General features: G+C 44.7%; 57 protein-coding genes (2 of these 57 cut by a window edge). 19 read left to right on the top strand and 38 right to left on the bottom strand.

Features of this window, described 5'->3' with window-relative positions; all coding sequences use genetic code 11:
* The 4 genes from P2W76_RS01565 to P2W76_RS01580 form a co-directional block, all read left to right on the top strand.
* A protein-coding gene (locus P2W76_RS01565; RefSeq protein ID WP_276345706.1) for a metallophosphoesterase crosses the window boundary here: on the top strand, positions 1-640 show its 3' portion. 626 nt of this gene lie to the left of the window's left edge; the window shows 640 of its 1,266 coding nt (coding positions 627-1,266); the start codon falls outside the window, past its left edge; its stop codon occupies positions 638-640.
* A 21-nt stretch (positions 641-661) separates the two neighbouring features.
* Positions 662-1,540 (top strand): UbiA family prenyltransferase, encoded by an 879-nt coding sequence (locus tag P2W76_RS01570; RefSeq protein WP_276345707.1) that lies wholly within the window; start codon positions 662-664, stop codon positions 1,538-1,540.
* Positions 1,537-2,196, top strand: a complete 660-nt coding sequence (locus P2W76_RS01575) for an MOSC domain-containing protein (RefSeq protein WP_276345708.1) — start codon at positions 1,537-1,539, stop codon at positions 2,194-2,196. Before P2W76_RS01570 ends, P2W76_RS01575 begins: the two co-directional genes overlap by 4 nt.
* A gap of 234 nt (positions 2,197-2,430) precedes the next feature.
* Positions 2,431-2,994, top strand: coding sequence for a hypothetical protein (locus tag P2W76_RS01580; RefSeq protein ID WP_276345709.1), 564 nt, complete (start codon positions 2,431-2,433; stop codon positions 2,992-2,994).
* A 99-nt stretch (positions 2,995-3,093) separates the two neighbouring features.
* On the opposite strand, the gene P2W76_RS01585 is transcribed toward P2W76_RS01580, so the two are convergent.
* From P2W76_RS01585 to P2W76_RS01595, 3 genes are read right to left on the bottom strand one after another with little or no spacing between them, the layout of a single operon-like run.
* Positions 3,094-3,783 carry a response regulator transcription factor gene (locus P2W76_RS01585; RefSeq protein WP_276345710.1) on the bottom strand — a complete coding sequence of 230 codons (690 nt, stop codon included), beginning with the start codon at positions 3,781-3,783 and terminating at the stop codon, positions 3,094-3,096.
* 2 nt (positions 3,784-3,785) lie between these two features.
* Entirely contained in the window at positions 3,786-5,459 is a 1,674-nt protein-coding gene (locus P2W76_RS01590; protein ID WP_276345711.1) for a HAMP domain-containing sensor histidine kinase, read from the bottom strand.
* Between the two features lie 3 nt (positions 5,460-5,462).
* Complete coding sequence (locus tag P2W76_RS01595; RefSeq protein ID WP_276345712.1) at positions 5,463-7,349, bottom strand: S9 family peptidase; 1,887 nt, start codon at positions 7,347-7,349, stop codon at positions 5,463-5,465.
* A gap of 363 nt (positions 7,350-7,712) precedes the next feature.
* Between P2W76_RS01595 and P2W76_RS01600 the strand changes: the two genes are divergently transcribed.
* From P2W76_RS01600 to rfbC, 3 genes are all read left to right on the top strand, one after another.
* Positions 7,713-9,518, top strand: a complete 1,806-nt coding sequence (locus P2W76_RS01600) for a tetratricopeptide repeat protein (RefSeq protein ID WP_276345713.1) — start codon at positions 7,713-7,715, stop codon at positions 9,516-9,518.
* A 115-nt stretch (positions 9,519-9,633) separates the two neighbouring features.
* Positions 9,634-9,951, top strand: a complete 318-nt coding sequence (locus P2W76_RS01605) for a DUF4286 family protein (RefSeq protein WP_276345714.1) — start codon at positions 9,634-9,636, stop codon at positions 9,949-9,951.
* Entirely contained in the window at positions 9,938-10,486 is a 549-nt protein-coding gene (rfbC, locus tag P2W76_RS01610; RefSeq protein WP_276345715.1) for a dTDP-4-dehydrorhamnose 3,5-epimerase, read from the top strand. The genes P2W76_RS01605 and rfbC overlap by 14 nt, the downstream gene beginning before the upstream one ends.
* Before the next feature lie 114 nt (positions 10,487-10,600).
* On the opposite strand, the gene P2W76_RS01615 is transcribed toward rfbC, so the two are convergent.
* From P2W76_RS01615 to P2W76_RS01705, 19 genes are all read right to left on the bottom strand, one after another.
* Positions 10,601-11,440: an OmpA family protein gene (locus P2W76_RS01615; protein ID WP_276345716.1), complete on the bottom strand. Its 840-nt coding sequence runs from the start codon at positions 11,438-11,440 to the stop codon at positions 10,601-10,603.
* Positions 11,441-11,449: 9 nt separating this feature from the next.
* The gene (locus P2W76_RS01620) at positions 11,450-12,112 is read right to left on the bottom strand and encodes a DUF2461 domain-containing protein (protein ID WP_276345717.1); all 663 of its coding nucleotides are present in this window, start codon (positions 12,110-12,112) and stop codon (positions 11,450-11,452) included.
* A gap of 118 nt (positions 12,113-12,230) precedes the next feature.
* Positions 12,231-12,506: a hypothetical protein gene (locus P2W76_RS01625; RefSeq protein ID WP_276345718.1), complete on the bottom strand. Its 276-nt coding sequence runs from the start codon at positions 12,504-12,506 to the stop codon at positions 12,231-12,233.
* A 787-nt stretch (positions 12,507-13,293) separates the two neighbouring features.
* Positions 13,294-13,833: a DUF420 domain-containing protein gene (locus tag P2W76_RS01630; RefSeq protein ID WP_276345719.1), complete on the bottom strand. Its 540-nt coding sequence runs from the start codon at positions 13,831-13,833 to the stop codon at positions 13,294-13,296.
* A gap of 16 nt (positions 13,834-13,849) precedes the next feature.
* Positions 13,850-14,557, bottom strand: coding sequence for an SCO family protein (locus P2W76_RS01635; RefSeq protein ID WP_276345720.1), 708 nt, complete (start codon positions 14,555-14,557; stop codon positions 13,850-13,852).
* Positions 14,557-14,907 (bottom strand): cytochrome C oxidase subunit IV family protein, encoded by a 351-nt coding sequence (locus P2W76_RS01640; RefSeq protein WP_276345721.1) that lies wholly within the window; start codon positions 14,905-14,907, stop codon positions 14,557-14,559. Before P2W76_RS01640 ends, P2W76_RS01635 begins: the two co-directional genes overlap by 1 nt.
* A gap of 20 nt (positions 14,908-14,927) precedes the next feature.
* Complete coding sequence (locus P2W76_RS01645; RefSeq protein ID WP_276345722.1) at positions 14,928-15,617, bottom strand: cytochrome c oxidase subunit 3; 690 nt, start codon at positions 15,615-15,617, stop codon at positions 14,928-14,930.
* A gap of 24 nt (positions 15,618-15,641) precedes the next feature.
* A complete protein-coding gene (locus P2W76_RS01650; protein WP_276345723.1) occupies positions 15,642-16,217 on the bottom strand; it encodes a cytochrome c oxidase subunit 3 in 576 nt (191 codons plus the stop codon).
* A 1-nt stretch (position 16,218) separates the two neighbouring features.
* Positions 16,219-17,106, bottom strand: a complete 888-nt coding sequence (gene cyoE, locus P2W76_RS01655; protein WP_276345724.1) for a heme o synthase — start codon at positions 17,104-17,106, stop codon at positions 16,219-16,221.
* 7 nt (positions 17,107-17,113) lie between these two features.
* The gene (locus P2W76_RS01660; protein WP_276345725.1) at positions 17,114-18,175 is read right to left on the bottom strand and encodes a COX15/CtaA family protein; all 1,062 of its coding nucleotides are present in this window, start codon (positions 18,173-18,175) and stop codon (positions 17,114-17,116) included.
* A gap of 106 nt (positions 18,176-18,281) precedes the next feature.
* The gene (locus P2W76_RS01665) at positions 18,282-20,192 is read right to left on the bottom strand and encodes a cbb3-type cytochrome c oxidase subunit I (protein WP_276345726.1); all 1,911 of its coding nucleotides are present in this window, start codon (positions 20,190-20,192) and stop codon (positions 18,282-18,284) included.
* Between the two features lie 2 nt (positions 20,193-20,194).
* Positions 20,195-21,529, bottom strand: a complete 1,335-nt coding sequence (locus tag P2W76_RS01670; RefSeq protein WP_276345727.1) for a cytochrome c oxidase subunit II — start codon at positions 21,527-21,529, stop codon at positions 20,195-20,197.
* Between the two features lie 42 nt (positions 21,530-21,571).
* Positions 21,572-22,798, bottom strand: coding sequence for a quinol:cytochrome C oxidoreductase (locus P2W76_RS01675; protein WP_276345728.1), 1,227 nt, complete (start codon positions 22,796-22,798; stop codon positions 21,572-21,574).
* 17 nt (positions 22,799-22,815) lie between these two features.
* Positions 22,816-23,400 (bottom strand): cytochrome c, encoded by a 585-nt coding sequence (locus P2W76_RS01680; protein ID WP_346429818.1) that lies wholly within the window; start codon positions 23,398-23,400, stop codon positions 22,816-22,818.
* A complete protein-coding gene (locus tag P2W76_RS01685) occupies positions 23,393-23,929 on the bottom strand; it encodes a DUF3341 domain-containing protein (protein ID WP_276345730.1) in 537 nt (178 codons plus the stop codon). Before P2W76_RS01685 ends, P2W76_RS01680 begins: the two co-directional genes overlap by 8 nt.
* Before the next feature lie 2 nt (positions 23,930-23,931).
* Positions 23,932-25,410 (bottom strand): NrfD/PsrC family molybdoenzyme membrane anchor subunit, encoded by a 1,479-nt coding sequence (nrfD, locus tag P2W76_RS01690; protein WP_276345731.1) that lies wholly within the window; start codon positions 25,408-25,410, stop codon positions 23,932-23,934.
* Positions 25,411-25,431: 21 nt separating this feature from the next.
* Positions 25,432-28,443 carry a TAT-variant-translocated molybdopterin oxidoreductase gene (locus P2W76_RS01695; RefSeq protein WP_276345732.1) on the bottom strand — a complete coding sequence of 1,004 codons (3,012 nt, stop codon included), beginning with the start codon at positions 28,441-28,443 and terminating at the stop codon, positions 25,432-25,434.
* Between the two features lie 45 nt (positions 28,444-28,488).
* Complete coding sequence (locus P2W76_RS01700) at positions 28,489-29,760, bottom strand: cytochrome c3 family protein (RefSeq protein ID WP_276345734.1); 1,272 nt, start codon at positions 29,758-29,760, stop codon at positions 28,489-28,491.
* Positions 29,761-30,004: 244 nt separating this feature from the next.
* A complete protein-coding gene (locus P2W76_RS01705; RefSeq protein WP_276345735.1) occupies positions 30,005-30,985 on the bottom strand; it encodes a deoxyhypusine synthase family protein in 981 nt (326 codons plus the stop codon).
* A gap of 148 nt (positions 30,986-31,133) precedes the next feature.
* On the opposite strand from P2W76_RS01705, the gene P2W76_RS01710 reads away from it, so the two are divergent.
* Both P2W76_RS01710 and P2W76_RS01715 read left to right on the top strand, forming a co-directional pair.
* On the top strand, positions 31,134-32,024 hold the full coding sequence (locus P2W76_RS01710; protein WP_276345736.1) for an alkaline phosphatase: 891 nt from the start codon (positions 31,134-31,136) through the stop codon (positions 32,022-32,024).
* Positions 32,025-32,079: 55 nt separating this feature from the next.
* Positions 32,080-33,735 carry a M28 family metallopeptidase gene (locus P2W76_RS01715; RefSeq protein WP_276345737.1) on the top strand — a complete coding sequence of 552 codons (1,656 nt, stop codon included), beginning with the start codon at positions 32,080-32,082 and terminating at the stop codon, positions 33,733-33,735.
* A 128-nt stretch (positions 33,736-33,863) separates the two neighbouring features.
* Here P2W76_RS01715 and P2W76_RS01720 read toward each other — a convergent pair whose 3' ends face one another.
* Together P2W76_RS01720 and P2W76_RS01725 are read right to left on the bottom strand one after the other, a co-directional pair.
* Positions 33,864-34,358 carry a CinA family protein gene (locus P2W76_RS01720; protein ID WP_276345738.1) on the bottom strand — a complete coding sequence of 165 codons (495 nt, stop codon included), beginning with the start codon at positions 34,356-34,358 and terminating at the stop codon, positions 33,864-33,866.
* Between the two features lie 734 nt (positions 34,359-35,092).
* Positions 35,093-35,404, bottom strand: coding sequence for a helix-turn-helix transcriptional regulator (locus P2W76_RS01725; protein ID WP_276345739.1), 312 nt, complete (start codon positions 35,402-35,404; stop codon positions 35,093-35,095).
* Positions 35,405-35,533: 129 nt separating this feature from the next.
* Between P2W76_RS01725 and P2W76_RS01730 the strand changes: the two genes are divergently transcribed.
* Positions 35,534-35,701 (top strand): hypothetical protein, encoded by a 168-nt coding sequence (locus P2W76_RS01730; RefSeq protein ID WP_276345740.1) that lies wholly within the window; start codon positions 35,534-35,536, stop codon positions 35,699-35,701.
* Between the two features lie 28 nt (positions 35,702-35,729).
* Here the strand turns inward: P2W76_RS01730 and P2W76_RS01735 are convergent, their stop codons facing one another.
* Positions 35,730-36,335 (bottom strand): rhomboid family intramembrane serine protease, encoded by a 606-nt coding sequence (locus tag P2W76_RS01735; RefSeq protein WP_276345741.1) that lies wholly within the window; start codon positions 36,333-36,335, stop codon positions 35,730-35,732.
* Positions 36,336-36,441: 106 nt separating this feature from the next.
* On the opposite strand from P2W76_RS01735, the gene P2W76_RS01740 reads away from it, so the two are divergent.
* Both P2W76_RS01740 and P2W76_RS01745 read left to right on the top strand, forming a co-directional pair.
* On the top strand, positions 36,442-37,086 hold the full coding sequence (locus tag P2W76_RS01740; RefSeq protein ID WP_276345742.1) for a hypothetical protein: 645 nt from the start codon (positions 36,442-36,444) through the stop codon (positions 37,084-37,086).
* A 10-nt stretch (positions 37,087-37,096) separates the two neighbouring features.
* A complete protein-coding gene (locus P2W76_RS01745; protein ID WP_276345743.1) occupies positions 37,097-38,557 on the top strand; it encodes a cysteine peptidase family C39 domain-containing protein in 1,461 nt (486 codons plus the stop codon).
* Positions 38,558-39,171: 614 nt separating this feature from the next.
* On the opposite strand, the gene P2W76_RS01750 is transcribed toward P2W76_RS01745, so the two are convergent.
* Positions 39,172-39,654 (bottom strand): helix-turn-helix transcriptional regulator, encoded by a 483-nt coding sequence (locus tag P2W76_RS01750; protein ID WP_276345744.1) that lies wholly within the window; start codon positions 39,652-39,654, stop codon positions 39,172-39,174.
* Between the two features lie 168 nt (positions 39,655-39,822).
* Here P2W76_RS01750 and P2W76_RS01755 point away from each other — a divergent pair, with 168 nt between their 5' ends.
* Entirely contained in the window at positions 39,823-40,065 is a 243-nt protein-coding gene (locus tag P2W76_RS01755; protein ID WP_276345745.1) for a hypothetical protein, read from the top strand.
* A 69-nt stretch (positions 40,066-40,134) separates the two neighbouring features.
* Here the strand turns inward: P2W76_RS01755 and P2W76_RS01760 are convergent, their stop codons facing one another.
* The gene (locus P2W76_RS01760; RefSeq protein WP_276345746.1) at positions 40,135-40,920 is read right to left on the bottom strand and encodes a CHAD domain-containing protein; all 786 of its coding nucleotides are present in this window, start codon (positions 40,918-40,920) and stop codon (positions 40,135-40,137) included.
* 168 nt (positions 40,921-41,088) lie between these two features.
* Here P2W76_RS01760 and P2W76_RS01765 point away from each other — a divergent pair, with 168 nt between their 5' ends.
* Complete coding sequence (locus tag P2W76_RS01765) at positions 41,089-42,384, top strand: MgtC/SapB family protein (RefSeq protein ID WP_276345747.1); 1,296 nt, start codon at positions 41,089-41,091, stop codon at positions 42,382-42,384.
* A gap of 11 nt (positions 42,385-42,395) precedes the next feature.
* Here P2W76_RS01765 and P2W76_RS01770 read toward each other — a convergent pair whose 3' ends face one another.
* The 8 genes from P2W76_RS01770 to purQ all read right to left on the bottom strand — a co-directional run bounded on the left by P2W76_RS01770 (position 42,396) and on the right by purQ (position 50,357).
* Positions 42,396-42,968: a DUF3109 family protein gene (locus tag P2W76_RS01770; RefSeq protein WP_276345748.1), complete on the bottom strand. Its 573-nt coding sequence runs from the start codon at positions 42,966-42,968 to the stop codon at positions 42,396-42,398.
* A gap of 166 nt (positions 42,969-43,134) precedes the next feature.
* Positions 43,135-43,908, bottom strand: coding sequence for a DUF3108 domain-containing protein (locus P2W76_RS01775; RefSeq protein ID WP_276345749.1), 774 nt, complete (start codon positions 43,906-43,908; stop codon positions 43,135-43,137).
* A gap of 115 nt (positions 43,909-44,023) precedes the next feature.
* Positions 44,024-44,539 carry a DUF2480 family protein gene (locus P2W76_RS01780; protein WP_276345750.1) on the bottom strand — a complete coding sequence of 172 codons (516 nt, stop codon included), beginning with the start codon at positions 44,537-44,539 and terminating at the stop codon, positions 44,024-44,026.
* 220 nt (positions 44,540-44,759) lie between these two features.
* Positions 44,760-46,871, bottom strand: coding sequence for a SurA N-terminal domain-containing protein (locus P2W76_RS01785; RefSeq protein WP_276345751.1), 2,112 nt, complete (start codon positions 46,869-46,871; stop codon positions 44,760-44,762).
* A gap of 171 nt (positions 46,872-47,042) precedes the next feature.
* Positions 47,043-47,624 (bottom strand): LPS export ABC transporter periplasmic protein LptC, encoded by a 582-nt coding sequence (lptC, locus tag P2W76_RS01790; RefSeq protein WP_276345752.1) that lies wholly within the window; start codon positions 47,622-47,624, stop codon positions 47,043-47,045.
* 2 nt (positions 47,625-47,626) lie between these two features.
* Complete coding sequence (locus tag P2W76_RS01795; RefSeq protein ID WP_276345753.1) at positions 47,627-48,934, bottom strand: hypothetical protein; 1,308 nt, start codon at positions 48,932-48,934, stop codon at positions 47,627-47,629.
* Positions 48,931-49,665: a type III pantothenate kinase gene (locus P2W76_RS01800; protein ID WP_276345754.1), complete on the bottom strand. Its 735-nt coding sequence runs from the start codon at positions 49,663-49,665 to the stop codon at positions 48,931-48,933. Before P2W76_RS01800 ends, P2W76_RS01795 begins: the two co-directional genes overlap by 4 nt.
* Positions 49,665-50,357: a phosphoribosylformylglycinamidine synthase subunit PurQ gene (gene purQ / locus P2W76_RS01805; protein WP_276345755.1), complete on the bottom strand. Its 693-nt coding sequence runs from the start codon at positions 50,355-50,357 to the stop codon at positions 49,665-49,667. Before purQ ends, P2W76_RS01800 begins: the two co-directional genes overlap by 1 nt.
* A gap of 362 nt (positions 50,358-50,719) precedes the next feature.
* Here purQ and tnpA point away from each other — a divergent pair, with 362 nt between their 5' ends.
* A complete protein-coding gene (gene tnpA / locus P2W76_RS01810; protein WP_276345756.1) occupies positions 50,720-51,166 on the top strand; it encodes an IS200/IS605 family transposase in 447 nt (148 codons plus the stop codon).
* A gap of 307 nt (positions 51,167-51,473) precedes the next feature.
* Here the strand turns inward: tnpA and P2W76_RS01815 are convergent, their stop codons facing one another.
* From P2W76_RS01815 to P2W76_RS01825, 3 genes are all read right to left on the bottom strand, one after another.
* Positions 51,474-52,454, bottom strand: coding sequence for a DUF6427 family protein (locus P2W76_RS01815; protein ID WP_276345757.1), 981 nt, complete (start codon positions 52,452-52,454; stop codon positions 51,474-51,476).
* Between the two features lie 230 nt (positions 52,455-52,684).
* A complete protein-coding gene (locus P2W76_RS01820) occupies positions 52,685-53,218 on the bottom strand; it encodes a DinB family protein (RefSeq protein WP_276345758.1) in 534 nt (177 codons plus the stop codon).
* On the bottom strand, positions 53,215-53,904 hold the full coding sequence (locus P2W76_RS01825; RefSeq protein ID WP_276345759.1) for a YjjG family noncanonical pyrimidine nucleotidase: 690 nt from the start codon (positions 53,902-53,904) through the stop codon (positions 53,215-53,217). The genes P2W76_RS01820 and P2W76_RS01825 overlap by 4 nt, the downstream gene beginning before the upstream one ends.
* 185 nt (positions 53,905-54,089) lie before the next feature.
* On the opposite strand from P2W76_RS01825, the gene uvrB reads away from it, so the two are divergent.
* The 4 genes from uvrB to P2W76_RS01845 all read left to right on the top strand — a co-directional run.
* A complete protein-coding gene (uvrB, locus tag P2W76_RS01830; RefSeq protein WP_276345760.1) occupies positions 54,090-56,120 on the top strand; it encodes an excinuclease ABC subunit UvrB in 2,031 nt (676 codons plus the stop codon).
* A 177-nt stretch (positions 56,121-56,297) separates the two neighbouring features.
* Complete coding sequence (locus tag P2W76_RS01835; protein ID WP_276345761.1) at positions 56,298-56,492, top strand: YwbE family protein; 195 nt, start codon at positions 56,298-56,300, stop codon at positions 56,490-56,492.
* 138 nt (positions 56,493-56,630) lie between these two features.
* Positions 56,631-56,882 carry a DUF4834 family protein gene (locus tag P2W76_RS01840; RefSeq protein ID WP_276345762.1) on the top strand — a complete coding sequence of 84 codons (252 nt, stop codon included), beginning with the start codon at positions 56,631-56,633 and terminating at the stop codon, positions 56,880-56,882.
* A 337-nt stretch (positions 56,883-57,219) separates the two neighbouring features.
* Positions 57,220-57,671, top strand: partial view of a YfhO family protein gene (locus P2W76_RS01845; RefSeq protein WP_276345763.1) — the beginning only. The gene runs 2,038 nt beyond the window's last position; the window shows 452 of its 2,490 coding nt (coding positions 1-452); the start codon lies at positions 57,220-57,222; its stop codon lies beyond the right edge, outside the window.

Consider the following 57,671-nt stretch of genomic DNA (forward strand, 5'->3'; position numbering starts at 1 on the left):
GTTTTTTACTGGTGACCTCGTAAACAATGTAGCCTCAGAAATGCGGGACTACCAGGACATTTTTTCAAAGGTCAGGGCGCCTTTAGGAGTTTTCTCTATACTCGGCAACCACGATTACGGCGACTATCATTTCGGGCCGGCTAACTCACCGGCGAAAGCCAGGAACTTAGCGGATGTAAAGTTAAGCCATAAGAACATGGGCTGGGATCTTCTTTTAAACGAAAACCGCAGGGTAAAAATCGGCAATGAAGAAATTGGCATTCTCGGTGTCGAGAACTGGGGCGCCGGTCGTTTCGCTAAATATGGTCGTATGGATGTTGCAACCAAAGATACTGACGATCTCCCGGTAAAGCTCCTTCTGTCTCATGACCCTTCCCATTGGCGAAGTGAAGTCTTATCCGGCTATCCGCAGATCGATGCGATGTTCAGTGGCCACACTCATGGAATGCAGTTTGGTATCATCACAGAAAACTTCCAGTGGAGCCCCTCTCAATATGTTTACAAAGAATGGGCAGGTCATTACCAGGAAGGTGCACAGCAGTTATATGTAAATGTAGGATATGGCTTCCTGGGTTACCCGGGGCGCGTTGGAATATTGCCTGAAATTACGATATTTGAGTTACGCCGGACTCCAGCATAAGCAATTCCAGCGTTCCACACTATGAACAAATACCTTAGGCAAGCGCTTGATTGTTTGTTATTCAGCAATATTTTTATTGCATTATGCGCAGTAGCACAGGGTTTAGTGACGTATCAATTGCTTGGTACGGAACCTGAAAAACATGTTTTGGGCCTGCTCTTCTGTTCTACCCTTGCCCTCTACAACTTTAGTATTCTTTTAGCCAGGCCAAATAAGCCGGAGAGATCGCCGTTCCGGAGAGTGAGATGGATTTTCTCGCATTACCGGTTAATGATCACCTTGACGATCATTTCAGTACTTTCCATACTACCGTTAGTATTTTTTCTGAACACTTCTTCAAAGATCCTCTTAGTATCGCTGGCAATTGTATCAGTGGCTTATAGTCTTCCTATATTCAGCATTCATGATAAACATTTCGGCTTGCGGAACATTCCGGGTGTAAAACTGTTTCTGATCGCAGCGGTTTGGTCGTTAAGTTGTGTTCTTCTTCCGATACTCGAACTTGAGAATAGCATTGAGGCCTCTGTAACCCTAAGCGACAGCATCATTCTGATAGCTAAACGTTTCCTCTTTATAGCAGCGATCACCGTCCCTTTTGACATCAGGGACCTCTTTCAGGATAAAACCAGTGAATTGAAAACAATACCCGTAATTCTAGGTGAAAAAAATGCCTTGCTGATATGTCAGGGCTTACTGGTGATATATGTGGTCCTGCTATTCCTTTTCACGAGAAGTATAGATGGTAATTTTATCGGCTTGATGCTCACCATCGTTTTATCCGGGTGGCTCATCTTTAAATCCAAATGGAAGAAGGATGAGTATTATTACTTTTTCTATCTCGATGGAACAATGATTGTTCAGTTTCTGATGCTGCTGCTTTGTAATCAACTGCCGCTATGAATAACATTGATATCGTCTCACTAAATATTCTTGGGAAGCCCGAAATACTTGTGGCCGACCACCAATCGGTGAAAACAGCATATCGCAAGGTGCCGATCGAAGCCGATAACATCGAGTTGGGAATGACTTCATTTGCTGGTGATATGGTGCAGGATAAAAAACATCACGGCGGGAATGACAAAGCAATTTGCTGCTATAATTCGGATCATTTTATTAAATGGAAAAATGAACTGGGTTTTGACCTGGGCCCTGCCGCCTTCGGCGAAAATCTTACGTTAAAGGGCGAATCCGCCTGCGAGCGCAATGTTTATATCGGCGACCGTTATCAGCTTGGAGAAGCTGTAGTGGAAATATCTGAGCCAAGGGGGCCATGCTTCGTGATCGGCATCCGGTATAACTATAAAAGATTCCCTGTACATCTTCAGCAAACTGGTCTTACAGGATATTATCTCAGGACAATAAAACCGGGGTTAGTTTGCAAAACTGACCAGCTCGTCCATCTCAGCTCTCATCCGGAGAAGATTTCAGTCATGGATGTCAACCATGTTAGGTATCACGACCCGGAAAACAAGGAATGGATACAAAGACTTGTTAATCTGAAAGAGCTAAGCGCAGATTGGCATGAGATGTTCGAAAAGAAACTGGCTAAGTTGTAAGTTATACGTGATACGTTGTAAGTACCTGCTAACTGCCCAAGACGTAAAACGTATAACGTACAACGTACAACTCCTATAAGCGCTGTGCTAACCGCCCAGACGTAAAACGTATAACTTATAACGTACAACTCTTATAAGCGCTCGGCTAACCGCCCAGACGTATAACGTATTACGTACAACGTACAACTTATAAGGTCCAACTCCCTTTGGTATTGTCTTTGCATACCCCTAAGCATGAAATCAACGGGAATTCTATTCATCGCGCTCTTGGTGCTCGTTTCGTGTAAACCCAAGACAGGCGATACGGTCAATCAAAACTTAAGACAGCAAAATTTTGACCTTAAAAAAGAAAACGACAGTCTGCGGTCGGCTATCGAAAAAGCTGCTCGAACGTTCGAGGGTGACACCATCCAGAAGATGCCCGAAATATCCAACCCGGAGCCCCATCCTACGTTGGCGGGCCGGCATGACCTTACCCTGCAATGGATAAGCTGGGAAAAGCCAGGTTCAGTTATTATTACGGAATCCCGCGATGGTTGGTATACAATTAAAGGAAGTCAGACAGGCGAAAAAGACTCCTACCTCAGGGTTAATGGCCGGATACGACCAGTCAACCAACGCGAACTTGAGTTCGACGGGACGATTGAATATAATGCGCACCTCATCACAGCTGGTGAACCGTGCGTCCGAACAGGCAAACAGTTGTTTAAAGCGACAGGTACACGAAAATACTGGCGGCTTCAGAATATGCTTAGCTGCGACGGGTCAACGACTGATTACGTAGATATATATTTTTAGTGGTACGTTATAAGTTATACGTTATAAGTGCCTAAACGCTGGGTTATCCGCCCAGACGTATAACGTATAACTTACAACGTACAACTTATAAAGTACAGCTTACTCTACCAAAAATTTATACCCAACGCCTCGTACGGTCTGCATGAAGTGAGGCCTGTCCGGGTTGTTCTCTATTTTTTTACGGAGACGGACAATATGCATATCGAGCGTGCGGGTATTTACATCCGAATTATACCCCCAAACTACCATCATTAGCTCATCCCTGTTAATTACTGTATTAGCGTTCTTCAAAAAGTAAAGAAGTATCCTGTTTTCAAGAATGGTCAGTTCAATTTTCTTGTCGTCACGCATTAAGGAGTGAGTATTCGGATGATGCTCCATATTACCAAACCTGTAAATTTCAGACTTCTCATTATTGATCACAAATTTCACTTTGTTATCAATCAAAGCAACTAAAACGTCCATATTGAAGGGTTTGGTCACGTAATCTGAAACCCCAAAGCTGTAGGCGTCAATCTTATCTATGTCCTGTGCCTTGGCAGTCATCATTACGATAATATTGTTAAACCCTAGTTTGCGCACATTCTGGCAAACCTCAGAGCCCTGTTTATTAGGCAGCATCCAATCAAGAAGAACTATATCAGGCTGTTCAGTCATGATCAGTTCCTCAGCCATCTCACCATCCGAAGCTTCGACAACTTTATACCCTTCAGTCTGTAGACGGTGTACTACTAAAAAACGAAGATTTTCATCATCCTCAATAACGGCAATTTTAATTTCTTTTGACATATCTATGGTTCGTAAGGCAACTCAATTTTAAACTCTGACCCTTTTCCTTCAACACTCTGAACACTGATCGTTCCGTTCATAAAATTAACCAGTTCTTTACAGAATGCCAAACCTAAACCAACACTGCCCTGCTGATTATATTGGTTTTCCACCCTGAAGAACTTTTTAAAAATATTCTCGATATCCTCCGCAGGAATACCAATTCCTTTATCTGCAAACTTCATGACCACATGCTTCTTGATCTTTTTAATAGATATCTTCAGAAATTTCTTCCCGGGGTTCGAATACTTATAGGCATTATCTATCAGGTTACGGAAAATACTGCTTAACAGAACCGGGTCGGTTTTAAAATATTCAATGCCCTCAATTTGACAACTAATATCGAATGCAGGATACTTGAGCTGATATGCATCGATCAGGTTCTGGCAAAAAACCTCCAAATGTATATTCTCCTCCTTAAGCCGGATCGCCTTATTCTCGATCTGTGTGAATGAAAGCAACTTGTTCATCAGGTCGTTAAGCTTATCGGCTTCCTCATCCAGGATCTTACCATAATGCAGTCGCTCGCGGTCCGACAAGGTTGTCGCACTTCGTATATTATTACCTGCGATCTTTATAACACTCACCGGTGTTTTGAATTCATGAGTCAGGTTATTTACAAAGTCATACTGAAGTTTAAACATCTTACTGTTAATATTCAGGTTACGATAAATCAGGTACCCTATTAATACAAGGATACCGTAGGTGGCAAATATGATACCTGCAATAGGCAGAAAACGTCGATTAATCTCCCTCATCAAGTATCCCTTATCTGAACTGAAATAAAGTTTATAATCCGAAAAGGGGCCAGACAGAGGTAGGTCATTACTGATCAGTTCAGTGTCGTTCGCAAGGGACTCATAAACCAGCGGCTTGATACTGATATGCTCATACAATTCAGGGTTGGTATTCTTTATGACCAGCTTCAGAGGATCAAGATAAAACGTCAGCATATCCAGCTCATAAACAGGAGATTCAGGAAGATCCTTTGTCATTATCTCCTTATACATCTTTAGCTCTTCCCTTCTGGGGACATTCATGTACGTGATCCTGTTTGAAGTGATCGTATAGAAAATATTAAACCGGTCGTCGTCACTCAAGGCTTTCGTCGTGTCCGATGACTCAATAAAACGGGTAAACTTTATAGCCATCTTGTTGAATTCGTCTCCCGTTTTTAAGGAGAAGAATGTGTTTGGCCGGTCGTTCCTAAAAAGAAGTATAGAGTCCTTAGGTATGTCCCTCCCAAACTGGTACACAGATTTGGGTCCCATTGAAAAGTTGTTCACCCTTACGCCGTCAGGAATATTGTGATTACTGATCCCGGCATCGTAGAAGACAATACGGTCGACAAACCTAAATCTCCTGAATATGGTATCCACATATTTTACCGCCTGACTCGAATCGAGGTAACCCTGGTAGAATGAGATTTCGGGAATCTTATTTTGGAAAAAGTTATTATAGGGCTTAACTGTTTCTTCCAGAACCTCGATTTTCTGGGAAACAAATTCATTCTCAACATATTTGGTGGTAAGATTATAAGCCAGGTAAAAGGCAACAGCCATGGAGGCTGTGATCAAAATCAGGAACGTTAGTATAAGAGAGAAGTTTTTTCGGTAGATCTGCTGATACTCCTTCATTTATTACTCCATTCTTAGATTTTTTTCAAGGAATTTCTCCAGTTCCCTGTAAAACTCGAGCTTATTTTCCGGCTTTTTGAAAAAGTGTCCCTCCCCCTCTTTTAGTATATACGTGACGGGCACCTCTCTTTTTTTCAGTTCCTTTACGAACTGGTTCGTTTCGTTCATATTTACCCGCGGATCTCTTGAACCCTGGGCAATCAGTACTGGTGACCGGATCTTATCTGTGTGGAATACCGGGGAAACGGCACGGAAATAATCTGCATCGGCTTCCGGATTACCGACAGTTTCGTAAAACATCTGTAAATATGGCCGGTAATATGGCGGAATATCCTTGAGGTAGGTAAATAAATTAGTTAGGCCCGAATAAGACGCACCACATTTATAAAGGTCGGGTTGAAAGCACAAGCCATGCAATGCCGAGTATCCGCCAAAACTGGATCCATAAATACCGATCCGGGTGGAATCAGCTATTTTTTCGGAAATAAGCCAGCGAACGCCGTCAGTAATATCGTTCTGCATTTTACCCCCCCATTCTTTAAACCCCGCTATCCAGAATTCCTTACCATAACCCTTCGAGCCCCGGAAGTTAACCTGAAAAACTGCATAACCCCTGTTGGCTAAAAACTGTACTTCCGAATTATAGCCCCAGCTGTTTCTGGAGTCCGGCCCGCCATGAGGCATTACAACGAGAGGCAAATTTGTGCCTTTTTTCCCAACAGGCAAAGTCAGGTATCCGTCAATTGTTAACCCATCCCTTGTCTTGTAAGAAATAGGTTTCATTGCAGCCATATTGTTAGCATCAATCGAGGGATTAACATCACTGAGTTTTACCAGCTTATTACCCTTTTCTGTATACAAATAAAATGAACCTGGATCCTTGTCCGTATAAGTCTGGATAATAAACTTGCTTTCTGATGCATCAGAACTGCTGACTTTTATCTGTGTATTGGGAAGCAGGGCCTCCAGGCGGCTATACATGGCTTTCACCGAATCATCCAGATAGTATCTTTCCTTTTTCCATGTTTCATAGCCAGCGTAAATCATCTTATCCTTATTCGCTGAAAAAACAGCTTCAGACACATCTACCTCGGGATTACTATAGATAATGCGATGTTCCTTCCCGGTAACACAATCCAATTCTACCAGCGCCATTTTATCCCGGTTTTTATTCGACAACGCATAAATACATCGGTTGTCTTTACTAAAGCCAACAGGCGAAATGCTTGCTTTGAAGTTATTTGTTAACACCGGCTTAAACGCTTCTTTTTCGGAATTCCGATAAAGAAGCGTTTCATTGACCCCGTCGCTCGCTATAGCCATTCTAAGCTTGCCTTCGGTATCGGAGTACCATTGAGTGATATTACCGGGATTCTTTACCAGCAATGATAATTTTCCGGTTTGAATATTTAGCCGGTAAGCGTCAAATACGGTCGAGTCCCGCTGATTTAACGCCACAAGAACGTTATTGTCTTTAACCGGCTGGGAGGTTATCAATCGGATACGGGTTTTAGCAAATGACAGGAGCTCCCTTTTATTTGAGCCATCGCTTCTTACCGCAAATAAGCCCGGATCGGCTTCTGCTGTTCCATTCTTCAAATAAAGGATCTCGTGATTATTGATCCACAAATGATAAGCGATACTGCGGTTAGAGTCACAGGTAAGCTGCGTCGTATTTTTCCCATCCCATGTTTCCACGTAAATATGGATACGGTTATTGTCAGGCTTCAAATAGGAAATATAATTCCCATCAGGAGAAACATGAAATGACGTCTTAAAGGCCGCCTTAAAAAAGTTCTCAACAGGGATCTTATCTGAGCTCTTCTCCCGGGTACAGGATATACTGACAAGAATTATAAAAAGAAGAAAATAGTTTTTCAAATCGTGCATTTCCTGATTTACCCTAATCTCTAAACAAAAATCTACAATTCGGCAGCATTGTAAAAAATGCAACTGAAATATTACTGTTTTCTAAAACCCTATGGAAAATCCCGGATTCAACTTTTCAAGTTACCAAAAGATTTATAAACCCAATTAAGAGGCAGCGTAACATTTAAACTACAGGGTACCAATATGACCGTAATTGGTAAAATGCCCGACGTACATATTATTAATTAATCATTATCGTTATATTTAGGTTGCATCACAACAGCGTAAGCAAAACATATAACTATCATTATTTTGGCAAACCTGCGGAGAATGGTCACCCGGCCCAGGGCGGGCAGTGTCATGATCATTAATGAAAGATAACAGATGAATAGAATCATAGTTCTGCTTTTAGTACTACTGGCTTGGACGCCGGTTCATGCACAGCTAAGCTCCGACGAGGCATTGGCCGTACAATACTTTCAGACTGGTGAGTTCGAAAAAGCGGCCGTCATCTATGAAAAACTTTTCAATCGCACAAAGAACGCGGGGCATTATGACCCTTACTTTATTTGCCTCTTAAAAACGAAACAATATGATGAGGCAGAAGCATTGGCAAAAAAGCTGCTTAAATCAAATCCGGGAAACTATACATATGCTGTTGATATAGGCCGGGTGTTCCAGGAAAGGGGAGAACAGGAAAAATCGACAGAATGGTTTAATAAGCTTATCCGTGATATGCCCGCCAACGAATTTGCTATAAAAGATCTTGCAATAACCTTTTACAGGGCCGAGGGATATGATTTTTCGATAAAAGCCCTGCTTAACGGCCGGAAGATACTGAACGATGAAAATGCATTTTCATACGATCTTTTAAGTCTTTACCGCTATCGCAAAGATAAGCCGATGCTCGTTCAGGAATACCTGTCACTTTTAGAAAGAAATCCTGAGGTTCTGCGCCAGGCTCAAAATGTTTTAGCAAACATCCTGGAAGATAAGTCAGATTACGACATGCTGAAAACAGCGTTGCTGAGACGCCTTCAGAAAGACGCTCAGAATATCGCTTATACCGAATTTCTAACCTGGCAGTATATCCAGCAAAAGGAATTTGATATGGCCTTGAGACAAACTCTTGCTTTAGACCGGCGTTTAAAGGAAGACGGCAGCCGTGTTTTTGAACTCTCGCGCTTGCTGTTATCTAACCATGCTTACGACCAGGTTGTGGAGTCTCTAAATTACCTGATCACGAAAGGCAGCGATGGGAAATATTATATCCCGGCCAAAATCGATCTCCTTAATACGAAGTCTAAGCAATTAACATCTGATAAATTCAGTCGTCCTGAGCTTGCAGCGCTCGAAAGTGACTATATTTCTCTACTGCAGGAATTCGGCCGCAGCTCAGGAACTTCTTTTGCTATACTTCAGCTTGCTAACCTTCAGGCCTTTTATCTTCAAAAACCCCAGGATGCTGCTGAAAATCTCTCAGAAATGATCGAGTTACCCGGCATTCCTCCACTTATATTGGCGCAGGCGAAGCTTGAGCTCGGCGATATTTATATACTGACGGGAGAAGTATGGGAAGCGGCCCTTCTATACGGACAGGTCGAAAAGCAGTTCAGTAATGACACCTATGGTCAGGAAGCTAAATACAAGAGTGCGAAACTCTCCTACTTTCAGGGTGATTATGCTTGGTCGAAAGCCCAGTTAGATGTCCTAAAAAGCTCCACTTCGCAATTGATAGCAAATGATGCATTGAACCTGAGCTTGCTGATTTCAGACAATCTCCAAAATGAAACAGACACAGCTGCTCTCAAAAAATATTCTTATGCAGACCTTTTGATCTTTAAAAACCAGCCTGACAGGGCATTGATACTTTTAGACAGTCTGAATATTCTCTATCCCGGCAATTCGCTTGCAGATGATATCCTGATGGCTAAATCTAAAGTCTACCTGAAAAAAAATGAAATTGACAAAGCGGTAACCCAGCTCTACGAAATCGTGGAAAAACACAGCTCCGAGCTTTGGGGTGATGACGCCATTTTTGTGCTCGCCGACCTGTATGAAAATAAGCTCAGCCAACCAGCTAAGGCTCTTGAATTATATCAAAAGATAATTACTGATTTTCCGGGGAGCCTGTATGTAATCGAAGCAAGGAAGAGGTTTAGGCTTCTTAGGGGCGATAAACTAGGGTAATCTGTAAACAGTAATCAGTGCCAACGTACCTAACGATCAAGAAAGCTTCTAAATCTGATTACTTGGCGCGACCTCCGATTACTGATCACTGATTACTATTTCTTACCTTCACGCCATGATTTTATATAATGTAACCATTATTATCGACGAAAGCATTCATGAACGGTGGCTTAACTGGATGCAAAATGTCCATATCGGCCAGGTGATGAATACTGGGTGTTTTGCATCAAACAGGATGCTTAAAGTCCTCGACTCTCCTAACGAAGGCATTACTTATTGCGTACAATACGTTTCGGATTCAATTGAAAAGTACAATGAGTACAAGCATCAATACTCCGCAGCGCTTCAGGCTGATTTCCCGGAAGAATTTTCCAATAAATTTGTTTCTTTCCGTACCCTTATGGAATTTATTGATGCCGATGAATTTTATTGAAACTAAAATAAAAGGCCTTTTTATTATAGACCCTAAGGTCTGGCGCGATGATCGAGGCTATTTCTATGAAAGCTATAACCAAAATGCGTTTGAGCGGGCGGGTATCGTGACCGACTTTGTCCAGGACAACCAGTCACTTTCTCAAAGGGGAACCTTGAGGGGTCTTCACGCACAGAGAGGCGCGAGCGCGCAGGGGAAACTTGTACGGGTCGTAAAAGGCAGGGTGATAGATGTGGCGGTAGATATCCGGCAAAGCTCTCCCACTTACGGTGAGCATATTGCCATTGAATTAAGTGAAGCTAACCATAGGATGTTTTGGGTACCGCCCGGATTTTTGCATGGCTTTGTAACCCTCGATGACGACACCATATTTACTTATAAGGTAACAAAGCTCTATGATAAGCCTTCGGAAATAGGTATTATATGGAACGATCCGGATCTTAATATCAATTGGGGCATCGATCCCTCGGAAGTCATTCTTTCCGAAAAGGACAAAACACTTCCTAAGTTTAAAGATTTTGTTAGTCCTTTTTAAGTGGAGAGTTGAAAACTGAAAGTTGAAAGCGGGCATCCGGTAACCACGACTTAACAGGAATGGAGACACCGTCAACCTAAAACCCCAGCCAACTTTCAACTCTCAACTTTCAACTTATTTAATCAGATTATACAATTCGTCAAGTTTCGGTGAAAGCACAATTTCAATCCTCCTGTTCCTGCTTCTTGCGTCTGGTGTTGATCCTTGCTCAATAGGCTGGTATTCTCCTTTACCCGTAGCAGTTATCCGGTTGTTCTCAATCTTCTCACCTTCGGTCAGAAAACGAACCACGGAAGTAGCCCGCAGCACACTAAGATCCCAATTGTCCTTAATCTGACCCAGGTTAACAACACGCTGGTTATCAGTGTGGCCTTCCACAGAAATATTGATCTCCGGTTGTGTCTTCAATACCTTTGCCAACTCCTGCAGGGCAAGTTTACCGCGATCATCAATAACTATACTACCGCTGCTGAAAAGTAATTTATCAGTGAGTGAGACGTACACCTTACCGTCTCTGATATCAACAGACAGGCCACTCTGCTGAAAACCTAGCAGGGCTTTCTGAAGCTTGTCCCGTAGCGCATTCGTAGCTTCATCCCTCTTACGTAAGATTTCTTCTACCTCTTTTAACCGGGCCTCCCGCTTCTGAAGATCGGCAGAAAGCCTGCTGATCTCTGACGAGCTGTTTGAGCGCAGTGAATTAAGATTCTCGTTAAGCCCTGTAACATTGCCTTCAAGACCGGCAATACGCGCGTGCAGAGATGATGTGTCTGACTTCAGGCTGGCTATCTCTTCTTCGAGGGAAACAATTCTTGCGCGCGCCGCTTCCCAACCAAGAGAAAGTGAATCACGTTGAGCCAGTAAAGCATTATGCTTTTTGGGGGAAAGAACGACGCATGATGAAAACGCGGAAACTACCAGAACGAACAGGACAGGGATGGGATTTTTTTTCATGTTAGCTGATTATGATATTGCATTCCGTAGGAATACCATAAATGGATGTAATTTTTCAAAACCTTCAAGCACCTTTTTTGCTGCATTGGTGCTCTTAAGCTCCTCAGAAGCCAGCACGTGCGTAAAAGTAAAGCTCTTTAACTTGAGATATTCTATGTCCGGATGATCGGCAGAGTAGCCCTTGGGCGTCGTTTTTAACTTACACTCCTGATCGGGCTCACCAAAGTAGCTTTTAAACGAAGTTGTCGTGACTATGCCCCTGAAATCCCTGCCGCTGTAATCGATTTCCTGCCGTATTGATTTTAACATATCAGGCTCAGGCATCCAGCAGCCGCCAGCAAGAAAACTCTCTTCGGGGTGTATGTGTAAATAATATCCCGGACCGTTAAAGTTTTTTCCCTGTTGAGAAATCCCCGCGCCGAAATTATTTTTATAAGGAGCTTTATTCGGGCTGAACCTCACATCGCGGTATATCCGCATAACACAGGTCTTAGGGTCAAGATCAGCAGAAATGGTTTTATCTATTTTCGATAAGCCTTTAACCAATTCACCCACAAATTCAAGAACATTCGCACGGGCTTCATCGTGCCTTCCTTTATTCTCATGAAACCACTCCCGGTTATTGTTCTTTGCTAAATCTCTCAGAAAATCAAATGTGCCGGAAGCGATCATTGGGATTAGGTATTAGGCGTTAGGTATTAGGCATTAGGTATTAGGTATTAGGCGTTAGGTACGGTTGAGAGGCACTGTCAACCGTCAACCGTCAACCCGATAGCTATCGGGTGTCCGCTCAGTTCAGATTTATTTTGCTGTTCTTCATGTGCACAACAACGTTTTTACGCCTGTACTTTTTGTACCAGATGAAACCAACGGCAGCAATGGCAAGATACGGAGCCGCAAGCAAATATAAGATACCGTCATTGAGCCCGTTACCTTCAGTGTTGCCGTTTTGAGTTGAATTATCCGCATTTAAGGTACACATGGCACATTGAGCTGAAACTTCAGTTGTGATTCCACCTGCGAAAAGAAACATGAAAAGCAATAGGAATATCTTGATGGTTTTCATGACACAAAGATAGGGTAAAGAATTTAGACAAAAAACTTTTAGCAGAGTCTTCATACTTACCGCCTCTTTCGCTTTCGGTGTACTACCGCCCGGGGCGGTTTCACCATACTTGCGGCACCATTGGGGAATCGAACCCAATAACTGTAATGCACCAGTGTTTGTGTTTTAAAGCAACAGTAAGCTTTTTGCAAGCCCGCCTGCCGGTAGACAGGTTGACAACTGCACGGGGATCCTCTTTTTTATTTCTCCATAATTGAAAAGTTTTAAATGTTTAAAAAATCTGTTGTCTGTGTACCGGTACAGTACAAACGTGCTCACAAAACTGAAATTCACCAAATTTTGACCTGAAATGACCTGAAATGACCCCTGTTTGACCCTTGGTTGACCTGCATTGACCCTGCCACTGATTAGTTCTACGTTCTACGTTTTACGTAATACGTTCTACGTTAAACCCGGTCAGATCGAAAACCAGATAAATTGAGTTTTGGGGGAATTCGAAATGTGCTGATAACAGGTTGAAAATTTAAAAGCAATTTCCTGGTTAATCCGGAAATTCATGTTGAGAAAAGAGGTCAGAGAGAAGTTCTTGAACTCAGGGCGTATTCGAGTCCAAAAAATGCCCTTTGTAGGGCTCTTCAAGGGTTCTTATTGGGTAATTTATGCATTTTTGAACCCGTCAGGCCAATTATCGCCCAACAAGAGCCCTGCCAGAACCCTTCTAAGTCCCTGGCAGGTTACTGCTATATGCCACGCAACTGAGATAGTAATGGGTAGAGATAATCCAGGTTCAAAACGTATAATAGGGAGAAATCATCAAATAAACAACGACCCCTGTTACCGTTACATATAACCAAATTGGATAGCTCCAACGTACCAGCCTCTTATGCTTTTCAACCTGCATTTGTAGCCCCTTTTGAAAACTGAACAAAACAAGGGGGAGCACTATAGCGGCCAGGATAATATGTGTAATAAGTATAAAGTAATAAAACGTTCTGACCGGTCCTTCGCCTCCGTATGTTGTCTTAATTCCGGTGGCATGGAAAATTATATAAGAAACCAGGAATAACGATGACAATATAAATGTTGTAATATTAAGCTTTTTGTGTGTCCGGATATCCTTACGTTTGATAAAATACAATGAGACAAGGAGCAATATCGTACACGTTCCGTTTATTATAGCGTTTAAGCGCGGCAGGAAGAATACCCAGGAAGGTATCGCACTTTTATCCGGAAAAATATCCAGCATTTTACTCTGCAGGATGATAATAACCGCAAATACAAAGATTGACACTCCTAATATCAACCGCGAAATAGATCTATCGTTCATGATTTACTAATGTGGATCAGCGATCCTTGACATTTCTTAACTCTTCAGCGATGAGCACCCTGATCTCATCCACCAGCAGGTTCATCTGATCATTGCCGCCTGTCGAGTCGTAATAACCCCGGATACGCTTTTGTGAATCCAAAAGGATGATCATAGGACTGTGTATAAAATTCACCTCTTTTGTCGTATCCTGGATGGCGTCTACCCTGAAGTCGTTTTTAGCCAGGGAATGGATAAACTCCTTATCGCCCGTAAGAAACTCCCATTTTTTGTTTTCAGCCCTGTACTTCCTGCTATACGCGTTCAGAACCTCAGGCCTGTCATACTCGGGGTCCACGCTTATTGAAAGAAAGCGCATAAGCCGGTTTCCGTTATTGATCCGGGCAACGCGAGCCATTTCCCTGTTCATATTAGAACAGAACGTCGGGCAACGCGTGAAGAAAAAGTTAACGACGGTTATCTGGCTGCTGTCGCCAGGAAAAGAGGTAGAATCACCATGCTGATTGACCAGTTTGAAATCCCGGATCTGGTGATATAGCGTATCCCGGATCTGCTTCCCACGCTTCGTATGAAATGTAGATGCAAGCTGCTTGGGCCCGTATATAGCCAGGGGGCGATACCTGTTTTCTCCTTTTGCTTTAAGCAGATAATACAAAGATCCTGGTACGACGAACAAAATCAGCAGTATCAGGATCTTTTTAACCGGAAAAGCGGGTGAACTCATTAATTCATGTGAAGGAACTGATATGAACCTTCAGTAAGCATCAAAACAATAAAGTAAATGATGAAAACCAGAGATACGGTGATCCCTGTTTTTAAAGCAAATTTCTCATACTTAAGGTGCATGAAATATGCAACTATATAATAGGCTTTTAAAAGCGTAAGTACAACGTAAATAAAATTACCTGCACCATGGCCCAATAAACCCTTAGGCAGCATGTAAAGCGCAATAAAAAATTCGAGGGCTGTGATGCCAAGCATATAAAAGAAAACCTGCCAGATTTTCCTCTTGGTCATTCCCTCATGTTCCGCATGCTCTGTAGTATGCGCATCGTGTGTGTGTTCTGCAGACATTTTATATGGTTTACCTGATATTAAACTAAATAGAAGAAAGTAAATACGAATACCCAAACCAGGTCAACAAAGTGCCAGTAAAGGCCGACCTTCTCAACCATCAGGTAACTGCCGCTCCGCTCAAACACTCCGGCTACAACCATCGACGTTATAATAATATTAATGATAAGGCCGGTAAATACGTGAAAGCCGTGGAAACCGGTTATTGTAAAGAACAAGTTAGAAAACTGTAATGCACCTATCGTGTCAGTTCCTGTGTAGGAAGCAGGGAAACTTCCCCACCAGTAACCTTCGTGGTGTAAGTGAGACCACTCTAAAGCCTGGCAGCCCAAGAACATTGCACCGCCTATAATAGTCGCGATCATCCACCACACAACTTCTTTCTTTGAATTACGGTGCCCGGCTTCCACGGCAAGCACCATGGTTACAGAGCTCATAATCAGAATGAAAGTCATTATACCAACAAATACCAAAGGGAATCCGTGATCTGCCAAACCTGGAATCGACTGGAATACCACGTCGGGATCCGGCCAGGACAATTTGCTAAAACGCATTGCTCCGTAGTAGATCAGGAACGCTGAAAAGGTGAACGCATCTGACAAAAGGAAAAACCACATCATTAGTTTTCCATATTCTACAGCAAAAGGCGACTTTCCGCCGCTCCATGCGCCAGTTTTTATTTCATCAAGTTTTGATACAGTAGTACTCATTTAGACAGTGGTATAGTAGTTTGTTTATTGATTCAAAAGTAAGAAAACATATAGATAAATCCATAGGATATCTATAAAATGCCAAAAAAGAGAGGTCACCTCAATCCGGAATAAATTACGCACCTGCGGGATGTTACGCATTTTTCCGATAAGCGAATAAAGCAGCATCAGGATCCCCCCGAAGATGTGCAATAGATGCGCGCCTGTGAATACATATATGAACGATTGGGACGCATTATAATTCACGAAAAAAGCTCCGGCATCTGTCAGAACCATCCAGGCGCTGTACTGGCTAAAAAAGAACGCGATGCCCAGCAGGATAGTTAATATCGTGTATAGTTTCTGCTTCCAAAATTCAAGTTTTTTGGCCGACAGATAGGCCATATGCATTGTGATACTGCTTATGATGATAATGACAGTACTGTAAATGAAAGCTTTGGGCAGCAGCACCTTAATACCTCGCTCTGCATTGCCCTCTGTATAAACAATGAAACCACTGGTTAATGCAGCAAACATCATGAATGAGGAAATTATAAAAAGCCACATCAGGAACTTTCTTGCCTTAAAGCTTTGCATATCTTCTACTGGTAACTGATCCATATTACTTTGCTATAAAGTCAAACAAAAGGGTTAATTGAAGCAGGGGCAGGTAAAAAAACGATGTATACATTAGTTTCTTTGCTGACGGAACATCCTGCCTGAGAAAAAGTTGAACTGCCTGCCAGAAAAAATATATTCCGGCGACGAGAGCAACTATACCGTAAATATTACCGCCAAAGGCCTGACCGGACGGCATCAGGTACACAGTAGGCATAAGGCTTACGGGAATTAAAATAAGAGTTGACAAAAGGGTAATAAAAGCACTGGTCTTATCCTGCTTTGTAGTAGGCAGCAAACGGAAACCCGCGCGTTTATAATCATCATCCAGTACCCACGCAATAGCCCAAAAATGCGGGAACTGCCAGACAAACTGGATCAGGAAAAGTATCACCGGCACCCAGGAGATCTGGGGCTCATGAAACGCCGCGAAATATCCGATCAGCGGCGGCAGCGCTCCGGGGAATGCGCCTATAAATACGGCGATCGGCGACCTGCGTTTCATGGGAGTATAAACAAAGGCGTACAGGAATATCGAAAAAACAGAGAGTACACCGGTCGGAAAATTGAGCTGTAATAAGAGATATGTTCCGCTTATACCCATAATCAAGCTCATAACAAGCGCCTGTCCGGTGGTCATGTCCCCGGAAGGTATTGGCCTGTCCATAGTTCGCCTCATCAGCTTATCGAGGTCTTTCTCAATGATCTCGTTAAACCCGTTAGCAGCTCCAGTGACCAGGAACCCTCCGACCGTAAGGATCATCCAGTTAAACCAGTTTATATGATGCTGCATCATGCTCCCCATCAAAAAACATATAGATGCCGAGAATACCACGGTTAGTGTTAACCGCAACTTGACCAGCTTCTTAAAATCGGAGATGAATTTCCTCACTCTATAGTTAGTTAAGTATTTCCAGCCTGCTTTTTTTCAATAACAGGAGGAGATAAAATTGCGCACCAAAAACCAGAGTTGCCAGTAAAATATGTGCGGCTTGAGCAAATGGTGGCAATCCCATGTAGGAAAGTACCAAGCCGGTGATTATCTGCACCACAATCAGCAAAAGTACGTATGATATATATTTATACTGGTATCCGCCAACGGGATATCTCTTTCTAATCGCTATAAATGATAATACGTTTACAATTATCACCAGAATAGCCAGGTCACGGTGATACACGAACTTTTCGCCAACCTGAGAAACCCACTCCGAACGGTTAAGTTCCGCATAGGTTGAAGATATCGCATCGATCTGTTCACGCACTTCAGTTCCTATGGTGATCTGTATTAACGTAAGGACCAAACCGGCGTATAATAGCGGCATAACCCATCGTGGGCTGATATCGGTAAGAACACTTTTGTCTCTCAGCGCACGTGCCTCATAGTAAGTATAGATCGAAATGGCCAGTATAGCCACCGCAATCAGCATGTGAACTGTCACTACCCATGCCAGGAGATTGGTAGATACTACAATCGACCCGAGCCAGCCCTGGAAAGCTACCAGGAACAAATTAAAAAGGCTCCAGTAAAATATCCGGCTTCGTGATTTTAAATAAGTAATGGATGCAATCACACACCCGATAAGAAAGATCCCTACCAGCGCTCCCAAGAGCCTGTTAATATACTCCGTCCACGTTTTTTCAGCTTTAAACTCGTCGGGCTCCAATATGCTCTTGTCGGTCCTTATCCTATAAGCCAGCTCGCCGTAACCCAACAGATCCAATGTCTTGGCAAAGCGTTCATTCTTCTGAACCCGCTGTTCAACATATTTTTGCTCATAGCCTTCTGGTAATTGCGAGATGTGTGTCGGTGGTATGTACTGATCGAAACATTTGGGCCAATCGGGACAACCCATGCCAGATCCGGTGCTGCGAACAACACCACCCGCTAGTATAAGCAAAAAAAGAGCTATTACGGATATATAATTGATAATCAGGAATCTCTTCTCACTTGAAGGATACATTTCGGTATTAAAAAAGCCCTTTCGGACAGTTTACAGAAAGAAGAGAAGATGATACTTCTGCTGACCGACCGCAAGCCGCGGTCAGTCAACAGAATATCCTTTCTTGCTACTTAATTTCCTCAGCAGCATGGCCTTTTGAGGCATGCTTTCTGTTCCATTCTTCCTGGATCAGTTCAGCCTCAGGATTATCTTCGAAATCATGCTGAAGGTTAGAACTCATTGTTTCAGAGAATGGTACAGTTTGAGGGATAAAATCTTGGTGATGACCAGGTTTGCTGTAATCGTATGGCCAGCGATAAACTGAAGGAATCTCTCCCGGCCAGTTACCATGCAGGTGCTCAACAGGTGCGGTCCACTCCAGGGTATTTGAATCCCAGGGATTCTGCGGTGCTTTCTTACCATAAAATATGGAGTAGAAGAAGTTCCATAAGAACGCCACTTGAGCAAGAGCTGCAATAATTGCTGCCCATGTGATGAAAACGTTCACCGTTAACCACTCCTGCATAAATGCAAACTCGGTAAATGCGTAATAACGACGCGGCACCCCGTCAATACCCATGAAGTGCATTGGGAAGAAAACCAGGTAAGCACCGATGAATGTTAGCCAGAAGTGTATGTAACCAAGCCTCTCATCCATCATACGTCCAAACATCTTAGGATACCAGTGGTAAACACCGCAAAGCATACCGAAGATCGCTGCTGCTCCCATTACAAGATGGAAGTGGGCGACTACGAAATAGGTATCATGAAGATTAATATCCAGAGCTGCATTACCTAAGAATATACCGGTAAGTCCTCCAGAGATAAAGAACGATACAAGTCCTACAGCGAAAAGCATCGCCGGGGTAAATCTCAGGTTACCTCTCCAGATCGTTGCCAGGTAGTTAAATGTCTTCACCGCAGAAGGTACCGCAATGATCAGCGTAGTGATCATAAACACTCCTCCAAGGAATGGGTTCATACCGGTAACGAACATATGGTGACCCCAAACTATAAACGATAAAACCGTGATACCAATTAGTGAATAAACCATCGCATGGTACCCAAAGATCGGCTTACGTGAATTTGTAGCGATTACTTCCGAGGTTATACCTAGGGCAGGCATGATTACGATGTATACTTCCGGGTGACCAAGGAACCAGAACAAGTGCTGCCAAAGTACCGGGCTACCACCCTGGTTAGGCAATATCTGACCAGCAACAACGATGTCTGATAAATAGAAACTTGTACCGAAACTGCGGTCAAATATCAGAAGGACTACCGCCGATACAAGTACCGGAAACGATAGAACACCAACAATAGCAGTCAGTAAAAACGCCCAGATAGTAAGAGGCATTTTCCACATATCCATACCCCTGGTGCGCATATTTAGAACGGTAGAAATATAGTTCAGGGCTCCAATCAAAGAAGAAGCGATAAAGGCAACCATACTTATAAGCCATAAGGTCATACCGGTGCCCGACCCGCTAATGGCCTTGGGCAGTGCAGATAAAGGCGGATAAACTGTCCATCCGGCACTGGCTGGTCCGCTCTCCACAAAGAATGAAGCCATCATGATGCAACATGCAGTGAAAAATAACCAGTACGAAAGCATATTCAGGAATGGCGACGCCATATCCCTTGCTCCCAGTTGCAAAGGAATCAAAAGGTTACTGAAAGTACCACTTAATCCGGCCGTTAATACAAAGAACACCATCATAGTACCATGTATGGTAACCAAAGCCAGATAAAAATCAGGCTTTATCCTGCCGCCCTCAGCCCACTTGCTGCCCAGGAAAGTCTCCAATAAAGGAAAACTTTTATCAGGCCAGGCCAGCTGTAACCGGAACAAGATCGAAAGTATCATTGCAATAACAGCCATAATGATCCCTGTGATCAGGAACTGCTTTGCGATCATTTTATGATCCTGGCTAAAGATATATTTAGTAATAAACGTCTCTTTATGATGTCCGTGATCATGACCGTGATCATCGTGGTGGTGAAGTACGGCTGTATCGTGTATTGCTGTGCTTGCCATAATTATTTGGTGGTTGTATTAGTATTATTTAACGCAATTTTATTATTCTCATCTGCATTCTTTTGTTCAGCTAGCTGAAGCTCCTTCTTTACATCGTCATTGTAGTAAAGCGGCAGCTTTGCTGTCCATGCTGCATATTCCTCCTCAGACACTACAACAACCTTAGCCTGCATGTTATAATGCCCGGCCCCGCAGATCTTTGCACAAAGTAGCACGTAGTCGTATGCCGGGTCATTACGCTTCTCCCTCATTTGCGCCGTTGTGAGACGTGGAGTGAACTGGAAATATGTAGGCATTCCCGGTACGGCGTTTATCTGAACTCTGAAATCAGGCAGGTAGAAACTATGCAGAATATCTTTTGAACCAATGGTGAACCGAACCGGCTTACCAACCGGGATAACGATCTCGCTTGCCAGCTGATCATCCCAGCTTTTTTGATCGGTAAAATCTATACCCAATCCATTCGTTGGAGTAGTAAGCTTGAAATTACGCTTCCCTATTGAATTATCCTGTCCTGCATAACGGAGGCTCCATTTAAACTGCTCCCCTACAACTTCAATATTAATTGCCTTTTTCTGATCTTCTTCGGAAACATTGGTAATACTTCTCCAGGTAAAGAAACCAAGAAGTACCAGGATTGTCAGGGCGATAGCCGGAACGATTGTCCAGATCCGCTCAAGAGCATTATTATGCGGATAGAAAAATGCTTTCTTTTCTGCCGAACCCCTGTAAATATAAGAGAACCAAAATAAAGCTATGTGCGTAAGAATAAAAACGATAGTTGTGATGATCAAGGTGATATTGAACATAAAGTCGATATCGACTCCGTGCTCAGATGCCGACTCGTGTAAACTCATAGGCCCCTGAACCGAATATGACCAATAAACTCCATATAAGCCCACAACAAGGAAAACTATAAATAAGACTCCCTGGAATCTCCGTGAATCAAACTTAGCACCCTTTCTCCCCTGGATATCACGGCTAAGCTCATATACACCCATTACCTTGACTATCACTGCGTAAAACACGCATAGCAGGATGAATAATAAAAGATAATAAGCACCCGACTTATACGCGGCAGAATAATCCGCAACTTCCTCTACAGGCTGCATGTTCTTATATCTTGCAACAGTGTCAACCGCCGTGCTGATCAATGGCGCTGACGATGGTGAAACCACCTGAGATGCCGATGCGGCTGCCGTATCTTCCACTGCTGTGATTGAACTTACCATCGTATCCTGAGCCTGGGCTGAAACCGTACCGTTCGATACCGCAAGAGCGCATGCGATCAATACTGAAGCAGCAATCCTGATATTAAAAATTTCTCTTAACCTCATTTTATTCGTACTATGTTACCTTTTGCTATTAAGACTTCTCGTTTAAATTTGGTGGTGCAAGCTCTCATCAAGGAAAGGATGGTTGGTTGGAACCATTGACCGTTTGCTTAACTGATTGAGCGTAAGGAATGCAAATAAACCTGCAAATCCAATAGCAATACCTATTTCAATAATACCGAAACCACGTTCGGCTTCGACAGTTCCAGGCATGATCATCATATAATAATCCAGCCAGTGGCCGCAAAGCAGCATAATACATACAAACAGAAGTGTGTTTGTATGACGCTTTGAACCGCGGGCCATCAGGATCAGTATGGGAGCTACAAAGTTAATTATTATGTTAACCCAAAACCAAGGCAGGTATTCAGGCTCCCATCTCTTGTAGAAGTATACCGTTTCTTCCGGCATGTTTGCGTAATAGATAAGCAAAAACTGAGCAAACCATACATACGTCCAGAATATGGAGAAAGCAAAGATGAACTTACCAAGATCGTGCAGGTGATTTTCATTGACCCAAGACAGGTAGCCGCCCTTTTTAAGGAGGATAACAATCAATGTGATAACGCATAAACCGCTAACCCACATGGCTGCGAAATTATACCAGCCGAACATGGTAGAGAACCAGTGTGCCTCCAATGACATGATCGTGTCGAAAGCCCATATAGGTGTAGTGAATCCAAAGATGATCAGGAATACCGCCGACCACTTGATGCTCTTATCGTAGAAAACCAAACCGCCCTGTTCTGCTTCCCGTTGCGCATATTTTGCAAATAGGTATGCAAAGAAACTGTAGGCTCCTAAAAACACAGCCAGGCGCGTTAAAAAGAAAGGTACATTCAGGTACACTGCCTTATTCGCTATGATCATATCATAATTAGGACTATTCGGATCGGTTATGCCCTCAGCATGCCAGTGATGATATAAATTGTGTGTCGCCAAACCTGCAGCACAAACTACAAACAGAACAACAGAAGCAATAGGAAGAACCCGGGACATTGCCTGTGGTATCCTCAATAAACCAGTTGCCCAACCTGCCTGTGCAACATATTGCAGGGCGATAAAGAATGTACCTGTAGCGCATACACATGCGAAGTAGTATGCCATCAGCAGCAAGTTTGCATAGGTGCGCTCAGCATGATCTGTTAAAAATCCGAATGCTATAGAAAGAACACCCACCACTATTGCTATAAGGGTCCAGGTTTTTAATTTGCCTGAAAAAATAAATTGTTCAGAAAAATTATGAGTATGAGTATGATTGTGATTTCCCATCTGGTTTTAGCAATTGACTATTGTAATTTTTGTAATTCGTGAACGTACATAACAATTTTCCACCGTTGCTCCGGCGTAAGCTGATACTTGTGCGGCCCCATAAGGTTAACACCATACGTAATGGTATGGTATATCTTTCCGTCGGTCAGATCCTTCATAGATCCTCCCCTGGATGAATTTCCTGCAGAATAAGATGGTGGCGCAGGGAACTTGCCCATCTTAACTATAGAACCGTCACCCTTTCCTTCGTTCCCGTGACAGTGGGAACACATGTTAAGATAAAGCGTCTTTCCTTGCTCAAGGGTAGGAACAGTAACTGGCAGCGGATTAGTTAAACCTGTACTGGCAGCCTGGTATCCTTCAGGAGTGTTCGGAAATTCGTCTATCTTCTCAAAACCTACCGGCGTTGTTCCCGCAGGCGGAGTCTGAGCGGTTTTCCCGTCCTTGAAATTCTTATTTGGCTGATCGGGATTATAAGCGATCGGATCATACATATTACGGGCGAACTCAATACCCGTGCTCCTGTTATTTGAACAGGAAGATATAACTGAAACCGAGGCCACAGTTAAAAAAGCGGTACAGATTGTCAGGACCTTATTCATAACTAACATATTTTCTTTCGTTGTGCTTAACTTCAACAGCACCTGCTTCTTTTAAAATGTTGTCAATTTTATCGTGATATGGATTCTCCTTGGCATCAATAGCAACTACAAACCGGTCGTTGGTAGCGCGAAGGTCCATTACTCTTGGCGCACGGCCCGGAGCAAGGTGATTAACAAAGAAATAAGTTCCAACCATACCGAATGCACAGAACAAAACGGTAAGCTCAAACATGATCGGCACGAAATCCGGGAATGCAAAGTGAGGCTTGCCACCGATATTCATAGGCCAGTCGTAAACAAGCATATACCAGATCATAGTGATCGCGGTTATCGTTCCGGTCAGGCCGAAACAAAATGCCACCTTGCCCAAACGCGAACGCTTAATTCCTAATTTATCTTCAATACCGTGGATAGGCATAGGGGTATACACGTCATAAATCTTAACGTTTCCTTCCTGTAACTTATCGATCCCATGCATCAGGTCATCCGGATCTGCAAAATGACCTAAAATATATTTTATGTTACTCATCTTTATGCTTTTTCGTATTCCGCAACACGGGGTGAAACACTATCGTATTTTTCAAGAGACTCCTGATAGTAGGCAGCCTGCCCAGGATCGACTACTCCCTCCCGGATAAGCTTTTGCTTAGCCTGGTCACTTGAGCTCTTCAGCAATAACTTAACCTCAGCCATTGCAATTGCAGGCAATACCCTAAGGAATAACAGGAACAGGGTAAAGAACAACCCGATCGATCCAACGAACACACATACGTCAACCCAGCTTGGGTAGAACATAACCCAGCTTGACGGCAAATAATCTCTGTGAAGCGAGGTCACGATAATTACGAAACGCTCAAACCACATACCTATGTTCACGATGATGGAAAGGATCCATGACCAGGCAATGCTTGTACGTACTTTCTTAAACCAGAAGATCTGTGGTGTAAATACGTTACAAGTCATCATACTCCAGTAAGCCCACCAGTATGGACCACTAACCCGGTTAAGGAAAGCAAACTGCTCATATTCAACCCCTGAGTACCATGCAATAAAAAGCTCGGTAAGATAAGCCACACCAACAATAGATCCCGTCAGGATGATGATCTTATTCATCGATTCGATGTGGAACATCGTGATGTAGTTCTCGAAATTCATCACCTTACGTGCTACCAGCAATAAGGTCTGCACCATCGCAAAACCTGAGAAGATCGCCCCGGCCACAAAGTATGGAGGGAAGATCGTAGTGTGCCATCCCGGAACCAGTGATGTTGCAAAGTCCATCGATACGATCGTGTGCACTGAAAGTACCAGCGGTGTAGATACACCCGCGAGGATCAGTGAAACCAGCTCAAAACGTTGCCATGTCTTAACCGATCCATTCCAACCGAAAGAAAGGATAGAATAAATACGGCGGCGCAGGCCTGTTGCACGGTCACGGATAGTAGCGATATCAGGAAGCAAACCTGTATACCAGAACACCAATGACACTGAGAAGTAAGTGGAGATCGCAAATACATCCCATACCAGCGGAGAGTTAAAGTTCACCCAAAGGGAACCGAACTGGTTGGGTAGTGGTAACGCCCAGTAAAACATCCACGGGCGGCCCATGTGCGATATAATGTAAGTGGCGGCACAGATAACGGCGAAAATGGTCATCGCCTCAGCTGAACGGTTAATGGAGTTACGCCAGTTCTGACGGAAGAGTAAAAGTACTGCGGAGATCAGCGTCCCTGCGTGACCGATACCAACCCACCATACGAAACCGGTGATGTCCCAAGCCCAGCCCACAGTTTTATTCAGTCCCCATTCGCCGATACCGAACCAGAATGTCCAGCTAACTGCAAATACCCAAAGAGCAGCTCCAATTGCCGAAACGGTGAATCCGATCCACCAGGCTTTATTAGGTTTATTTTCTACAGGAACCAATATATCTTCGGTGACCTTTGAATAGGTAATATTTTCACCGGTTACTAAGGGTTCTCTAAGTATAGACTCGTGATGAGATGACATATCTTTATTGAATTTCTTGTATTAAACCTCTACAGTATTTCTAACTTTTGTTTGATATCCAATACCTGGCTTTGTATTGATCTCTTCAAGTACATAATAGGTACGCTCGCTCTTCAATGCTTTCGATACTTCAGAATTAGGATCGTTTCCATCACCGAAGATGATCGCATTTGTAGGGCAGGTCTGCTGACAAGCCATCTTAATGTCGCCATCTTTCAATGTACGCTTATCAAGTTTTGCCTGAAGCTTGCCAGTTTGGATACGCTGAACACACATTGAACATTTCTCCATTACCCCACGTGAACGGGTGGTAACATCCGGGTTTAACACAAGCTGTGTAAACTCATTATTCATGTAGTTATCAAAACGTGAATCATTCCAGTAGTTAAACCAGTTGAAACGACGCACTTTATACGGACAGTTATTCGCACAATATCTTGTTCCGATACAACGGTTGTAAGCCATTTGATTCAATCCCTCCGAAGAGTGGACGGTCGCCAATACCGGACAAACTGTTTCACATGGCGCGTGGTCGCAATGCTGGCATAACATTGGCTGGTGGATCACAGATACATTATCCATGCTTTCCAGATCATCCATCTCCTTGTGCTTTGTTACCTTAGCACCCGAGTCATTAATGGTGTAATAACGGTCAATCCGCAGCCAGTGCATCTCACGACGCTTGCGAACTTCATCCCGTCCTACAACAGGAATATTATTTTCTGCATTACAAGCAACGATACATGCTCCGCAACCGGTACAAGCGTTAAGGTCAATAGCCATAACCCAACTGTGACCCGGCTGTTCGTATTCAGGCCAAAGTTCTGCATGATTGATATGACGGTGGCCTGTTCCGGCATTCGGATCTTTTAGGTAGTCTTTTAAAGTAGTTTCACGAACGATATTCCGGCCCTCAATAGAATGGTGGGTCTGCGTCTGTGCAAGCTCATATATTCCGCCTGCCTTGGATATCGTTGCAGCAGCATTGCCCTGAAGCGTGCCGTTAACCAGTCTCATGAACGGATAGGCATTTTTACCAACTTCAGCAGCAGCTTTGCCTGCCATGGTGCGTCCGTAACCAACAGCGATAGATACTGTTCCGGAAGCTTGTCCCGGCTGCATAAGAACCGGCAAGGTAACTTCGTACTTATCAGTTTTAACAGTTACCATATCGTTTTCTCCGATACTCAACTGCTCAGCGTATTTCGGACCGATAGCTACGTAATTATCCCATGTAACTTTAGAAACCGGATCAGGTAACTCCTGTAACCAAGGGTTATTTGCCAGTTTACCATCTCCAATACCAGTGCTTTCATACACCTGGAGCTCAACCGCATTGTCGCCGGCTTTTGCAAGAGCATTACTCTCAGCTACAATTGCAGCTACCGCAGCACCCACATTACCTGCAGAGCTATAAGCACCACCTGTTTTAGGGGCCATCGTTACTGATCCTTTCTGTAAAAGCTCTTTCCAGCTGATGCCGCTTTGAGGAAGAACGGATTTAGACCAGTTATTCTGAATATATTGATAGTAATCCTGAACCGCGTTGTCAGACCAGATCAAAAGACCTTGCTCCGCATTACGGGTATTGTAAACAGGATTGATAGTAGGTTGCGCAATAGTATAGTAACCTTCTACCGGATTTGAGTCGCCCCATGATTCCAGGTAGTGATGGTTAGGTGCAATTACCTGGCAAAGAGATGCTGTTTCGTCTTTGCGATCAGCGAATGATACGCGGAGAGCAACTTTTGCAAGTGCCTCTGTGAATGCTTTCGGATCAGCATACTCGTAAGCAGGATTACTGTTCAGGAAGAACACAGCGCCAACAGAACCGCTATTCATTTCACTCACCAAAGTCACGAAATCAGAATCGATACCTGTGTACTGATAAGAAGGATTGTCCAGATCAATCGTTGAACCATAACTTCCAAGAAGGGAGTTAATAGCATTTACCACAGTTTGAACTGAAACATCATTCGATCCTGACACTACCAGGCTACGGCCTTTGGCTGCAGTTAATTCTTTAGCCGCGAGTAATATGGCTGTATCAGCTTTCTGGTTTGTAAGCTTCTTAACACCTGACACAGCTCCACCAAGCGCAGCGTATAAATTAAGCAGTGCTATACCTTCTTCAGATGGCTTTAAAGGAATACGTGCATCAGCATTTGTTCCTGTTAAGCTCATACCTGCCTCGAACTGTATATGGCGCGACATCTTTCCGCCTTTCAAAGCAGCAGCATTTCTCTTCGAAGCGTATTGTGTATTGAACTCAACGTGAGATATCCAGCTTCCCAGGAAGTCCGCACCAAAGCTCACAATTACGTCAGCATTGTCGAAGCGGTATCTTGGAAGAACGGCTTTCCCGAAACTCGCTTCGTTAGCTTTTATAATACCGGTATAAGAAACCGCATCAACCTGAACATGCTTGGCTGATGGATATTTTGCAATGAAGTCGGCAATTACTGCCTTAGTCGAAGGACTGTTTACCGTTGATGAAACGATACGGATACTTTTGCCGCCAACCTTAGAAAGCTCGGCTTTAACAAACTCGTCTATTTTAGCCCATGAAACATCTGCATCGTTAAGAACCGGCCCTTTTAGTTTTGATACATCATAGAGATCAAGAACAGACGCCTGCCCCTTAGCATCCAGCGCACCCCTGCTAAGGATACAATTAGGATTTCCCTCAATTTTAATCGGACGGCCCTCACGGGTTTTAACCAGAACGCTGTGACCGTTAAAAGTAGAAGTATAATAATTTGGAATACCCGGTACGATCTCTTCCGGCTTAACTAAGTAAGGAATTGATTTATGAACAGGAGTCTTCTGACAGGCTGCCAGGGTTACTGCACCCAAACCAAATCCCAGCGCCTTTAAGAAGTCGCGTCGTGGAGTTACGGTACTCAAGCCAGCTTCATTCAGAACCTCTTCCATAGGAAGTGATTCAGCGAATTCGTTTTTGTTCTTTTCAACGAAATCTTTGGTATTCTGCAGCTCTTCTAAACCTTTCCAGTATTTCTTATTGCTTTCCATGTAAGCTATATAACTGTATACGTATGTTTTCTTAAAATTCTATTCTTAGTAATGGCACTTACTACATTCCAAACCACCCAGCACCGCTGCTGTCACTTTTTCACCTTTTTTCAGTTTATCGTGAGCAGCAATAAGCCTGTCGTAGTACGGATTATCCTTGTGGTTAACCTCGGTCTCCTTATGGCAGTTAACACACCACTTCATTGTCAGCGGTGAATACTGATAAACCTCTTCCATCGTCTGGATCGGGCCGTGACATTTCTGGCACTCAATTCCTGCTACCGCAACGTGCTGTGAGTGGTTAAAGTAGGCAAGATCAGGAAGGTTATGGATACGGATCCACTCAACCGGCTTGGTATTTTTACCATACTGCTTGGTAGTTTCGTTATAATCAAGGGCGTGATAGATCTTCTGGATTTCAGGAGAAGTCTTACCATCATATTTATCTGATGCTGTAACATAGTTATGGCAATTCATACAAACATTCAGGGATGGTATAGAGGCATTCTTAGAAGTAAATGCTCCTGTGTGACAGTACTGGCAATCGATCTTATTTAAGCCTGCGTGAAGCTGGTGAGAGAACTTGATCGGCTGCACCGGCTGATAACCCGTATGCACACCGGTTTCCCACATGCCCATCCATCCGGCTGAACCAAGGGCAATAACCACCAAAAGAACTATGAACAAAATAAACTTCTTGTTCTTGCTTAGCTGCTTAAGGCCAGCAAGGCGGTCTCCTGATACTGCATCTTCGTCTTCAACCACTACTCCCTGCTTTTCGAGCATCACCCTTTCAAGGGTACGGATCACACGGTTCAGAACCACAATCACGATGAAAGCAATAATGATCACGGCAATAAGCCCGAAGATCATAAAGTTGCTTATCTCACCTGAACCTCCTTCTGCAGCAGCCCCGGCTTCTGTGCCAGCAGCAGCCGCCGCCGGTTTGGTTTCCTCTGCCTTTACATAAGCAAGAATTCCTTTGATATCATCATCCGTTAACTCCGGAAAAGCCGACATCATTGCAGGGGAGAATTTCTCAGCCTCCTTTGCATCGGGATCACCGGAAGCGATCAGGGCAGGGGCGTTCTTGATCCACTTAAGCAGCCATTCCTCACTACGGCGATCATTGATACCTTTCAAATCAGGACCAACAACAACTTTCCCGATGGCGTGGCAAGCCGTACATTTTTGCTTAAAGATCGCTGCACCAGCTGCCGCGTCCTGTGCGTTAGCTGAACTAACAGCTGCAGTCAGGAAGGAAACCAGTAACAGAGACTTTGTAACACTTCTAAAAAACAATGAGATGCTTCTCATATCGCGTATTTAATGCTAAAATTGAATTGTATGATAGAAATCAGCCCGTTTTGTGACAGGCGTCATTTTCGATGACAAAAGTAGGTTTTATTCGCTTAACCATGACATTATCATGACCAATATTAGTAATTTATAATCGTTCTAAACTAAACATATACTCGCTCATTATCAATTACTTAACTTGCAAGCAAACATGTTAGTGAAAGTAGCTTATAAACTTTATTGCCATTATTAAAACAAAATGCTATTGCCTTAAAACCCACGCAAAGATCAAGGGTGCAACAATCGTGGCATCAGATTCAACTATAAATTTAGGTGTATGAATATCCAGTTTGCCCCAGGTAATCTTCTCATTAGGAACTGCCCCAGAATACGAGCCAAAGGAAGTGGTCGAATCAGAGATCTGGCAAAAGTAGCTCCAGAAGGGAATATTTTCCATTTCCATGTCCTGGTACAGCATAGGCACCACGCAGATTGGAAAATCGCCAGCTATACCGCCGCCAATTTGGAAGAAGCCGATTCCTTTACCTCCGGAGTTTGCGATATACCAGTCGGCCAGCCAGCCCATATACTCGATCCCGCTCTTCATGGTAAGCGCCTTGATCTCCTTTTTCATCACATAAGATGCGAATATATTCCCCATGGTTGAGTCTTCCCATCCCGGAACAACAATCGGCAAGTTCTTTTCAGCGGCCGCCAGCATCCATGAGTTCTTGGGATCTATTTCATAATACTGCTCAAGATCGCCGCTCAATAACATCTTATACATGAACTCATGCGGGAAATATCTTTCGCCGGCATCATCAGCATCTTTCCATATCTTATAGATATGCTTCTGCAGTCTCCTGAAAGCTTCCTCCTCGGGAATACAGGTGTCGGTTACCCGGTTATAGTGGTTCTCAAGAAGATCCCACTCGTCCTGCGGACTAAGATCACGATAATTAGGCACTCGCTTGTAATGAGAATGTGCAACCAGGTTCATGATATCCTCCTCAAGGTTTGCACCTGTACAGGAGATAATAGCCACCTTATCCTGACGGATCATCTCAGCTAGTGAAATGCCCAGTTCTGCGGTACTCATTGCCCCTGCAAGGGTGATCATCATCTTACCTCCTTCGTCCAGATGAGTTTCATACCCTTTAGCTGCATCCATTAACGCAGCAGAATTAAAATGAAGGTAATTTGTTTCAATAAAACGGGAAACCGGTCCTCTTTCAACAGCCATAGTTTTGATTTTTAGACCGCAAAATTAGACTTCTTAAATGTAGTAAGCAAATGCAAGGCGCGCACAGAGAGTCTGCGCGGCATTTTATATTAATATGCGCCTTAATTATTTTTTTGTAAAATTGATCTGTTAACAATCAACCGGGCTAATGAATAAGATACTCAGAATTTTCATTGTATTGATCCTGGCCAATTTATCTGCCAGGCAAGCCAACGGCCAAAAGATAGAACACGTAGTACTGATCGGTTCTGATGGGTTTGGAGCGTATGCTTTTAAGAAGGCAAAAGTGCCGAACCTGCGGGCTATGATGCTGGAAGGGTCCTGGTCTTTGAACGCCCGAACTGTTCTGCCATCTTCCAGTGCACCGAACTGGGCGTCAATGGTTATGGGTGCCGGTCCTGAGCTCCATGGCTATACAACATGGGGAAGCCAGAAACCCGATATGCCTGCGCGCGAGCTTGATGAATATAGCATGTTCCCGAGTATATATACACTCCTTCGCAGATCCGATGCACAAAAAGAGATGGGGGTGATCTATGAGTGGAGCGGCATCGGTTATCTTTTCCCTAAAGCTGCAGTAAATCACGACCAGAACCCGGACGGAGATATTGCAGTAACAAAGGCAGCAACCGACTATATCAAAAAAAGTAAACCAACCTTTCTGTTTATACATCTGCATGATGTGGATAGTGTTGGCCACACTGTCGGGCATGACACACCCGAATATTATCAGGCGGTTGAACGGACCGACGCACATATCGGGTCTATTTTACAGAGTATTAAAGATGCCGGAATAGAGAAAAATACGGTAGTTTTATTCACCGCCGACCACGGCGGGGTAAATAAAGGTCATGGATCAATTTCCATGAATGAGATGCAGATACCCTGGATAATGAAGGGCTTAAAGGTAAAGAAGAACTTCGAGGTTACAGAAAGTATAATGACTTACGACACGGCAGCAACTATAGCCGCCATGCTTAAATTAAAGCAACCATCGGTGTGGGTGGGAAAGCCTGTCAGGAGTGCTTTTAAAAACTAGTTACATAGCCAGGTAATACGACAAAACCTTGCTTTACATTAAAATAAACAATTCTATGAAATCAAACCTGGGATACTTTGCACTGGCTGCCTTGATTATTTTCACAGCCTGCAATCAGAGCAGGCCTACAGCAGTTGATGAAGACGGACTGGCTACGCTAAGTGCTGACAGTATCAGGCTTCATGTTTCACGGCTTGCACATGATTCACTGCTGGGACGTAAGCCCTTCACCGCGGGAGAGACTAAAACCATCGCTTACCTGCAAAGCCAATTTAAGGAGGCTGGCCTGGAGCCCGGAAACGGAGACAGTTATCTGCAGGAAGTGCCGATGGTAAATATACAGACCTATGCCGATCCTCAGATGAGGGTATCGTCGCCGAAAGGAGGCTTCAGCCTGAAAGGCTTTGCCGACTATGTGATATGGACAGATAAGATCACCGACAAGGTCAGCCTGAATAATGACGAGCTTGTATTTGCCGGATATGGTGTTGTTGCACCTGAACATAACTGGAATGATTATGCCGGATTAGATGTAAAAGGCAAGGTCGTATTGGTAATGGTTAACGACCCCGGCTTCGCTGCCGGAGATACAACCCTCTTTAAAGGAAAAACAATGACCTATTATGGTCGCTGGACGTATAAATTCGAAGAGGCAGCACGCCAGGGAGCAAAGGGCTGCCTGATCGTTCATACTACGGAGGGTGCCAGCTATCCTTTCTCGGTTGTTCAGAATAACTGGAATGCATCAAAGCTACGGTTAGACGACCGCAGCAAGGCAAAACCATATACCGACATAAATGGCTGGGTATCTCTTCCGGCGGCTAAACGCCTGGTGGCCGCTGCCGGTATGGACAGCACCAGTTTCTTTGCGCAAGCTGATAAGCGGGGCTTTAAAGGATCGTCATTAAACCTGAGGCTTTCTACAAACATGAAAGTAGAAACCACATTCAATAAGTCGTTTAACGTTATCGGGAAGATCACGGGCAGCAAGAGGCCCGACGAGGTGATCGTTTACACCTCGCACTGGGATCACCTGGGAGTAGGTACGGCTGATGAAACTGCGGACTCCATCTATAATGGCGCCTTCGACAATGCCAGTGGCACTGCAAGTCTTATAGAACTTGCCCGCGCGTTTAAAAGCCTGAAAACCCAACCCGAACGTACAGTGATCATGCTCGCGGTTACTGCGGAAGAACAGGGTTTATGGGGTTCGGCCTATTATGCCCAAAACCCGGTATACCCCGCAGCCAATACAGTAGCCAATATTAATATCGACGGGCTGAACCCATTTGAAACTACCCGCGATATCGTAACGGTTGGTGAGGGACAGTCGGAACTGGAAGATTACCTCAAAACTGAAGCGGAAAAGGCAGGACGTGTACTGGCTTTTGAAACCCACCCTGAAGCAGGGTATTATTACCGCTCAGACCATTTCAACTTCGCGAAGGTGGGCGTTCCTGCTTTATATACCTCGCGCGGGGTAAACGTTATTGGCAAAGAGGAAGGCTATGGCGAGAAGACAGCTGCAGAATACCGCGAGAAACATTATCACCGCCCCTCTGATGAATATGACCCGGCTACGTGGACGTTTGCCGGCGGACTGGACGATTTGAAGCTCTTATTCCTCGTAGGCAAACGCCTCGCTTTTGAGACTACCATGCCGAAGTGGAAAGAAGGCTCGGAGTTTAAGGCGATAAGGGAAAAGGAGTAAACTGAAAATTGAAATGAGAAATGGGAAATGGGAAATGGGAAATGTTTGAGAATGTTCTTAAAGATGTATCTCCGTTTTCAGTTTTCAGCTTTTTCAATTTTCAGTTTTCAGTTTTCAGTTTTCAGTTTTCAGTTCTTCTTTTTCAAGTCCCTCATTAAATCCAATGTCATCCGCGCAACCCGGTCGATGGCCTGATTGATTATTTCCTCCGGATTACCCCGGTATACTTCCCTGAGACCGATGCTTTTTTCTTCCCACAACATGTGGATGAACATCGTGCCCACAGGCTTTTCGCGCGTTTCACTACCGCCGGGGGTTGTAAGACCGGTTACGGCTACATAAACCTCTGCATTGATCAGTTTCTTTAATTTCCTGCAAAGCTGCTCGGTAACTTCTGCTGATTCGGGGGTATATTTCCTGATGAGACCGGGCGGGATACGAAGGATATGTTCCTTCAGAATAGCATCATAGCACACGATCCCGCCTTTAAGAACTTTACCCGATTCGGGCGCCATCGCATAGGCAGCACAAAGGCTTCCTGCCGTAGCGCTCTCGGCAAACGTGATAGTGAGATTATTATCTGCAAGCGTTTTACAGCTTTCAAGGACAAGGTTAGAAGGCATAATATATTTTCCTGTATAACTTCTAGAAGAGTAATATGTTTGTTCAAACGTTAGTGAAACTTAAGCGGAAAAACCGCGAGTTCCTTGAAAACTCAGGAAAAAACGCTAATTGCCGCAAGTTTAACGTTAAACTATCTCAGTGCTTAGATAGTGTTATCTCTGTGTTAAAGCAGTGCTTAGGCTGTGAAGCGGCAATTAGAAAAATTTGCGGTTTTTATGCGGTTTTAGAAAAATGCAGCATGCCGCCCCAGCCGCTCTCAACTCTCCACTCCCCCGGAGGTCCCCGTGCAAGTCCCCTTTGCCACCTTATACACCGACCCCACCAGCCTCTTTCTGTACACCCCATCGTCCGTCATCCCGGGCGAAGCGAGGGATCCTTCCGCCCCATTCGTATTTCCTTACATAGTAACACCCAGGTGCCGTCCCACTGATCCACAAAACCTACATGAGCTATGCGCTTTTTCTCAGGAAAATAAAGCCCGAAGACGTCACCCGGCCGGGGTTGTGAAATGGGCTGATGGTCTCGAACTGCTTCTCGCTTTCCCGCTTCCCTACACGACCGCCTCCAGCACCAATCAAAAAGTGATGCCGCCTGGCGAAGGGAAGAGAGCTTTCCTTTCGACGCTAGTTCGGTTAGATAGGAAAGGCGATCGCCATATTCTCCATTAAAATTGGCACCTAAGGATCGGTAGCTATAACCACAGGTTTATAAATATCCGTATAAGTTATGGGATTTACTCACCTGGTTCCGTATTTCGCTTACGGCTCTTGAAAGTAAAAAAATTTCTCAATTTTCGTAGAGCACCTTTCAAACCGAAAATATTGATCCCGGTACCATACTTGGATTTCGGTAAAAGTTCAAAAACGGAAATTTCTAAAATATCGGCGATGTCGTATAACCGGGGGATCTTGATTTCGGTTTCTCCATTTTCCATCTTTGAATAGGCGGCCTGTGATATATTTAAATAGAATGCCATGGCATCCTGGCTGATGCCCTTCCGCTGACGCCGTATTCGTATTGCTTCGCAAATCTTAATTTCTTCCATAGGTATTTAAATTCGAAATTCCTATAACCTCAGCGACTAATTTACAACTTCAGGTTATAGTTTCGATGTCTTTATCTCAAGATTTTAGCCCTAATTCTTAATGGTGAGAAGAAATCTAATTGATCTGTTATGAGAGTCATGTCTGATGAAGAATTGGATCAGCTGCCCGGCGCAGCTAGCAATTGTTTAACTTCCGTTGTAACAACGGCCGCCGTCGGGGGATTATTTGGTGGGGTAGGCGCAATAATCGGTGCTGCAGCGGCAGCCACCGGGCCAAATTGTCTGGCCTGGTGGTAAAAATTATGAGGGGTCATAACTTGACCCCTTATATTATATCAGTTATCATCTTCGGATGAATAATTATAGACGTGGCTGCTCCTCCCAGGCCGCCACCCACGTGAATACCATAGTCAATTTCCCCCTTATTGAACTTTTTGGTATAAAGTAATATTATCATCAAATACCCAACCGCAGAATAGATGTTGGGGATATTATCGGCAAACGGTAAAGAAACATGATTTTCCAATGGGTGTAGTATCAAATAACTGCACATACATCCGATTGCAACTCCACTCGCTCCTGCAGAGCTATATGTCATGTCTTTTCGATAAATAAATAGGGACGCCAGGTGCCCCATAAGAAGGCTGCTTATGATTGTTAGAGCTAGTGTTAATCGTCTTGGATGCGGCCCGGATTCTTCAAGCCCTGAGCAATAGACGTACAGCATGAGAATGTTAATTGCCAGATGCGCTGTATTATTATGCACCAGTACAGATGAGAATATCCTATAATACTCTTTTTTGTGTATTACACTAGCGGGATGCAGAATCAAAGCCTGAAAAGCCTTTTTGTAGGCGATCGCATAGAGACTTACAGCCAAAATAATCGCTAAAAGCGAATAGGTGATATAATTGTCTTCCGGAATAATCATATAAAAAACATTGGTATAAACAATAACGTAGGGTTATAAATTACAATCTCAGGTTATAGGTTGAGTCGGAGCCTTAGTTCAATTTTGTTGTACTAAGCCGATGATAATGACTAGTAAATTTGCCTTCAATCCTTTTGTGCTCTTCCCCCTGAACATAGCAGTGTTGTTTTTATTAGTATATACTGCCGACACTTTTATCCTCAATGCAAATTTTTATGAGCAGGCCGTAGCTAATAGCGGGCTTAATTGGGAAACGGTACTGCTAAACACGTCTCCAAAGCTCAAACTTCTCCTTTATACCGCTTCAGTTCTCTTATTGTTACTTAAATATAGCCTGATCGCCTTATTGATCTACACTACATTTTACTTAAATGAGATCAAGGTTTCTTATCAGTCGATTTTCAGAATAGTGTGCCTGGCCGAGTTGGTCTTTTTAATCCCCGCTGCGATCAAGGTGGCTTGGTTTATCATCTATCCTCCCACAGGCCTGGATCAATGGGCGGCATTTTATCCCCTGTCAATACACTCCGTCTTTTCCGGAAGCTCTATTCCTGCTGCAATAACATATCCTCTCCAGCTCCTGAATGCTTTTGAGCTGATCTACATTTTAATGCTATCATATTTATTTTATAAGCTTCTTAAGAATGATTTTGATCAGATGATCAAAATCGTATTGATCTCCTATCTGCCAGGCCTGTTCGTCTGGACGCTCATTGCAAGCTATTTCACTGTCATGCTTAATCCAAGTTAACCCGGCGGATATGACATGGCTCAAAAACAAGCGGATCAGGAATTCTTTTTTCCGGCAGGTTGATCGCCAGGACTGCGGAATTGCCTGCCTGATGTCTGTGATATGGTACTTTAATGTGAGGATCGATTACTCAGCGATAAGTGCCTGTACAAAAGCCAAAAGCTGGGGGTTGACCATGCTGGACCTGAAAAGATTTGCACAGCAGGCCGGCTTCACTGCCCGCGGATTACAGATGAGCCCCGATGATCTTCACGATCAGACCAGCCCGGTTATACTCCATACGGTTAACTCCAGTGGATCTAATCACTTCATCGTTTATTACTCCTACAACAAACGGAATCAGACCTATCTGATCGGCGATCCTGCCACAGGTGTCGGGGAAATAAATTCCCGCGAGCTTGACCAGCGCTGGCAGAGTCGTGCCGGACTGTTACTCCTTCCTGATGGAAATGCAGCTGAAGCCGGCCGCAATGGAAAATGGCGGTGGTTATTGTCGCTGGTTCACTATGAGAAATTTCTATTGGCCCTGGTAACACTTTTAGGCCTGCTAACCGCAGTTATGGGTCTTAGTCTGGCTATTTATCTCCAGGTTTTAACCGACAAGATCCTGCCCGTGCGAAATTACCAGTATATGATCACCGGACTCGTAATGCTCGCGACCCTGTTTATTGTCCGGAGTTTTATTGTCAGTTATCGCCAGCAGATCGTCATTGCTATGGTCAAAGACTTTAACAGCAATCTGGTGCGCGAATTTACGCGCCATCTGCAAAAGCTCCCGGATTATTTCCTTAACAGCAAAACAACGGGCGATATGGTAGTCCGCTTTAATGATACGCAGAATATCCAGTTTGCCTTTTCCACTGCCGTAAGCCTCATACTTATTGACATGGTCATGCTGATCGCTGTAACCGGTTTTGTATTCTCCTATTCCATACCCGTTGCCATCTCGATCATTATTTTTATCGCTCTCACCATTGCCCTGGCATTTCACAGTGCTGATGGCCTTAAAGAACACCAGCAGCGCCTTACCGCTGATTTCTGCCGCACCGATAATATATTGATCTCCGCGGTTAATGATCTGAAGGAAAGGGGCCCGGATACAAATTTTGATCTCGACCGCAGAGGCTTTTACGACTTTGTGGGCTCGTCTGAAAAATTCTCAACTATTGTGAGAAAACTTTCATTGAAGTTTGAGATCATGGGTGCCGTCTTTTTTGCCGGCATTATCATCTATAGCTCTTTTTTAGTTATTGAAGGGCATTATTCAAAAGGACAATTCCTCGCAATGATCACTTTAATCGCCGGTATTTTCCCGGTGGTTCAACGCATTTGTACTACAGGGATGATCCTGATGGACGGAGTTATTGCGCTGGAACGTGTATATGCAATGGTGGTCGCTTCAGAAAAAGATGATCATGACCGGCCAGCCGCAGGGAACTTAGGGCTGGCTCACACAGCAAAAGAATGCTAACGAACCATTATAAACAATCCATCAAATCCTATGAAAGAATTAACCGTAACGATCGTAGCAATAATAATCCTCCTGGCATCGGTTCGTCGGAAACATGACATCATCCCATTAAAACCCGATATGAAAAAACAGGTCATCGGGTGCAGGCAGTGCACCGGAAGTTGGGATATAACGGATCCCGGTGAACGCCGTTAGGGGTGGTCGTATGTGATAAGATTTTATATGCGACCGCCTCCAGGGTCGGAAAACATACTTGAGTTATTTCTATAAACATTTGACCCCGAAGAGGTCAGGGCTGTTTTCCACGATGCTGTAAATAAAGCTTTCCGGATCACCGATCCGCAGCAGGGTTGATTTACTGATGCGTAGGTCTCAAGTGTGTTATACCGATTCAATTCGTGTCAATTCGTTCCAAAATTTCAAGTCACCAACACTTCTCCCAACGTTTGTGCTGTCCATTTACAACAGTATAGTTTTTTAACCCTTTAAAATTTGAAACAATGGGAAAATACAATAAAGGAATACAGGGAGCCTTTTCCGGCAAGGTCTGAGCTGTACCTTTTCTACCAGCATTCATGCGGGTGAGATTGCGGTTGCTTAATCTGAGAAATTTATCACTTCTTTTTCACATACAAATTCCTTCTCCCAACCTTAGTATATTGAAGTCTTCCCTCGCTTGAAAGTTTCTTAAGAGCTGTTGAAACTTCAGAAGACTCCGGCTGAATGCCATATGTCGATTCAAACTCCTCGAGGACAGAAACAACGAGTTTGGGTGTTTCGAAAAAGCCGGATTCGAAAAGCTGGTTTACACGGTGGGTGGTGAGTGCACGACTGCGACGATCGGGCGGAAGCTCAAAGCGGGGTTTGAGATCCAGTTCTATTTTGAATAATTCCGCAGGCTCCACGCCTATCGCCCGGCAGATAGCGATGCAGTAGCTGAGGTAAGTATCACCCCCATTTTCAATGGACGAAATTGTATTAACGCTGAAGCCCGTCATAGCTGAAATATCCTCCAGGCTATAGCCGCGATCTTTTCGGAACGCTCTTATCCGCTCTCCAATTTGCCTCGCAGAAGCTTCATCAAAATATTTGCGCACATAACAAATTGAAGTATGTTATATATCTATTCTATACAAGTTTATTTGTAAATATTTTGTGTATGTCAACGTGATTATATATTTTTAATATCTCAATATTTCCCTGCATTGTGATTGAATATCACACTGCATTCGAAAGATAATCTTGACTTACCTATCGCAGTATATATGAACCTCTCTGAAAAGCAACCGATATTCAGGTCCCCGGAAGCTGAACAATTTTTCGACTTTTACAGCCACGAGAGCGCTAAAGAAATACTATGGAAATGGTTTACCGCTACGGTTACCGATGGCTTTAGCGAGTTGAGCCAGGTCGAGAAAGAAAACATTATCAGCCTGTATGAGCGGTTGGACAGTCTGCTAGAAGGTATCCAATTGCCAGATCCAATTAAACCGGACAATAATGGATAGGCAGGTGATCCTCATTTCATTGATTATTTGCACTCCGGGCGAGGCTCCCTGCTAAAACTCTTCTCTCATTCACTTTTGGGGGTTCGAGCTTTGACTATTCTGGCCCCGCTGGTAAAAATCCTTCCCCAATTTACGCACCGCTGCTTTCAGCTTCTGCTCCTGCTTTTTGAGACCGATAATTGCAGCCTGGTGTTTTACGCCGCGCCGGTCAAAAAAGTCGATCACCATCGCCTGGTCGTGCCACTCACCGATAGCGGCCTGGATATCCTGCAGGTAATCTTCATTAATGGGAGGATCGATAACCGGCTGCGCGAGCTTGTAGTTATAGATCAGGCTCTTCAGCAGTTTACGGCAGCCATGAAGTTCGTTATCAAATTTGGGGTTAACCAGGCGCTTCGCGATTTGTTGTAATAGCAGGTTGTAATGCCGGATGATGTGAGCGTCATTTATTGACCGGATCTTTTTGATTAAGGATCTGTGGCTTTCCTTCAGATCTTTGAAAAAGTCTTTCTTGCAGGCTTCGAATTCTTTCCCGGCTTTGTTCTGTATCTCGCACTGTTCTTTAAGTATATCCATGCGGCCGAGCTTCATGTCCCGGATCATGTTAACATGCAGGTAGGCGTCGCGGATCTCGCCCGCTCTTTTAAAAATGCGGCGAACGGGTTTAAAGCGTTTTTTAAGCGGGTGCTTATCTCTATCGCTTTCCGCCAGGGTAATGAAGGCGCGCAGCTTTTTAACCTGGACGCGAAAGCGGTGCAGGTCTTCGGGTTCCTCATCGTTATACCATGCTTTCAGACTCCTTTGCAGCTCCTTCCACTCTTTTTCAAAATAATCCAGCCCGTCTTTCTTTTTCATGACTAAGTATACTGAATAACAACTTGTTATAAGGATAAGTTTTAGCCGGACCCGCGATGAAGAAGCCAAGTATGCTGCGATCACACAGAAGTAGAAACTTACCATGTCTTACTTATGTTATATTTAACCTAATTTATCCAATTCTCATTTAAACTCTCCTTCAAACCCATGAATGAACGGTTGTTAGATACAAGTACTATTTCGCCGGACCAGCTTACAGGGCTGGCCATCAGCCTGGGTATCGGCTTTTTGATAGGCCTGGAAAGAGAATTCTCCAAACAAGTAAAAGAGGGAGAAGAACAATTTGCCGGGGTGCGCACGTTCTCGATGGTAGCTATGCTGGGCTTCCTGACCGCTGTTCTGGCAGCTCATTTTGGTGAATGGCTGTTTGGAGTGGCGCTGTTCTGCCTGTTCGCTTTTGTGATCGTATCCTATTTTCAAATTTCAGGCGGTCGGGGTAATAAAGGAGGGACATCAGAAATTGCCCTGATCATCACCTTTGTGCTGGGCGCGGTGGTGTTTTTAAAATTCATCCTGTTTGCACTTATTGTGATGGTCGTGATGATGCTGCTGCTTGCTTTCAAGCCATCGTTGCATTGGTTTGCCAGCAAGCTGAACCGTAACGAGCTGCTCGCCATCATTCTCTTTGTGGTGATGTCTGCCCTGGTCATTCCTTTTTTGCCGGATGATGATTTCGGTCCCTACCGGTTATGGAACCTCAGGGAGATCTGGAAAATGGTGGTGCTGGTATCGGGCACAAGTTTACTGGGGTATATGATCGCCAAGATCCTCGGGAATAAAGGCACCCTGCTGGCGGGAATTGTGGGCGGCCTGGTCTCCAGCACATCAGTTGCACTGGCCTTTTCCCGCAAGAGCAGGGAGACCGGATCCGGGGCTTCCTCCTTTTACTATGCCATGGGGATTATCAGCGCCTGCACGATCATGTTCCCGAGGATACTGTTCGAGGTGTATGTGATCAATAGCCAACTGGCACGGGAGCTATGGCTGCCGGTGACGGTCATATCCCTGGCAGGCTTCGGGGCGGCCTTTTTGATCTACAGGTTTAAAAAGGTGAAAACCGGGAAGACGGATCTTCCTCTTAAAAATCCGCTTGATCTGGGTACTGCCGTTAAATTTGCCCTCTTGTATGCGCTTATCCAATGGCTGGTTATGTACAGCGGCGAGCAATTCGGGGATAAGGGGACGTACCTGGCGGGGGCTGTTTCGGGCATAACGGATGTGGATGCCATTACCCTGTCCATGGCTAAAATGGGGACTGCGCAGGAGTCATCCCGGCTGGCGATCAATACCATTCTGATCGCCGCAATGTCCAATACCCTGGTCAAGTTTATCCTGGTGATCGCTTTGGGGAGCACTGAGCTGCGTAAAATAGCATTCGGCGGATTTGCAGCGATATTTTTAAGCGGCGCCGGTTATTTGGTCTATAGTTTTTTGGCGGGGTAACAGGACTTTATTCAGGCGTCCCTCAGGCTTTCAACCTCCGTCTTCAGCTCCTCATACCACTCCTCACCATACTTCCTGATCAGTGGTCCCTTTAAAAATTCATGCACCGATACCTTCAGCTCCTTACCGAACGAACAGGCATCACTGCAGATGTTCCAGCGGTCGTAATGGAGTACGTCAAATTCTGGGTAACTGGTTATCCGGATTGGGTAAAGGTGGCAGGAAATAGGCTTTTGCCAGGAGATAATGCCTTGCTCGTAGGCTTTTTCGATGGCGCACTTAGTGATGCCGTTTTCCCAGGTTACGTAGGCACATTCCTTATTCGTATCCACACAGGGAGTAGTGTAGTCGCCTTCGAAATCTCTGACCCATGTTCCAGACTTTTCGATAGCGTCAATGCCCTTCTCTGTCATGTAGGGCTTCACCAGGGGGTAAATTTCCTCCAGAACCGCCAGCTCAGATCTTTCCAGCGGCGCGCCTGAATCTCCCTCTATGCAGCAGGCTCCTTTGCATTTGCTGAGATTGCAGACAAAGTTCTCTTTAATTACGTCTTCGTGGACAAGGGTGTTCTGGACCTGGATCATTTGAGTTGTACGTGATACGTTTTACGTTTTACGTCTGGGCGGAGACGAAAATATTTATTGATTACTATTTACTATTCACTGATTACTATTTATTATTTACCATTTACTAGTCCCCATTTACCATTTACTGATCACCATTTACCAACTACTCCTTACTAAATACTAACTACTTCCCCACCGCAAGCGGGTACTTCAAACCCTTTGCCGACATCAACTCCAGGGTGACAGATCCTACCAGGATCTCTACCTGTGCCTTTACCGGGATGCGGTTGCCATCATCCGTGATCCAAAGGTACAGTTTACTATCTTTTCTGAAGATCCTACCAGGCTGTATCGAGGGACTGAACTTTAAGCAGTTGAAGTAACCCAATGCTGTTTTAACTCTTTCCTTGCCTACATATTGTACCTCCAGTTTGGTAACCCCGTCATCAAGGAAGTAGTTCATGCTGAATTTAGAGCCTATCCGCAGGTCTGACATATCAATGCTGCGGGCGAAATAATAGGCCGAGACTACGTCAAACGTTTGTCCGTCGCCCTTAAAAGTTCCCTTGTTCGACACGATCTTCTTCTGGTCCTGGTAAAACCTTGCCCTGTCGGTGCGCCTGTAGTTCGCTTCACGGATATTTTCGGTATAAAGGTAGGGCGTCAGTTCCTTCCGGTCGATATAGGAGTCATACCTGTTCCTTACTTTATAGAATACGTTGAACGATCCGGCCGTCCGGCCCTCGGCTACGAGGTGGAAAACGGGCTTGTTATCGAATTTAACGTCGGTGTCTTCTACCCGGATGCTCGCCTCGGCCGCAGTAATGAATCCGTAACGGAGCTTGTAATTAAGCTGCTCGCCAACCTGGAATACCGGTTCCTTCACATTCTGAAGCCCCTGGGCGTAGGATCCCGAAATGCATACAAGCAGCAGAATAACCAATAATCTATATTTCATGGAGCTTATGATACAAAAAGTAAACCAATGTGAGTTGCGAGAAACGAGAACCGAGAGACGAGCTTCCTGCACGCGTTTAGTCCACTTTCAGCTTTCAGTTTTCAATTGTCAATTACTAATCCTTCCTTTTATAAATCGGCACCGTCGAACAAGGCTCTCCGTACATTATACTTTTAGAAACATTTGTAAGCTTTACAGTAAGGTCGATAAAGGCGGATTCAGGAACTGCAATTTCACCGCATCCTTTGATCACCACGCGCTGATCGCGGTACTTTTCAATATCCAGCTTCTCCAGTTCCCGTTCAAAGAGAATAGTTTCCAGCAGTTTGAGGTCGCCGAAAACGACCGTCTTTGCTACGGGAGCCAGGCGGTTTGCCAGAAGCATATATGCCCAGGTAGGCACGATGGCGTCGGCGGTACAGGTGATCGCAATATGTTTACCGGCATATTGGTCCCAGTTGTGCTCCCTGACAAACTCCCTGAAATCCTTCTCCCTTAAGATCAGGCCATGAAAGAGATTGTCCTTAATATCATAAAGCACCCGCTCGCCCTGAGGATATAGCTCCGCCAAATCAAAGCTGACTAAGCCGCTCTGGGCAACTTTATTGACTATGTTTTCTTGTATGTCCATTTCTAATGCTTAAACCCAAGCGTGTTTGAAACGCAAAATTGTTTTAACGCAAAGGATGCAAAGTACACGCGAAGAACGCAAAGTGGCTGCCTGGCCATCCGGCGATAGCCTTTGCGTCCTCTGCGAAAACCTTCGCTCTCTGCGTTTAATCCTTCTCCCAACAAAAAACCGGAAGCGATATAAACATCACTTCCGGTTACAAAGTTAAGGAATTAAGCGCTTAAAAGAACTTAACCCGGTTGTCCTTGATCTCTGCCTTATCGCGCAGAACTTTGAAAGCTTCGCCAGGACCACGCTGAATCAGCGTCTGAGCCACCTGAACCTTTTGTTTAAACGTGTTAGTAAGGGGTGCAGGGTTGCTGAAGCCATCTACGACGAATACGTAGATACCGCTCTCGCCTTCCACAGGCTGTGATAATTTACCTTGCTGTGACCCAAATATTGCACCTACAAGTTTATTCTCCTGGGCAATGCCCGGAATTACAGGGTTCGCAAATACGATATTCTGCGCCGGCGTAACCGGGCGCCCCACCTTTTGTGCTACCTGGTCAATAGAAGACGCACCATTACGCGCTGCATTCATTTTCTCAAGAAGCATTCTTGCTTTTACCTTATTACGCACAGGGGTTTCAATTTGCTTCTTAACCTGCTCCAATGGCAGAGTTCCTTTTTCGAAAACATCAACCACTTTTGCTACGGCAAATTTATTACCCATCTCAAATACCTGTTCTGAAACATCGCCTTTATCCGCGCCAAAAGCCCAGCGGATCATTTCCCTTGGATTATCAAGATTCGGGATCGATGACTGGGTGGCCACTACATTCTCGGCGATAAGTTTAGAGTAGCCCGCTTTTTTAGCGGCCTCATCAAACGATGCGGCATCATCAGCTGTGCTCAAAAATGCAGTAGCTTTTGAATAGGCTTCCTGCTGTGTTTTACTGCTGCTTGCCATTGATTTATCAACTATGGCAACTTTTGCAACTCTGGATGAGCCAACCTGCCCGGTGATCTTGATCACGTGAACCCCGTACTGGGTGGTAACAACTTTAATATCTCCTACACTGCCATTGAAAACCGGCTCTTCAAAAGCCGGGATCATAGCGCCCCTTGCGAAAGTTCCGAGATCGCCTCCTTTATCTTTAGTAGCGTCGGTTCCAAACTTTGCCGCTAGTTCTGCAAAATTGGCTCCTTTCGCCAGCAGGCCCGCAACCGAGTCGGCTTTTGCCTTTGCTTTATCAATACCACCTTCGGTAGCAGGATTAAACAAGATATGGCTGGCCTTTACGGAGTCAGGGCTGTTCTTAATATCAAGTACCTTCGCCATCTTATATTGTCCGTTAGAAAATACCGGACCGATGAAAGCTCCTTTAGAGGAAGCAAATACAGCTGAATCCAATTCAGCCTCCAGCTGGCCCTTGCGAACATAACTGACAGGCAGTTTTGTTTCTGAATTAATGCTTACAAATAAAGAATCGTTGGTAGCTGCCCTAAATTCGGCAGCAGTCTTCTCTACAATAGCTTTTGTCTCGGCGGAATCTGCTTTCGATGGGTTCGCATCGAATACGACGTACTCGAACGTCCGGGTTTCCTGCTGATTGTTGAAACGGTATTTGTTTTCGTTATAATAGTCTTTATAATCCTGGTCGGTGATCTTAGCCTGGGCATCAGGAATTGATGCATATTCCAGGTTCACATATTTAAAGTTAGCCAGTTTATTACGCTGGATATAATCTTCCTTCGCTTCGAGGGAGGTTACATAAAGACTGTTTTTAACCAGGTTATTATATTTCTGTGCTAACCTGTTCTCACGGATGTTTAATAGGAAGGCCGTCCACTGAGCGCTGACCGGGCTGTTCGCCGGCTGGGTTTTGATGTTATCAAGAAAGGCGTTCAGCTGGACACGGTTAAGCTGCCCGGTTTGCGGGTCGCCGAAATTCTGAAGGATCTGGGGATCCGGGTTTTTACCGGTAATAAGGTCGTTGAGCTCATTCTTGCTTACCTGCAATCCTAAACGTGCAATTTCTTTATCCATAAGTATCCTGGAAACGGACTGGTTCCAGGTATTCTCAACAATATAAGAGGTCATCTGCGGATCCAGGGTACTCTGTCCCATTTGCTGCTTGAAATTGTTGGTATTCATCTCAACCTGCTCGTTGAACTTAAGCACTGGAATAGCCTCGCCATCAACCTCCCCGACTTCGGTTTGGCTTGAATTCATGAACGATCCTCCCATCTGTACCGCATCACTTACCAAAAATGCAACGATTGCAAAACCAATAGCCCCAACGATGATAATCCCCGCCCGGTTTCGCAAAAAACTCATTATTCCCATATCCGTATTTTTATATAATTTTTTAAAGAGGGCGCAAGATACAAATTTTGAAAATAAAGTATAATAAAATTGTAACCGCTTAATTTAGTGGATGAAAGTGGAAAACTGAAAACTGAAAATATTAAGGACGCCCCATTTCAGTTTTCAGTTTTCACCTTTCAGTTTAACTTCTCAGAACCCCTGCTTCTCCGTTAAATTCAAATCCCCTGTTGACTGCACAATCTCATAATATGAAAAATCCTGGTTAGCCCAGAAACTATTGCCAAATAATACGTTGCCTTTAGAGTTAATAGTTACCAGGCGATTGGAGTAGAAGCGGCCTTTTGTTTCATCCCAGATGAGCTCTTCAGACTTAAAGGTCTCACCCTGGTTGTTTGTTGCAACTACATTTCTCTTCAGTTCCACGAATTTTTCATTTTCGCGCCGGATAGCGTAGTCGGCTTTTACATTGCTGGATTCCTGCTGATTAGGGTCGTAAAAAATGATAGTCACGCCCTTTTTCATTTCCACGTAGGGCTTTTGAGTCTTGTAATGAAGGTATTCGGGTGTGATCAGCTTAGCTTTTACCTGGGCAGAATCACTGTAAAGCACCGTAACACCTGTCGTTTTATCAACCAACACGGCTGTTTTCTTTAAGGATATCTGCTCGATATCCCGCAGGTCGTTCTCGCAGCCGGTAAGGCATGCAGCCAGGATAAGCAGGGCACCGGCCAGGCCTGCCGGCTGGCAGGGTATATGGCGGCGAAAGTTCATTTCTATTCAATATAGGTTTTCTGGAACCACTTATCATTAAGTGTGAAGCCCAGATTTATATTCACATAGTTATCACGCACCAGGTTATTTTTCACTGTTCCTCTTTTACCGATCTCAGTTGAGAGATTGATCTTATAGAATGAAGAACGGTTGCTTGGCAGGGGGAACCCAAATCCAAAGGTCAGCGCGTATTGTTTAATATCGTTATCGCTTATCTTGATAAATGTGCGGTCGTACTTTAGGCCAAGACGATAGTCTACCAGCTGCCAATAGTTGCTGATGGAGGTTGCATCCGGTGTGATCTGCCCGCCTACGGCGACGCCATAGCTATCATTTAAACCGCCGTTAACATTGGCTTCGCTGTAGTCTGACCATTTGCTGTAGGAAATATCTGCACCGATAAGCCAGGAATTGGTTTTCTCAAAAGCAAACCCGGCCGTATGGGTCAAAGGCATATTGATCTTGCTTTTCGCTCCCTTAAAGTAATAGGTACTGTCAGAAACTGCAAGTTCATCGCCCTGAAGGTTTCGTCTGTAACGGGTGGTAACCACATCGCTGCGGGAATTAATCTCATTACCCGTATTAGCGGTATAGCCAAGGATCAGTTTGGTCTGGTCGCTGAGGTTGGCGCTGTACTGGGCACCCAGGTCAAAGCTAAATCCGCCGATGGAGTGCTGGTATTGGGTGCGCGAATTAAAGGCGGCCAGGTCGTATCCGGTGGTTTTATCAAGAAAATCGATAGAACGGTTCTCTTTAAGGCTGCCGAAAAGGTATCCCGCGTTAAAGCCGAGGCTTAGGTTCTTGCCTAATTTAAAGCCGTAGCCCAGGTATGCCTTTGACACACCTCCCTCGCCTCCGTATACATACTCCACATTATTGGTGTCCAGAACGGCTGAGTTCTTAAACTGGTAACCCAGGTCGCTGTATGGCACCAGCCCGAAACTAAGGGCCGAAGATTTACTTACCGGCACCCCGAAGGTTATATGACTCAGGGTAGAGTTAAACTGACGCGCGCCTTTGCCGCTGGCGTTGCTGAGCCTTCTGAGATCGCCTGATGCACCTACGTCGAATGTAGTTAATATAAGCGTGGAATAAGAAGCCGGGTTGGCGATATTGATATTATCATATAACCCTGGTTTACGGTAGCCCATACTGATACCGCCCATTGCCCTGGTCTGCGGCAGAAGGGCACCTTTTAAGTCGCCCAGCCCAAATTGCGAATAAGGCGAGCTGGAGGTCGTTTGGGCTGTAGCGCTTGTCCCGACGATAAGAAGGGTAAAAAGAAATATACTTTTGAAAATTTTTATCATTGTTGATGTATAACTTCGTTTAAACCAATAAGTACCAAATCAGGCTCGGTTTTCAAAGTGTGGGCAAAGATGCTACTTTTCAACCTACTATCAAAAAATTTCGAATCCCCACCGCACAGGATGACCTGCAGATCGGAATATTGATTTTTATACTTTTCAATAAATCCTGTTACTTCCGCGAGGGTGCCATTTACCACTCCCGAAAGCATTGATGTTACTGTATCATTTCCATAAAGGCCGTCAAAATCGGACAGCTCAACCAAAGGTAAGCGCCCGGTAAATTCGTGCATGGCTTTTAATCTCATATTTAATCCGGGAGAAATGCTGCCGCCCTTGTAAACGCCTCCCAGATCGACCGCATCATACGTGATACAGGTCCCGGAATCAATTACCAGGCAATTCCGTTCCGGGTATAATGTCCTGGCTCCTATTACCCCGGCAAGGCGGTCGAGGCCAAGCGTTCCGGGGCTTTTGTATTCGAGCTTGATACCATTTGTTAACTCTGCGGAAAACCTGGTATAAGCTGTATTCTCTGCCAGAGTATCCTCTAAAGCCCCCACATCATCTTTAACTGATGAAATAATACTTTGTTGTATGGAGTACTCTCCTATATAACTTTTAAGCCGGGCTTCTGCCAGGTGAGGCAAAATCTCATTCTTAATAAGCCTGCGATCATCAAAAATGGCAACCTTAGTACGTGAATTACCAATATCAATAACCAGCTGCGACATTAAGCGCTGACCGTATTCAGGATAGACTCGAAGATACCAAGGCCGTCCTGGTTACCGAGGATTGGGTCTGCAGCGCGTTCCGGGTGCGGCATCAGGCCGAAAACGTTCCGGTTCACATTGCACACGCCCGCTATATTATTTACAGAACCGTTCGGATTTGAGCTTTCTGAAATATTTCCGTTTTCGTCGCAGTAGTGGAAAAGCACCTGATCATTATCCTGCATTTTCTTCAGGGTATCCTGATCAGCGAAATAATTACCTTCACCATGGGCTATTGGAATTTTAAGCGCCTTGTCCGGATCCAGCAGGGACGTCATCAGGCTGTTGCTTGTTGCAGGCTTAAGATGAATGTTCCGGCAAATAAACTTACGGTTGGTATTGTGAAGTAAAGCCCCTGGTACCAATCCGGCTTCCGCCAGGATCTGGAATCCGTTGCATATCCCCAATACATACCCACCCTTGTTAGCAAACTGGATAAGTTCCTGCATCAGGGGAGAAAACCTGGCTATTGCACCCGAGCGAAGGTAGTCCCCGAAAGAGAAACCACCCGGCAATACAACAAAATCAACACCCTGCAAATTATGGTCCTTGTGCCACAAGCGAACCACTTCCTGACCCATGATCTGCTCAAGCACATAAATTATGTCTTCGTCACAGTTTGATCCGGGAAAAATTACAACTCCAAATTTCATTAACTGATTATTTTATTTTGCCCTGAAAATCTTCTGACTTACAGGTTCATGGTACAAATCTATTCAAATTTTAAGATTGATGAGGTCTTGTTGTGTTAAAAAAGGTTAAAAGGGTTTCTTTGGCCGGGATGGGATTCCAGGGGAGACCAGGGAAATTTGGGCTAAAGCCCATTTAATATGATTACAGCAACCACGGGCTGAAGCCCGTGGCAATTACGGCCATGCCCGGTTAGTATGATCCCACTATTCGCCGGACTGACGGTTCGTTAACCACTTAATAATTAAAAACTGCCTTTCGAAACTAGCAAAAGTCGGAATAGATGAATTTAGAAGATATTAGCTACCGGCTTTTGCATAGATATATGAGTACTTTCAGACAAATTTATTATCAAATAGTTTTTGGCACCAAATACAGGGAACCGACACTTCGCGATATTTATTGTGACGATTTGTATAAATACATTTCAGGTGTTATACAAGCCAAAAAAAGCACTCCGTATCAAATAAACGGAATAGAGGATCATATCCACATCTTTTGCGATCTGCACCCTAGTCATTCCTTGTCGGATTTTGTAAAGGATATTAAGGTCTCCAGTAGCCTCTGGCTGAAAGACTCGGGGAAATTTCCGGGTTTTATAGGCTGGCAAAATGGCTATGGTGCTTTTACCTATTCTGTACGTGAAAAAGATATGATTATGGGTTACATTAAAAAACAAAAGGAGCATCACCGAAAAGAGACATTCTCCAGCGAGTTTAAACGCCTGCTGGTCGAAAATGAAGTAGACTTTGAAGATAAGTACCTGCTTTGATTTTGTTCAACCCCTTCAGGGTTGACCGCCCAACGCCCTCCAATAACCACAGGCTGTGCCTGTGGTTATTGTTATTCAAGCCCTTCAGGCTTGACTGGCTGCTATCTCACACATGCACCCCCAAGCCTGAAGGGCTTGAATAGCAGTAACCATGGGTGCAACCCATGGCATCACGGACACAGTCCATGGCACCACGGACACAGTCCGGCCTCATCGTGCAGCCAGTGGCATCATAGTACGCTCCCTGATATCTATCCATGCAGCATATGGCATCAGGGACTTAGCCCATAGCATCATCCGTGCAATCCTAAAACAACTGAAAATAGATAATCCCTCCGACCAGTACCACATACAGGCTTTCATATAGCCATTGCTTGCCGGCGTGGACGAAGTAGTAGGCCATCAGCACAGCTACGGGCGGGGCGCATAAAAGGAAATGATACAGCCTCAGGTCTTGTTTAAGATAGAAGGATATAAGCCCGGCTATGAACATGAAAAACAACAACTGAAATGATTTCCGGAGGTGGACCACGCTCCTGAAAAAGTTCTTTTGCAGCTGGAATATCCCGAGGATAAGGATTACAGCGACAGGTATCAGCACCAGGGTATCATACAGATTGATGCGCAGGTTTGTTGGAAATTTGGATGCGAGGGGCAGCCATATCCTGTAAAACTGGTCGAGGGAGTCATTCCAGTAATAGAACACGCCAAGGAAAAAAAAGACGGTAATAATGCCGGTGACCACCGCCAGCCACTCGCGCCAGTTGAAGGTCCTGAAAATTATCAGGCTTATCCATACTACCGGCAGCATGACGATAAAGGGAAAGTAGATCAGGGTTCCCAATCCTACGATCATCCCGAGGTCGTACATCACTGAACTTACTGTATCACGCTTATAGATGCTCAGAAACTTATCCATCATCCAGAGTACCAGGAAATTGCAAAACAGCACGGGACTTAATATCAGGAAGGGACTAAACAGGCTGGCCGCTGATACATAGGATAAAGCAGGCAGGTAGGTCGATTTACCCAGGAAATTATAGGAATTAATTATGCGGTTAAAAATAAGGGCCTGAATGAAGAGGAGAAATGCTGCCAGGTAAATATTGGTAAAAGCAGGGAAGGTGTTTTCAATCGGTACAGGCAGGAGCAGCCGGGTAAAAGGCTCAATGAAATCAACGCTCACTTCCTTGGGAAGACGAATGAATATGCCGGCACGTAGTAAAAGTATAATACCCATCAGTATCAGAATATTGACGGGATTGATGCTCCGGAACTGCTTAATCATACATTATGGGTAATTTGCATTTCCCACAATATTACGATATTTCTAAACCCTAATACTCCTCTTCATCAAAGTTTACATCATAGGGGCTTAACCAAATGCCCGCGATAATGATAACCAGGAGGATAATTACCTGAATAATGAATTCTGTTGTCATGGCATCCGCATTTATACTAAATACGTAATGGCGTTTAACAGCGGTGTTAACAGAATGTTAAACTTAACGGGAATTTTCAGATCTGGCGGGCGGATGTCAGCTGGGCTTCGATCCGCTTAAGCTGCCTGGTATGGTGGATCGTATGGATCTCAATAAACCTTATCCATTGCTTTGCGTTCAGCAAGCCCAGGCGGGGATGTTTTACAGCCTGGTACCTGTCTGCTTTATTCGCCTTGCCTTTAAGATCTGCCAGCCGGCTCCTGAATTTAACGATCAGGTTTGCCGCGTCTTCCTTACTGATCTTTTTCACCATGGATGCCAGGCGGTCGGGTGCCTTATACTTGCCCGGCGGGAGCCTGCCGATGAACAATATTGCCCAGATACCGAAACTCAGTCTTTTTTCGCAGAAGACGCCCGTTCCAAGGAAACATTTCTCAACAGCGATCAGCGAAACAAGGTTAGACTGGAAAATATGTGAAAAGGTCTCTGAGTAGGACCAGCTCCCATCGGGCGGTGTCCGGGTGAACGTTTCTTCTGAGACCTCCGCGAGAAGTTTTTCATACTTCTCAACGGCAGCGACCAAAGATTTTACATGACTGCTTACACTCATAGCAATTTTACTAGTTCACTCAGGCAGCCGATCTGGTGTGGTACATCTGCAGGCCTTTCTTTGTTGTCCGGGTTAAAATAAATAGCCTTCATTCCAAAAGCCTGGGCGCCCCTTATATCGGCTTCGATACTATCACCAATCATCAGGCTTTCAGCGACTTTTGCCTTGGTGGCTTTAAATACATGTTCAAATATAGCTTTATCGGGCTTGTTAACTCCAATAATTTCAGAAATGAAAACAGTACGGAAATACTTCGCCAGTCCGGTATTGCCGATCTTCAGCTCGGTAGACTCTTTAAAGCCGTTTGAGATAATATGAAGGGTGTATTTTTCGTGGAGGTACAAGAGCGTTTCATGCGCATGAGGGAAAAGGTTGGTCTTCCGGGGGCACAGTAAAACGTAGTCATCCTCGAACTTTGCAGGTATTAAACCGGGAGAGATTCCCAGTTCGGTAAATGTCTTTGAAAACCTGGTCGCCCGCAGCACATCCTTACTTATCTTACCAACGTGATAATCTGCCCAGAGCTGATGGTTATTTCTGGTATAGACTTCGATAAAAATATCCGGCGAATGAAGACCGAGCTTTTTCAGGTTATAGGTATGGTACAGTTCATGAAGGGTCTCTTCGGCATTTCTGTCAAAATCCCAGATGGTGTGATCAAGATCGAAGAAAAGGTGTTTGTACATGTTGAGTTTTAATGTAAATCGGTGGTCGGAGGTCAGTGATCAGTGGCCAGTAATCAGTAATCAGTAGCGCGGTTACTGATCACTTGGCGTAGCCACTGATCACTGATCGCCCGGCGCAGCCGCTCACTACAAACTTACAACGTAAAACGTATAACGTATAACTTTACCTAGTATCTTTGTAAGACATGGAATTTAAGCTAACTTCTGAATATAAACCAACAGGTGACCAGCCGGAAGCGATCAGGCAACTGGTAGAGGGAGTTAATAGCGGCGAGCATTATCAAACCTTATTGGGGGTTACCGGGTCGGGCAAGACTTTTACCATTGCCAATGTTGTGCAGGAGACTCAAAAGCCAATGCTGGTTCTGAGTCATAATAAGACGCTTGCTGCTCAGCTGTATGGCGAGTTCAAGCAGTTCTTTCCGGACAACGCGGTTAACTACTTCGTTTCCTATTACGACTATTACCAGCCCGAAGCATATATAGCTTCGTCCAATACCTATATTGAAAAGGATCTGCAGATCAACGAGGAGATAGAAAAGCTCCGCCTGCGGACCACCTCTGCACTGATGTCGGGCCGCCGTGATGTGATCGTGGTCTCATCGATATCCTGTATATATGGTATGGGAAACCCGGAAGACTTCTCTAATTCCGTCTTCAGGTTTGCCGTGGGAACAAAGATCAGCAGGAACGCATTCCTGCACCGGCTGGTTGAGATCCTTTATTCACGCACTACGGCCGATTTCCGTCGCGGTACGTTTCGCGTAAAGGGTGATACGGTCGATATCTACCCCGCCTACATGGATTTTGCGTACCGGGTTTCTTTTTTTGGAGATGATATCGAGGAATTAACGACAATTGATCCCGCCTCGGGGAAAACGATAGAGAAAATGAGCCACATGGCTATCTTCCCGGCAAATCTTTTCGTGACACCGAAAGACCGTTTTAATAAGTCGATCTGGTCGATCCAGGAAGAGCTCGAAAGCCGTAAGCAGCAGTTTATAGATGAGAAAAGGTTTCTGGAGGCGAAGCGGCTGGAAGAAAGGGTCAACTACGATCTCGAGATGATGCGGGAATTAGGATATTGCAGCGGCATCGAGAACTACTCGCGCTTTTTTGACGGCCGGAGTCCGGGGATGAGGCCATTCTGCCTGCTCGATTATTTTCCTGATGATTACCTGATGGTTATCGATGAAAGCCACGTCACCGTCCCACAGATCAGGGCCATGTATGGTGGCGACAGGTCGCGGAAGCTTTCACTGGTTGATTACGGCTTCCGATTGCCTGCGGCGCTCGATAACCGGCCCCTGAACTTTAATGAGTTCGAAAGACTGGCACCGCAGACGATCTATGTGAGTGCTACTCCGGGAGATTATGAACTTGAAAAAACCGAAGGCGTTTTCGTGGAACAGGTGATACGGCCAACTGGTTTGCTGGACCCTGTCATCGAAATAAGGCCTGTAATAAACCAGGTGGACGATCTTTTGGATGAGATAGACAAGACGGTAAAGATGGGCGACCGCGTGCTTGTTACCACCCTGACCAAAAGGATGTCTGAAGAGCTCACCAAATATATGGACAGGCTTGGCATCAAGGTGCGTTATATTCACTCGGAGGTTAAGACCCTGGAGCGGGTGGAGATATTGAGAGACCTGCGTTTGGGGCTGTTCGATGTGCTGGTTGGAATTAACCTGCTTCGCGAGGGGCTGGATCTCCCCGAAGTATCATTGGTTGCTATTCTTGACGCCGATAAGGAAGGCTTTCTGCGCTCGGAGCGCTCATTGATACAAACCATCGGGCGGGCCGCCCGGAATGACCGCGGACGGGTGATCATGTACGCTGATAAGATAACCGACAGCATGCGCGTGACCATTGATGAAACGAACCGGAGGCGCGAAAAACAGATCGCTTATAACACCGAGCACGGTATTGTTCCGCGCACTGTAGGCAAGTCACGCGAAGCTATTATTGAGCAGACCTCTGTCATGGATTTCAAGGGCGGGGTTCAGAAAGCCTACGTGGAAAAAGATATGACGGACGACCTTGCAGCAGACCCGATCGTTCAGTACATGACCAGGCCGGAGCTGCAGAAATCTATCGAAAAAACTAAAAAAGACATGGTCAATGCCGCCAAGGACATGGACTTCCTGCTTGCCGCTAAGTTAAGGGATGAGATGTTTGCGCTGGAGAAGGTTATGGGAGAGAGGTTTGGCTAAGGAAACGTTGTACGTTATTAAACGCTGCGTTAAGCATAGCGGCTATTTAAACACAGAGGGCGCAGAGTGCAACGCAGAGGACGCAGAGATAAATCTCAACCCAGCCTCCGCGGTCTCTGCGTTTAAACCAATGCCGAAGGCATTCCAATGGGGTACGTATCCCGTAAAACTATAAATATGCACGGTCAAAACAGAAAAGACATCTATCCAGGCCTCGAAGTTGACATTATCCTTAAGAAGGATCAGCGGACGGGGAAAAAAACCCGGGGGATAGTCCAGGCCTTGCTAACAAGTTCCGCCTTCCATTCGCGTGGGATCAAGGTCAGGCTTGAGGATGGGCAGATTGGCCGGGTGGCGGAAATAGTTGACTAATACGCTATCGGTTGTACTTGGACCCCGGAAAGAAGACGTAAAACGTATAACCCGGCACGTACAACTCCCACAACTTTTACAATACCATGAAACATATTCTTCAAATTATCATCTATATTTGAAAATTACATTTTTCGCATGGCATTATTAAAGTTTTTATTCATTACGATCTGCGTATTATGGTTGCTTCGGATAATCGCGAGGCTGCTTCTGCCAATATTCTTTCAGAAGATGATGACGAAGGCGCAAAACCAGGCAAATCAGAGATATCAGCAACAGCATCACCCAAAACCGGACGGCCGCATCAGGGTCGACTATATGCCCCCTAAGGAAAAAAGCCGCGGCGATAATGCCGGTGACTTCGTAGAGTACGAAGAGATCAAATCCTGATTCCTCCCCGATTTAGTCGGGGATCTCGTGATGACACGCGGCCACAGCTGCTAGTGTCGACCAGGCCCTTAAGCTTCAAGCTATCTGACACTGCTGCGCAGGAGGTTTAAAACCCATACATTAAAATTCATCAATGACGCGAGCTTCGCCGCGTCCAGACGGAGGTCCCCGACTAAATCGGGGAAGAGCTCCTATACCCAATTAATCACTCCTGGCGTTCTATTCCAAAAAACATTCCCCTCAGCCGGGGAATCTGATTAATTTCAACAAACCTGCAATACAGCCATTGCGGATTTAAGCTTTTTCCTATTTTTGGGATTCAACTAATTCTAAAAGAATGAATAATTGGTTTAGCCGAAACGGCATCCACCTGGCCATCATAGGAATATTTATAGCTATATGTTTCGTATACTTTAGTCCTGCCCTGCAGGGAAAAGGCTTGTTACAGGGTGACGTGATCCAGGCTCAGGGGATGCAGAAGGAGATCATGGACTTTAAGGCCAGGGATGGCAAGGGACCCTTATGGACGAATTCGATGTTCGGGGGAATGCCTTCTTACCAGATCTGGGTGCAGTATCCCAATAATATTACCACTTATGTAATTTCTTTCTTCAAGACAATATTCCCAAACCCGATAGATGCAGTATTGCTGTACCTGCTGGGGGCTTATTTTCTTTTCTGCGTTTTAAGGATGAATCCCTGGCTGGCTGCTGCGGGCGCCATCGCGTTTGCCTTCTCGTCTTACAATTTCCAGATCATAGAGGCCGGTCATAGTAATAAAGCAATTGC

The organism is Daejeonella sp. JGW-45, assembly GCF_029360805.1.
Taxonomy (GTDB): Bacteria; Bacteroidota; Bacteroidia; order Sphingobacteriales; family Sphingobacteriaceae; genus Daejeonella.

Bases quoted from the DNA above. Each gene is read 5' to 3' on its own strand.
- P2W76_RS01570 (WP_276345707.1), top strand. From the start codon at position 662: ATGAACAAATACCTTAGGCAAGCGCTTGATTGTTTGTTATTCAGCAAT.
- P2W76_RS01575 (WP_276345708.1), top strand. From the start codon at position 1,537: ATGAATAACATTGATATCGTCTCACTAAATATTCTTGGGAAGCCCGAA.
- P2W76_RS01580 (WP_276345709.1), top strand. From the start codon at position 2,431: ATGAAATCAACGGGAATTCTATTCATCGCGCTCTTGGTGCTCGTTTCG.
- P2W76_RS01585 (WP_276345710.1), bottom strand. From the start codon at position 3,783: ATGTCAAAAGAAATTAAAATTGCCGTTATTGAGGATGATGAAAATCTT.
- P2W76_RS01590 (WP_276345711.1), bottom strand. From the start codon at position 5,459: ATGAAGGAGTATCAGCAGATCTACCGAAAAAACTTCTCTCTTATACTA.
- P2W76_RS01595 (WP_276345712.1), bottom strand. From the start codon at position 7,349: ATGCACGATTTGAAAAACTATTTTCTTCTTTTTATAATTCTTGTCAGT.
- P2W76_RS01600 (WP_276345713.1), top strand. From the start codon at position 7,713: ATGAATAGAATCATAGTTCTGCTTTTAGTACTACTGGCTTGGACGCCG.
- P2W76_RS01605 (WP_276345714.1), top strand. From the start codon at position 9,634: ATGATTTTATATAATGTAACCATTATTATCGACGAAAGCATTCATGAA.
- rfbC (WP_276345715.1), top strand. From the start codon at position 9,938: ATGAATTTTATTGAAACTAAAATAAAAGGCCTTTTTATTATAGACCCT.
- P2W76_RS01615 (WP_276345716.1), bottom strand. From the start codon at position 11,440: ATGAAAAAAAATCCCATCCCTGTCCTGTTCGTTCTGGTAGTTTCCGCG.
- P2W76_RS01620 (WP_276345717.1), bottom strand. From the start codon at position 12,112: ATGATCGCTTCCGGCACATTTGATTTTCTGAGAGATTTAGCAAAGAAC.
- P2W76_RS01625 (WP_276345718.1), bottom strand. From the start codon at position 12,506: ATGAAAACCATCAAGATATTCCTATTGCTTTTCATGTTTCTTTTCGCA.
- P2W76_RS01630 (WP_276345719.1), bottom strand. From the start codon at position 13,833: ATGAACGATAGATCTATTTCGCGGTTGATATTAGGAGTGTCAATCTTT.
- P2W76_RS01635 (WP_276345720.1), bottom strand. From the start codon at position 14,557: ATGAGTTCACCCGCTTTTCCGGTTAAAAAGATCCTGATACTGCTGATT.
- P2W76_RS01640 (WP_276345721.1), bottom strand. From the start codon at position 14,907: ATGTCTGCAGAACACACACACGATGCGCATACTACAGAGCATGCGGAA.
- P2W76_RS01645 (WP_276345722.1), bottom strand. From the start codon at position 15,617: ATGAGTACTACTGTATCAAAACTTGATGAAATAAAAACTGGCGCATGG.
- P2W76_RS01650 (WP_276345723.1), bottom strand. From the start codon at position 16,217: ATGGATCAGTTACCAGTAGAAGATATGCAAAGCTTTAAGGCAAGAAAG.
- P2W76_RS01660 (WP_276345725.1), bottom strand. From the start codon at position 18,175: ATGTATCCTTCAAGTGAGAAGAGATTCCTGATTATCAATTATATATCC.
- P2W76_RS01665 (WP_276345726.1), bottom strand. From the start codon at position 20,192: ATGGCAAGCACAGCAATACACGATACAGCCGTACTTCACCACCACGAT.
- P2W76_RS01670 (WP_276345727.1), bottom strand. From the start codon at position 21,529: ATGAGGTTAAGAGAAATTTTTAATATCAGGATTGCTGCTTCAGTATTG.
- P2W76_RS01675 (WP_276345728.1), bottom strand. From the start codon at position 22,798: ATGGGAAATCACAATCATACTCATACTCATAATTTTTCTGAACAATTT.
- P2W76_RS01680 (WP_346429818.1), bottom strand. From the start codon at position 23,400: ATGAATAAGGTCCTGACAATCTGTACCGCTTTTTTAACTGTGGCCTCG.
- P2W76_RS01685 (WP_276345730.1), bottom strand. From the start codon at position 23,929: ATGAGTAACATAAAATATATTTTAGGTCATTTTGCAGATCCGGATGAC.
- nrfD (WP_276345731.1), bottom strand. From the start codon at position 25,410: ATGTCATCTCATCACGAGTCTATACTTAGAGAACCCTTAGTAACCGGT.
- P2W76_RS01695 (WP_276345732.1), bottom strand. From the start codon at position 28,443: ATGGAAAGCAATAAGAAATACTGGAAAGGTTTAGAAGAGCTGCAGAAT.
- P2W76_RS01700 (WP_276345734.1), bottom strand. From the start codon at position 29,760: ATGAGAAGCATCTCATTGTTTTTTAGAAGTGTTACAAAGTCTCTGTTA.
- P2W76_RS01705 (WP_276345735.1), bottom strand. From the start codon at position 30,985: ATGGCTGTTGAAAGAGGACCGGTTTCCCGTTTTATTGAAACAAATTAC.
- P2W76_RS01710 (WP_276345736.1), top strand. From the start codon at position 31,134: ATGAATAAGATACTCAGAATTTTCATTGTATTGATCCTGGCCAATTTA.
- P2W76_RS01715 (WP_276345737.1), top strand. From the start codon at position 32,080: ATGAAATCAAACCTGGGATACTTTGCACTGGCTGCCTTGATTATTTTC.
- P2W76_RS01720 (WP_276345738.1), bottom strand. From the start codon at position 34,358: ATGCCTTCTAACCTTGTCCTTGAAAGCTGTAAAACGCTTGCAGATAAT.
- P2W76_RS01725 (WP_276345739.1), bottom strand. From the start codon at position 35,404: ATGGAAGAAATTAAGATTTGCGAAGCAATACGAATACGGCGTCAGCGG.
- P2W76_RS01730 (WP_276345740.1), top strand. From the start codon at position 35,534: ATGAGAGTCATGTCTGATGAAGAATTGGATCAGCTGCCCGGCGCAGCT.
- P2W76_RS01735 (WP_276345741.1), bottom strand. From the start codon at position 36,335: ATGATTATTCCGGAAGACAATTATATCACCTATTCGCTTTTAGCGATT.
- P2W76_RS01740 (WP_276345742.1), top strand. From the start codon at position 36,442: ATGACTAGTAAATTTGCCTTCAATCCTTTTGTGCTCTTCCCCCTGAAC.
- P2W76_RS01745 (WP_276345743.1), top strand. From the start codon at position 37,097: ATGACATGGCTCAAAAACAAGCGGATCAGGAATTCTTTTTTCCGGCAG.
- P2W76_RS01755 (WP_276345745.1), top strand. From the start codon at position 39,823: ATGAACCTCTCTGAAAAGCAACCGATATTCAGGTCCCCGGAAGCTGAA.
- P2W76_RS01760 (WP_276345746.1), bottom strand. From the start codon at position 40,920: ATGAAAAAGAAAGACGGGCTGGATTATTTTGAAAAAGAGTGGAAGGAG.
- P2W76_RS01765 (WP_276345747.1), top strand. From the start codon at position 41,089: ATGAATGAACGGTTGTTAGATACAAGTACTATTTCGCCGGACCAGCTT.
- P2W76_RS01770 (WP_276345748.1), bottom strand. From the start codon at position 42,968: ATGATCCAGGTCCAGAACACCCTTGTCCACGAAGACGTAATTAAAGAG.
- P2W76_RS01775 (WP_276345749.1), bottom strand. From the start codon at position 43,908: ATGAAATATAGATTATTGGTTATTCTGCTGCTTGTATGCATTTCGGGA.
- P2W76_RS01780 (WP_276345750.1), bottom strand. From the start codon at position 44,539: ATGGACATACAAGAAAACATAGTCAATAAAGTTGCCCAGAGCGGCTTA.
- P2W76_RS01785 (WP_276345751.1), bottom strand. From the start codon at position 46,871: ATGGGAATAATGAGTTTTTTGCGAAACCGGGCGGGGATTATCATCGTT.
- lptC (WP_276345752.1), bottom strand. From the start codon at position 47,624: ATGAACTTTCGCCGCCATATACCCTGCCAGCCGGCAGGCCTGGCCGGT.
- P2W76_RS01795 (WP_276345753.1), bottom strand. From the start codon at position 48,934: ATGATAAAAATTTTCAAAAGTATATTTCTTTTTACCCTTCTTATCGTC.
- P2W76_RS01800 (WP_276345754.1), bottom strand. From the start codon at position 49,665: ATGTCGCAGCTGGTTATTGATATTGGTAATTCACGTACTAAGGTTGCC.
- purQ (WP_276345755.1), bottom strand. From the start codon at position 50,357: ATGAAATTTGGAGTTGTAATTTTTCCCGGATCAAACTGTGACGAAGAC.
- tnpA (WP_276345756.1), top strand. From the start codon at position 50,720: ATGAGTACTTTCAGACAAATTTATTATCAAATAGTTTTTGGCACCAAA.
- P2W76_RS01815 (WP_276345757.1), bottom strand. From the start codon at position 52,454: ATGATTAAGCAGTTCCGGAGCATCAATCCCGTCAATATTCTGATACTG.
- P2W76_RS01820 (WP_276345758.1), bottom strand. From the start codon at position 53,218: ATGAGTGTAAGCAGTCATGTAAAATCTTTGGTCGCTGCCGTTGAGAAG.
- P2W76_RS01825 (WP_276345759.1), bottom strand. From the start codon at position 53,904: ATGTACAAACACCTTTTCTTCGATCTTGATCACACCATCTGGGATTTT.
- uvrB (WP_276345760.1), top strand. From the start codon at position 54,090: ATGGAATTTAAGCTAACTTCTGAATATAAACCAACAGGTGACCAGCCG.
- P2W76_RS01835 (WP_276345761.1), top strand. From the start codon at position 56,298: ATGCACGGTCAAAACAGAAAAGACATCTATCCAGGCCTCGAAGTTGAC.
- P2W76_RS01840 (WP_276345762.1), top strand. From the start codon at position 56,631: ATGGCATTATTAAAGTTTTTATTCATTACGATCTGCGTATTATGGTTG.